Genomic DNA, 57,671 nt, shown 5'->3' on the forward strand with positions numbered 1-57,671 from the left:
GGCTCAAATTCTCGGCCAGCCCTTCGTTCAACGCCTGCGTCGTGACCTTGAACCCCCAGTTCCACACCTCGTTGCCGGTCTCGAAATACGCCTTGCCCTTGAGCGTGTCGCGGATCAACGTCGCCATGCGCCGGACGTAATCGTCGTCCGCATTCCAAGGCACCGTGAACCACGCATCGGCCCCGGCGGCGTTGGCGATCTCGATCTGGTCTTCCAGCGGCTGGTCACCGGTCCATGTCCCGGGCACCTGGAAATTGGGCAGCGCGCGGGTCGCCCATGTGATTGGTTCATTACTGTTGGCGTTCGACCAGTCGAGGAAACGGATGACGCCGTAGATCTTCATGTCGTCGACATAGCGCTGGTCGAGACGGCCGTTGGTGACGACCCCGGCCTCGCGACAATCGAGATTGCGGAAGGTGCCGTCACTCTGCGACAAGTCGAACCATATGCCGCCATGCTTGCCCGGCACGCCCTGCGGCACCCACACGACCGTGGCGGTGTGATCTCCATACGTCGTCTGCGACATGCCCCCGAGATAGGCCTTGCCCGCGCCTTCCCACGTGCAGGTGATCGTGGTGGACTGGCCGCTATAGACCGCGTTCGGGGCCGCCAGGAATATCCGACCGGCGCTATTGGGATTGCCGGCGCTGTTATAGCCGCCGACCACGTTCATCCATTCGCTGGATCGATAGGCGAGGTTCGCCCAGATGCGCTCGGTGCCGTAGTAGATTTGCGGCACGGCGCTAACGCCGATCTGAGAATTTGACGGGCTGGGCGTTGGCGTTGGCGTGGGCGTTGGCTGAGGTTCCGGCGTCTTGGACGAGCCTGCTGGGACGACCGAGACGTCGGCCGCGGAACCCGATCCCCCGCATGATGCCAGCATGAGGGCAGCAGAGATCGCGCCTACCCACTTCATTTGAAATGACTGACGGGCACATGTCTCCCGTCCCGATGACAAACCATCTTCGCTATTCATGTCGAACCCTCGCTGCGTCGAAGGGATTGATAAATAAGGATAGTGAAGATAGCGTTAGCGTCGATACGAAACCTGTCGGCATGCCGAAAGCAGCGGCATGGCACCGTCCTAGCGCTTGAGTGTTATTGCACCAGACCCGGCGCATTCTGCGCGGTAACGGAGTTAATTATGACCGATGAAGCCACGAACACGACCTCGAACGGCAAAACCGCGCTGGCGGATGCGTTTCGCGAACATTTCTCCGGCGATGCGCCGATCACGGAAAAGGCCAAGAGCTTTGCCAAGGCCCGTCCCTGGACCAGCGTCGCATTTCTCGGCGTCGCCGCGATCGCCGTGTTGAACACGCTGCGGGGCACACGCGACTGAGGATCGCACGTGGTACGCGCCGCCGACGAAAAGACCGGCGGCGCGTGCCCAAAAATCAAAATCAGTGCGGTGCCCCGATAACCGCCGAGGGTCTGAGGGGTGGCTATCGGGACGCAGTCAGCGTTGGCACCCGACAAACCGATACGCAAGCGCCACGGCATCCGGCCACCATTCGAACGCGACGATCCGATACCAACCGTCCGGCGGCCGGCACCCGATCCTGCGCATCGCTTGGCTGCGCTTTTTCGACGACTGCGTGGAACGAGAAAGCGGCATACCGGTTCGCTCGCTGAAACGTCTCTCCTGCGACGGTCACGTCCTAGAAACGCGTTTCAAAAAGAGACATCGGAACGGCACTGATATGATCCAGATTATCTCCTTATTCGTGTCGATCGCAATTCCCGTCGCGATATTCTACGTCATCGGCGAGATCCGGCGAGAAACGGCCCGGCTATCGCAACGTGCCCGGACATGGCCGCCACAGGCACTACGCAAAGAACGGGGCGAAGCGGTCGAAGCCGCTTCCACCCCATCGACCAGTCAAGGTTAGGCTGCGAGTGCCGCCGGCGGAGCCAGCGGGCATGCGGTCCACAGCACGCGATCCCGGCCTTCCATCTTCGCGCGATACAGCAAAGCGTCGGCGGCGTTGATCGCCTCTTCCGCCTTGCCGTCCTCAACCATCACCACGCCGGCCGACAGCGTGATAGGCTCCAGTGCCTCGCCACTATCACGAACCCGGAACACGCGGTTCTGCAGGCTGCGGTTCGATCGCTCGATGATGTCGGCGGCGGCGGCGAGCGGCACGCCCTCCATCACCACCACGAACTCCTCCCCGCCCCAGCGCGCGACGAGGTGCGGTTCGCAACTGCCGGCGATCGAATCCGCGACCGCCTTGATCACCCGGTCGCCGACCTGATGGCCGTGCCGGTCGTTGATAGTCTTGAAACGGTCGATGTCGCAGATCGCGATCGCGGTGCAGCCGCCGGGTTCAAGCGCATCGAGATGGAGTTGCAAGCCACGGCGGTTGGCAAGCCCGGTCAGTGCGTCGCGCGCGGCGTCGTTCTTGGCCGCCATGAGTTCCGAATTGAGCGAATCGATCTGTTCCATCGCCGCGTTCAGGCGCGCTTCGGTCTCGCCGGTGCGATCGATCATCGCGGCGATGGCGGCGGCCAGAGGCGGCTGATCCAGGTCCAGTTCGTCCAGATGCTGGCTTAGGTCGCGCCCGAACTGGCCAGTCGCGGTCATCGCGGCGCCGGTGAGTTCAGCCAGGTGACGCGTCTGATGACGGAGTTCCGCATGGCCCGCCGTTTCCTCGTCCTGCTCGCGCTGGTCGCCCCCGCCAAGCGCGCGATAAGCGCCGACGATATGATCGGCCTGGGCCTGGCTGACGGTGTCGCCGCCGATCAGGATGGCGTCGATCGCGCGCGCGGCCAGGCTCTGGCCGTCATTGGCGCGGATATAGGCCAGTTCGTAATTGACTGGCGTGGGCCGCAAGCCCTGTTCCGCCAGAAATCTCAGAATCGCGGACACGGCCTTTTCGTCTTCCACGAAGGCCGCATAATCCGTGACTTCCTGTCGCTTCCGTTTGAACACCGTCGCCCCGTCTGCATATCCGGCGATCAGACTAACCCGATAATCTTAACAAGGGGCATAACGATTGCCCCGACACCACGGTCCTTACACCACGGTCCTTGCCCCGGGCGCGGCCTTGGCGGATAGGCCGTGCAACTTGGGATGCTCCGAATGCCGAAACCGACACCTTCCATTTGCCTGGCGCTGGCACTCGCCGCCGCACTGCCGGCGAGCGCGCAACAAGCGCCCCCGCCTCCGGCACCCACCACGCGACCACAACCGTTCGCGACGATCGTGTTCGAACCCGCCGCGATGATGATCGCAGCGTGCGACGCGAATTCCGATGCGGTGGTGACGCGCGACGAACTGCACGCTTGCCTCAAGCGCAGCTTCGCCAGCGTGGCGCAGGGCAAGGCGGATATCGGCTATATCGACTATAGCGACTGGGCGAAGACCTGGCTGGGCGACGCCAATGTCGTGCCCAGCCCCTATTCGGTCGACACCGACGACGACAATCGCATCACGCTGGCGGAATTGCAGGCCGAGTTCGATCGCTTCTTCGACCGGTTCGATACCGACAAGAATGGATCGGTAACGCGCGCCGAATTGATCACGCTGCGCACCGCGCCCTCAATTCCCCCCGGCAAGAAGAAACGCTGATCCCCATGCCCCCCCGGTTCGACTTCACCATCCACGCGCGCGACGGCAAGGCGCGCATCGGCACGATCGCGATGCGGCGCGGCGAGATTCGCACGCCGGCCTTCATGCCGGTCGGCACCGCCGCCACCGTCAAGGCGATGAAGCCCGACGACGTGCGCGCGAGCGGCGCCGATATCATCCTCGGCAACACCTATCACCTGATGCTGCGCCCCACCGCCGAACGCGTCGCGCGACTGGGCGGCCTGCACACATTCATGGGCTGGGACCGGCCGATCCTGACCGACTCGGGCGGCTATCAGGTGATGAGCCTGTCGGACCTGACCAAGCGCGACGAGAATGGCGTGACGTTCAAGAGCCATCTCGACGGCACGCGCCACACGCTGTCGCCGGAACGATCGATCGAGATCCAGCGCCTGCTCGGCTCCGACATCGTCATGGCGTTCGACGAACTGGTGCCGACGACCTCGACGCGCGAGGTGCAGGCCGCCGCGATGGCGCGATCGATGCGCTGGGCCAAGCGCAGCCGCGATGCCTTTAATGGCGGCGGTGAGCATGCCGAGGGCGCGGCGATCTTCGGCATTCAGCAGGGCGCGCTCGACGAACGGCTGCGCGCGGAAAGCGCGGGCGAGCTGACCGCGATCGGGTTCGACGGATATGCCGTCGGCGGCCTCGCGGTCGGCGAGGGGCAGGAGGCGATGTTCGGCTGCCTCGATTTCGCGCCCGGCCAATTGCCCGAGGACAAGCCCCGCTATCTGATGGGCGTGGGCAAGCCGGACGATATCGTCGGCGCGGTGGAGCGCGGCATCGACATGTTCGATTGCGTGCTGCCCACCCGCTCCGGCCGCACCGGACAGGCGTTCACGCGGCGCGGGCCGATCAACATCCGCAACGCGAAATTCGCCGAGGATCAGGGGCCGCTCGATCCGACCTGCGCCTGCCCGGTGTGTAACGGCTGGACGCGCGCCTATCTCCACCATCTGGTGCGATCGGGCGAGATGCTGGGTGCGATGCTGATGACCGAGCATAATCTGTATTTCTATCAGGCGCTGATGGCCGATCTGCGCGGCGCGATCGCCAGCGGCACGTTGAGTATATTTGCCAATGAGTTCCGCGCGGAATATCGCGGGGCAAAGCAGAACGGAGAGTGAGCGTGTCCGACCCGAAAACCAGCGAAACCCCCAACGAGATCGTCGCGGCGGCCAGGCATCATCAGGCTGCCAAGGAGCGTGCCGGTGCGAAGGACGTGAAAAAGGACGGCAAGAACTGGCCGATCGGCGCGATCGGTCTGGGCGTGGGCATCGGATCGGCGGCGGTGGCCGCGGCGATGATCTTCGCCGGGCGGAACAAGAAGGACTGAACCCTCGGTTCGGCGGAGGGATGGGCTAAGGCTAGCCCCGCCCCCGTCATCCCGGACTTGATCCGGGATCCCGCTGCCTTGCCCCGCGCCCAGAAGAAGAAGCGGGATCCCGGATCAAGTCCGGGATGACGGGATTGGTTCAGGCGTTACAAGCACCCACCCCCGTTCGGGCTGAGCCTGTCGAAGCCCAAGCGCTGCCCCTGCTCTTCGACGGATGGGCACCAACCCCCGTCAGCAACACGTTAAGGCCTGTTCGGCTATGCGCGAAAGCGTGACGCTGAAACCCATCACGCTCTGGCTCCGGAAACACCTGCCCACCCGGCTGGGCGTGGCTGCGCTCGCCGCCTTGATCTGCGCGGGCATGTCGGCGCACGCCACCTTGCGCAGCATCGCCGCGCAGGACACGCCGGCAGCAGCGCAAGCGACCCACGCCAGCGGCTACGAAGCGGAGGATCATTTCCCCGGCGCTGCCGATCTCTACGCCGCCGACGAGACCGCCGCACCGGCGGCGGGCGCGACCGGCACCGCCAACCTGCCCGATGTGCCGATCCCCGCCACGGCCGCCGCGCTCGCGCCCGACAAGACCGTCACAGCCGCCCCGCCTTTCTCTACCCGCCTCGCCAGCGCGGTCGATCGCGGGCGGGCGCTCGAATGCCTGACCGCCGCAATCTATTACGAGGCGGCGAACGAACCCGATGACGGCCAGCGCGCGGTCGCGCAGGTGATCCTCAACCGCGTACGGCACCCGGCCTTTCCGGCGACGGTTTGCGGCGTGGTGTATCAGGGATCGGAGAAAACGAGCGGTTGCCAATTCTCCTTCGCCTGCGACGGCGCGATGGCACGCGCTCCAGCCAAGGCGTCTTGGAACCGCGCGATGCGGATCGCCGCGGCGGCGCTCTATGGCTCGGTGCTACCGTCGGTCGGCGAAGCGACGCATTATCACACCTATGCCGTGACCCCGGCGTGGAACCGCAGCCTGGTGATGACGGCGGCGATCGGCGCGCATTTCTTCCATCGCTGGCAGGGCTATTGGGGCACGCCGCAGGCGTTCAGACAGGTCTATCGTGGCGGCGAACCGGTGCCCGGGCCGCATCCCCGAGACCTGACGCCGGAGCAGATCGCCCCGGTGACGATGGCCTCTGTATCCGTGGCACCCGTGACGATCGCGGCCTTGCCCAAGTCGCCGCCGCCCTCGACGCCGACCACCGCACCGGCGGCGATCCAGCCGGCTTATGCGCAGAGCGGCACGCCGGTGGCGGGCTACACCAAGCCGGTCGCTGTGACGGCAGCGGTGGCGAAGTCCGGACGAACCGACGATTCGCAGATTCTCGACCGGTGGAAGGATTCGGGCAAACCGCTGCGGTGATCCGCGCGGCCATCACGCACCCGTCATCCCGGACTTGATCCGGGATCCCGCTGCTTTGCCCCGCACGAAGTAGAAGAAGCGGGATCCCCGCCTTCGCGGGGATGACGTTGGGGCTCTGTAGAGCGGCATCCCGCCTTGATATAGCCGGATGATTTTGGCTGGAGTTGCCCCACTCCCGTTCGTCCTGAACCTGTCGAAGGGTGTGTCCCAAGCGCAGCCCGGTATTCGGGGCACGTGCTTCGACAAGCTCAGCACGAACGGAAGAGTTTAGTGCTCTCGAATTTCGCTTCGAGGCCCGATCAATTCACCGCCAGCCGCCGCGCGAAATGCACCTCGACCGCACGTCGAACGCTCTCCGCGATGCGCTTCCGGCCGTCCGCCGAATCGATGAAAGCGGCATCGCTGGGATTGGAGATATAGCCGGTCTCGAACAGGATCGAGGGCATGTCCGGTGCCTTCAGCACGACCAAAGAGGCCATGCGGTGGAAGTTCGGCTTGAGCGGGATCAGCGGCTGCGCCTCGCGCCCGAGCAGGCGCGCGAAATTGGCCGAGGCGTTCATTGTCTCGCGCTGCGTCAGATCGATCAGGATCGAGGAGATGTCGGCCTGCGCTCCGCCCAGATCGAGGCCGGCGATGATGTCCGCCTTGTTCTCGCGCGCCGCCAGCTTGGCCGATTCCTTGTCCGATGCGACTTCCGACAGCGTGTAGACCGAAGCGCCACTGGCCAGCCCCGATCCGACGCTGTCGCAATGGATCGAGATGAACAGGCTGGCCTTCAGCCGCCGCGCGATGCCGTAGCGCTCCTGCAGCACCAGAAAACGATCGTCCTCGCGCGTCAGCGCGACGCGAACACGGCCCGATTTGAGCAATTCGTCGCGGATCGCGCGGGCGATACGCAGCGTCACGTCCTTCTCGCGCAAGCCATCCGCCTGCGAGATCGCGCCAGGGTCCATCCCGCCATGCCCGGCATCGATCACCACCAGCGGGCGGCTATCGTCGTCGCCATACACACGCGGCAGCGCCAGCGTCCGGATCGCCCGGGGCACCTTGCGCGACACTTCGTACGTGCGCGGCGGCGCCGCCCCGAGGGTGCTCAAATCGAGCGTCAGTTCCGGGCGCCTAGCGCTCGACATCCCGACCGAGGCGGGACGCGCGCCCAGCATATCGCGGGTAAGACGGTTCGGCTTCACCAGAACCAACGACGCGGCATCCGCCAGCCGCTGGTCGAACCGCACCACCACGCGCTCGCGCGTTACATCGACGCCGTCGATCATCGTCGCCAAAGCGGGGGTCCCGGCGAACCAGCAGGCCAATAAAGCGAGTATCAGCGACACCCGGATGTATTGCCGCGCGGGCACGGGCGCGGTCCAGTCAAAAACCATCGGCGGGGTCGTCCCGGTACGAGTTACGTCAACGCCCGCTGCCATGATCGGCCCGCGCGTCTCTCCTCCCGGTACGAGAACAAGGTTAACAGGCTGTTCTCATTTAATTGCCCGCCAATGGCCGGAAACGTGCCGGTTGCCGTCCGTATCCGGTAATGCTAGTCACGATATTGCACCGGAGAAGCGTGATCCACGCTTGCCGGTTCTCATGGCCGCACCGGAATGTCCGGTACGCGGCACATCCAGGTTGACGTTCGCATGATGCATTCCCCCTGCCCTCCGCTCCGCCCGGCTTTTGCCGGCGGGAGCGCGGACGCGGCAGGTGCCCAGGGCCAGATGCCGGGGCATGCCATGTGGGCAGAGGCAAATTCGTCCATCTCGAAACCTTCAGAAACCGGCACGCATCAGGGCGGCATACCGCCCCTGGCACCGCCGAATCACAATCGCGCGCGGCGGCCCTTGGGGTCCGGACCGCGCGCCCGGAGAATATTACATGACAATGCGTATGCTGATCGACGCGCGCCACCGGGAAGAGACCCGCGTGGCGGTCGTCAACGGAACCCGTATCGAGGAATTTGATTTCGAATCCTCTGAGCACAAGCAGCTCAAGGGCAATATCTATCTCGCCAAGGTCACCCGCGTGGAGCCATCGCTCCAGGCGGCGTTCGTCGATTACGGCGGCAATCGCCACGGCTTCCTCGCCTTCAGCGAAATCCACCCCGATTATTACCAGATCCCCAAGGAAGATCGCGACGCCCTGCTGCGCGAAGAGGCCGAGCATGCCGCCGAAGAGGCCGCATTGCGCGCCGAGCATGAGGACGACGAGGACGAGCTTCACGACGAAGAAGGTCATGCTGAAGACGATCACGGCGACGACGTGGACGAGGATTCGGTCGAGCGTTTCGAGGATGACGGCGGCGTAGAAGCCGAAGTCGCCGCGGAAGACGCCGGGCAGGAACGCCCGCGCCGCCGCAAGCGCAGCGCCGCCGATGCCGCGGTCGACGATTTACGCGAGCGTCGCAGCAATCTGCGCCATCGCTACAAGATTCAGGACGTGATCCGCCGCCGTCAGGTGCTGCTGGTCCAGGTCGTCAAGGAAGAGCGCGGCAACAAGGGCGCGGCGCTGACGACGTACCTGTCGCTGGCCGGCCGCTATTGCGTGCTGATGCCCAACACGTCGCATGGCGGCGGCATCAGCCGGAAGATTTCGAACGCGGGCGATCGCAAGCGCCTGAAGTCGATCATGTCGGACATGCAGCTGCCGCCGTCGATGGGTTGCATCGTGCGCACCGCCGGGCTGCAGCGCACGCGACAGGAGATCAAGCGCGACTTCGATTATCTCGCGCGCCTGTGGGACGGGATCCGCGAGACCACGCTCGCCTCCTCCGCGCCGGCTCTGGTGTATGGCGACAGCGATCTGCTGAAGCGTGCGATCCGCGATATCTACAACAAGGATATCGACGAGGTGATCGTCGAGGGCGAGGACGGATATCGTCAGGCCCGCGAATTCATGAAGCTGCTGATGCCGAGCCATGCGCGCAAGGTGAAGCATTATTCCGACGCCGTGCCGCTGTTCCAGCGCGCGCATGTCGAGGATCAGTTGGGCGCGATGTACCACCCCGTGGTGCAGCTCAAATCGGGCGGCTATCTGGTCATCAACCCGACCGAGGCTCTGGTATCGATCGACATCAACTCCGGCCGGTCGACGCGTGAACATTCGATCGAACAAACCGCCACCGCCACCAACCTAGAAGCGACGCAGGAAATCGCACGCCAGTTGCGCCTGCGCGACATGGCCGGTCTGGTCGTGATCGACTTCATCGACATGGATAACGGCTCGAACGTCCGCAAGGTCGAGAAGGCGATGAAGGAAGCGCTGAAGAACGATCGCGCCCGCATCCAGGTCGGTCGCATCTCGTCGTTCGGCCTGATGGAAATGAGCCGCCAGCGCCTGCGTACCGGTGTGCTCGAGGCATCGACCCGCGCCTGTCCGCATTGCGAAGGCACCGGCCTCGTCCGCACCGCCTCTTCCTCAGGTGTCAGCGCATTGCGCCTGATCGAGGAAGAAGCCGCGCAGGGCCGTGGCTCGATCCTGACGCTGCACGCTAGCGTCGAGGCGGCCTTCTACCTGCTCAACCGCAAGCGCGCCGATCTCGCCGAGATCGAGGATCGCTACGGCGTGACGATCGAAGTGACGCCGGACGGCGAGCAGGAAGGTGCGCGCATGTCGGTCGAAGTCGGCGGCCCGCCGCCGGCCCACGCCCCGCGCTTCGCCGCCCCGATCATCGAAGTCGAGGAGGATTTCCCCGAGGAGATCGAGGACGAGATCGAAGAGATCGAGGACGAGGAGGAAGAGGCCCCGCGTCAGGCACGCGAGCCACGCGAGCGCGGCGAACGCACCGAGCGTTCGGCCGACGATGAGGGCGGCCGCAAGCGTCGCCGCCGTCGCGGTCGTCGCGGTCGCAACCGGCCCGAGGGCGAGGAAAACCGCGCCGAGGGTTCCGAGGACGAAGGTGCTTCGTCCGAGGATAACGAGGTCGAGGGCGACGTCACGGCAGAAGCGCCCGCCGAGTTCGTCGGCGAGCAGCCGGTGGCGAGCGACGAGGAAAGCGAAAGCCGCCGTCGGCGTGGCCGTCGCGGTCGCCGTGGTGGTCGCCGCAACGAAGGCGAGCGTTCGAGCGAAGGTCAGTCCGAAAGCGAAACCGTGCGCCCGGCCGAGCCGCAGGACGACATCCTCGTCGCCGCCGAGCCTGCCGAAGCCGAGCCGGAAGCGGAAGCCCCCAAGAAGGGCCGCCGCCGTCCCCGCGCTCGCGATGCCGAGGCTGCTCCGGTAAAGGCTGCAAAGGCCAAGGCGCCGGCGGCCGAGGCCCCCGTCGCCGAGGCCCCAGTCGCCGAAGTCGAAGCGCCGACCAAGCCGAAGCGCAGCCGCCGCAAGGCCGCCACCGCCGCCGATACCGCGCCAGCGGAAGAGCCTGCGGTCGAAAGCCCGGCGATGATGGACGTGCCGGTCTCGGAAGAGCCAGCGCCCAAGCCGAAGCGCAAACCCCGAGCCAAGAAGGCGGATGCGGCGGCGGAAGCCGAAGCCCCCGCCATCGCACTCCCGGCCGACGGCCTGGATGGCGCGGCCCCGGTCGATGACGCCGCCGGCGGCCCAGTCGAGGGCAATTCCGGCGAACGCGAGATCGACGCCGACCCCGGCGAAGCCGGCAGCCCCCGCCGCGGCTGGTGGCAACGCACTTTCGGCGCGTGATCAATTGAGCGGTTAAAGAAAAGGCCCTCTCCCACACCGGGAGGGGGCCCTTTCTCATGCTGACGGACTTGGAGTTTGCGGCTGCTTTCGCCCGTCACCCGACATTAAGTCCACCGGTGGCAACATCGTAAGCGGACATTCCGCTTACGCCCAATTGCGGCCATTCAGCGTCTCTCGAAACTTGCCTTACAGTAGCCGTTCGTTCAGGCGTCCTTCCGGGCAGCGAAAGACATGGTCACGATGGTACGGCTTATTATTGCTGGTGCGCTGCTTGCTTCCTGCGCCGCCATGGCAGGCTGGAAAGCCAGAGATTTGCAAAACGCTCGATCTTGCGAGTATCTGGCTGGCAATATTCCGTCCTATGAAGGCTACATTAGCCGCCTGCCTGCGCTAAGCAGTGACATACCTCCGAGCGTAATCGCGGAAGTCTATAGATGCTGGGCTGCGAACCCGGGTAAAACCATGATGCGACAGCCAAGACTTGCGGACGCGCGTCAGCTTACCGCATCCACGTACCTGCTTGCGTTCGGCATCTGGGGAGTTTCGGATCGTTCTCTCTTATTTGAAGTCGATGCTTCCGGGCAGGTCCGACGTGCTTACAGCTATCCCTACTCGCTGTGACAGCGTGAGAGCTTCATTTCTGGTTTAGAGACGTTCGGGTGGCCACAGCAACCCGCTCCAGAAAGCGGACCTACCGCATCCACCACGATCAGACCTCAGCGTGCCGGTGACCATCCCGAAAGCGGACAGGCAGGAAACGCCCACTTGCGGACATGGCCGATCCTGTGGGACGCTCCCGTATGGGACTGATCCAGAAGCTGTTGCACCGGGCTTGGGAATGGAACAATCACCCTCGCGCCATGACGCCTCTCGCGCTTGTCGCCCTACTTCGCCGAATGCAAGCCGACAAAGCCACCCCCGGCGAATGGGATTATTTTCAGTCGCTTGCGCTTGCTGACCCGCGATTGGAGCCGATCCGGAAAATGGTTGCGCCGCTATACGGACCCGGCTTTGATCCGGCGGCAGATGCTGTTCTTGCCGAAGCGATTGTTCAGTCTGAACAGATCGTGAGGGCAGATGAGGGTCAGAAAGGTAACGGTAGCTAACCACCAAAATGCGACATTTAGCCAGATCGATCGCGATCGCAAAAGCGGACATTCCGCTTACGCCCACTAGCGGACGTTCGCATCAGCGCTCGATGGCGATCACTGCCGCGACATCCTCACCGTAGTGCCGCTGCTTCCATTCGCGCTGCTCTGCCCAGCCGGCTGCCATGACCTCGACGTCCGCCGACGCAACCGGACCCGGATTGCGAACGATAAGGGTAAACGGCGGCCGGACCGTCAGCATGTCGGGATGGTAGAAAACGGAGTCTTCGAAAGCGCCGAAGTTGGTGCCGTGCGCCGGCACGACGCCCAGAACGTCCCGAAGCGCGTTCCAGAAGTCCAGCCTCTTCGTCCAATTGGAGCCGTCGAGGTGGATCGTCTTCATTGCCGCAGGGTGCTGACCAGCTGGCTTTTAGTCAACGTCCGCCTTCCAACAACAGCCGTAACTCCTTGCAATGTTGGATCGTGGGCAAGACCTGTCACGGTTCTTTGACATCTTCCGATTCCCAAACTTCCACGCCCGCATGTCAACGCTGTCGCTGAAGTGTCGCGTGACGAACGCACCGGTGTCGCGTCGCGGTCGCGTTTCGGGTGCGTCGGGTTCGAAAAGCCCGCCAGCCCTTCAACATATTCAACATTCGCGGGCCATCCCCCTCATCCAACATTCACCCGCCTCCCGCCAAAACCGGCCCGCGATGCGATTGCCTCCGCCACGAAACTCCCCGATATGAGCAGCATGAAACGCGCAGGACATAAGAATTGGATCGCGGGTCTTGCGGCCTCCATCCTACTCTGGGCGCAGCCGGCGGTTGCGCAATCGATCTTGCGCGATGCCGAGACGGAGGCGATGTTCGCGAACATGTCGCGGCCGTTGATCGTCGCCGCCGGCCTGTCCCCGGCGAACGTCAAGGTCGTGCTGATCAACGACGATTCGATCAACGCCTTCGTCGCCGGCGGCCAAACGGTCTACGTCCATTCGGGCCTGATCCAGGCGGCGGACAATGCCAACGAAGTGCAGGGCGTGATCGCGCACGAACTCGGCCATATCGCCGACGGGCATGTCGTGTTGCAGGATAACGGCGCCCGGCCGGCGCTCGGCATCTCGATCCTCAGCATGGTCGTCGGGCTGGCCGCCGCGGTCGCTGGTGCGGGCGATGCCGGCATGGCGATCATGGGCATGGGCCAGGCAGCGGCGCAGGGCAAATTCCTCGCCTTCACCCGCGTGCAGGAATCGACCGCGGATGCGGCGGGAGCGAAATATCTCAACGCCTCGGGCGTCAGCGGGCGCGGCATGCTGTCCTTCTTCCGCAAGCTGCAGAACGAGGAATATGCCTATGGCCTGAAGAACATCGATCCCTTCGCACAGAGCCATCCGCTCAGCGGCCAGCGGATCGAGAACCTCAAGAACGATCTGATGAACGGCGCGTCGTGGAACGCGAAGCTCGATCCCGCGCTGGAGGAACGTTTCAAGCGCGTGAAGGCGAAGCTGCGCGGCTATGTCGCCGATCCGAAGATCACGCTCAACGTGTTCCCGGAGACCGACCAGAGCGTCTACGCGCATTACGCCCGCGCTTATGCGTTCCACAAATCGGGCTATCCCGAAAAGGCCGATGCCGAGGCGGCGGCGCTGATCAAAGCCGATCCGCACGATCCCTATTTCCTCGAAATCCAGGGCCAGATCCTGCTCGAGGCGGGCAAGCCGGCCGAGGCGCTGGTGCCGCTGCGCGAGGCGACGGCGCGGTCGAACAATGCGCCGCTGATCGCCACCACCTTTGGCCATGCGCTGATCGCGACCGACGACAAGAAGAACTACCCCGAGGCCATCACCATCCTGCGCCAGGCGGTGCAGCGCGACGATCAGAATCCGTTCGCCTGGTATCAGCTCGGCACGGTCTATGAGCGCACGGGCGACAATGCCCGTGCGATGCTGGCGACGGCCGAGCAGGCGAGCCAGAACGGCAATTCCCGCCTCGCCGCCTATACCGCGCGCGGCGCGCTGGCCGGCCTCACGCCCAACTCCTCGGACTGGATCCGCGCGCAGGACATCGCGATGACCGCGCAGAACGACCTGGACGACAACCCCAAGCAGAAACGCCGGTGATCGAACGCATGACGAAGAACCAGCTGGCACTGGCCGGCGTGACGGTGCTTGCGCTGCTGGTCGGCGCGGGCGGAATGTGGGTCGCGGAGCGCGCCGCGCCGGGCTCGCTGTCCGGCGCGGATCAGGCGCGCGTCGAGACCGTGGTGCGCGATTACGTGCTGGCCCACCCGGAGATCATTCCCGAGGCGATGGACCGGTTGAAACGGCGCGACGCGGCCAAGCTGATCGCGGCCAATCGCAAGGCGATCCTCGAGCCGTTCGGCGATGCCTGGGCCGGCAATCCCGACGGCGACGTCACTTTGGTCGAATATTTCGATTACAATTGCGGTTTCTGCCGGTCCAGCCTGCCGACGATCGCGGAACTGATCCGCCGCGATCCCAAGGTGCGCGTGGTGTTCCGCGAATTCCCGATCCTCAGCACGGAAAGCGGTGTCGCCGCGCGGCTGAGCCTCGCCGCTGCCGACCAGGGCAAGTTCAAGGCGTTCCACGACGCGCTTTACGCCGCCGGCCCGATAACCTCGATGACCCTTGAGTCCGCCGCCAAGACCGCAGGCGTGGATATGGCCAAGGCCGGCGCCATGGCGGCCCGTGCCGACGCCGAAATCGCCACCAACACCGCGATCGCACAACAGCTCGGCATGACGGGCACGCCGAGCTGGATCATCGGCGACAAGGTCGTCTCCGCCGCCTTGCCGCTGGAGGAACTGGAGAAAGCGGTACGCGAGGCGCGGGCCCGCAAATCCTGAAACTTTTCTCGCACCGCAGCTGGTGAAAGCGCACTTTTACCTGATCGACCGGCCCAGATAGAAAACCGCAGCCGGAGCATTCCTCCGGCTGCGGTTTTCGTTTGCCGCTACGCCAAGAGCGACCGCCGTGAACCGGCTGTTCGGCTGGCGTTCAGACCGAGAAGCGGACCGAAGGGCGACGACGTAGCGTTACGCCGACCAGACCGAAACCGAGGATCATCATCATCCATGTCGAGGGCTCGGGCACGGCCGAAACCGCGAAATTGGCGATATTCGCGATCTGCGCGGTCGTCAGTCCTTCGAGCCGCGGCGCGGCAAGCAGCGCCTGCCCAGTCGTCGTTGCGAGTGCGACGTCACTGTCGAGCGGCCCGTCCACATCCCGTGCGAGAAACGCATAATTGAGCAAGCTGATGCTTGCCCCGGCCGCAAGCGTGAAGGTGTAGCCGACATTGTAGCGATCGGGCGTGATGCTCTGCCTCGCCAAGCCGTTATTGCCGGCGACCAGCGCAATCACCGCATCGTCGATACAGGCACCCGCGCCATCATCTTCGCAGCTGACCATCAGACCGGCCGCATTGTAACTGATCAGTTCGTCGCCATCCGATCCCAGATTGCCGAAGAAGTTGACCGTCGTCGTGATCGCCGTCGACTGGGTGTTGGTGAAGGTGTCGAAGAAGCGATAGACGTTCCCGCTCAGCAACTCGACCTGACGATTGAGTGCCAACGTGCCGACGCCACTGTTGTAGAAGCCGAAATTGTCGAACGTATCGAAGCCGCCGTCCCTGACCGCGCCAAGCCACGCGCCGCTCGGCTGAACGGTGCCGCCGACGCCCTTATAGCTGGTGCCATAGCCGGTGCCATTGAAGATATCGGCACCGGCCTGGATCTGCTGGGCCTGCGCCGCAGCGGGAAAGACGATCGTGGCAAGTATGACGGCGAATTTGCGTGAGATGACCATGATGGAACTCCGGGAGAAGAAAGGATGACGAGCGACCGGGGCCGGGTGCCTGGCCCTGCCCCAGCTCATTATTTGCGGCGTGCGGTCAGCCACTGATCCGGGCCGAGCGGCCGGCCGACCAGCCGGATCTCGCCGATATGGCCGAAATAACCATCGACACGGCCACCGTTCCACCAGCTTGCGCCGATGATCCAGGGATTGTTGACGCTCTGCGAACGCATGCCGATCGCCCCGCTCGAAACGTTGCGCAGCACCGGGGCACCCTCGACATACAACGTCGTTTCTCTGGTCGCCGGATCGCAGACGATGGCGATATGATACCAAGTGTCGCGGATGATTTCGCCGGACCAGTTGGTCTGCGCATTCGTCGTGACGCTCGCCGGCACGACCTCCCACTGCACTTCGCGCAGGCTGGAAATCGCGAACAGAACCGACGAAGCTTCGCGATCGCCACCGGTAAAGCCGGAGATATTGCCGCGATTGCCGACACGCCCCAGGATGTTGCCCCAGCGATGCTTTTCCTGGACCCAATCCTTGTCGACCTTGATGAACGCCTCGATCGTGTAACCGTCCCAGAAGCTGCGGTTGTTGACCCCGGCACCGACATCGGTGGAGAAGCTGCTGTTCCGCACGGTGACCTTGTCGCTATTGAGAAAGCGGACGCTGCCCGTGGCCGATTGCAGGTAATGGCGATCGTCGGACCAGACGACGTCACCGACCTGCGCCGGCGCGACCAGGGGCACACGCCGCATCGGGAAGAGGCCGGTGGCATCGGGCAGGATGTCACCGACATTGACGATCTGACCATCCTTGCCGCCCACGGGGCGCCAATGCGCATAGGTGTCGGCCACCACAGGATAGTCGTTGGCATCGCGCGGCGGTGCCATGACCGGTACGGTCGGCTCGACATAGCCTTCGAGTAGCCTGGATGCGACGACCGGCAGGATCGGCGCTCCCGTAGTGGACAATGTCGGTTTCCATTTCAGGAAGCCGGCAAAACGCTTCTTGAAGTTGATCGGGATCGAGAAACGCTCGTTGCTCTCGGTCAGGATCGCGCGATCGAACTGGTTGAGCGTGGCCTTCGGCTTTTGCACCACCCATGGCGAGAAGGACAGCACGTCGATCTTGTTGGCCGAAAAATCCAGTTCATAAAGGCGCATCAGCGCGTTGCCGCCCTGATAGGCCATCTGGTAATCGACGACCATTTCCTCGACCTGGTTGCCGAAATCGTTGGTCTTGGAGAGCCATGACGCGCCGTGATGATGACCGTTGAGCGTCATGAAGATCTGGTCGTTGTCGCGGATCAGCCGCTCCCACAACATCTTGCCATATTCGGTTTCGAGCGGACTCAATCCATCCTTGTTGATGTTGAGCAGTTGATGGTTCGAGAGGATGACCGGCAGCGTCGGATTGCGGCGGATCACGCTGCGCGCCCAGGCAATGCCCGCATCGGAAATCCGCCATGAGAGCGACAGGACCATGAAGCTGATGCCGAACGCTTGGAAGACATGATATTCGTGGAAGCCGCTTGAATCGCGCTCGCGGAAAGTGGCCTGGGTGGCTGCGCGCGCCCTTGTAAACCATTGGAGATAGGGTTCGGACGCCAGCGCGCGCTGCGCATCGGTGCCCGACGACTGGCTGGCAGGATTGGCATAATCCAGATCGGTCAGCACGTCATGATTGCCGGCCAGGATCGAATAGGGAACCTTGGCGTTTTCGAGCAGCTTCATTGCCGCATCGGCTATCCGCCATTGATTCGGCCTGCCGACCTGGTCGACCACGTCGCCCAGATGGATAACGAACGGGATGTTGTAGGCGGCGGCATTGGCGGCAATCCATCTGGTCTGCGCCGAAAATGGTTCGCTGCCATATTTGGTCTGGAATTTCTGACCCTCGTCGGTGGTCGCGTAGCGCGAATAGAATTGCGTGTCGGGCAACACGGCGAGCGTGAAGCTGGTCGTTGCGTCGGGAACGGCGGTCGTGGCCAGCGGGACGAGAGTGTCTTCAGCGGTGGCGAGCGGGTTGGCGTCCGATGCGGAACTTCCGCTACACCCGGATAACATCGCCGCCCCGACCGGCAGGACGGAAAGACTGGCAGCGCTCAACAACAATTGACGACGGTCTGCGAGACGGCCCAAGCCGTCCCGGTCTTGATCAGATAACATGATGTGGGACTCCCCTGCACCGTTGAGGGAGATGGTGCTGGCGACTCCGTTAGCGTTGCGTAATGACTCCCAAACGGAGAAACTGTGTCATTTATGTAAAAAAAATTAACACTATTTATTATGGTGACGTTCACCGTTGCGGCAGTTTGCGCCGCACTATCGCTGCAGGGATGGCCAAGGGCGCGGAAACCCTAAACCTTTTCCCGTAGGGGGATATTATTTGATCACCGGCAGCACCACCTTCGATCCCGCGCACACCTTCTGCGTCGCTTTCACGAAATCCGTCGCCTTCGCGCGCGCGATGTTCGGCACGAAGGTTTGCGGGTTACGGTCGATCACCGGGAACCAGCTCGATTGCACCTGCACCATGATGCGGTGACCCTTCAGGAAGACGTGATCGTGATCGCGTAGCGGCACGTCCCACGCGGTCACCTTGCCCGGCACCAGCGGCTGCGGAACGGTATCGCTGGCGAGGAACTTGCCCCGCCGCACCTCCATCGCGATCGGCAATTGGTAACCGTTCAACTGCATCGGATAGGCCCCCAGCGGGGACTTGGCGTCGAACGGCGCGTAATCATCCGGCAGCACGTCGATCAGCTTGACGACGAAATCACTGTCCGTCCCGCTGGTCGAGGCCATCAGCTTCGCGACAATGTTGCCCGCGATCGTCAGATTCTCCTTCAACGGTGCGCTGACATAGCTCAGCACATCCGGCCGGTGATCGACGAAGCGCTGGTCCTCCGCCTCCCACCAGCGCCATTCGGGGCGCGGATACGTCACCGAGATCGGGCGCGGGCGGAACGGCACCGGATTGGCCGGATCTGAGACATAGTCGCGACAGGCCTCACCCACCGGCGCAGTGAACGACAGCGACCCGTCCGCCTGCAGATACAGATCGGTCGCCTTCGCCTCCTTTGGCGGCCACGCGGTGTAGCTCTTCCACAAATTCGATCCGGATTCGAACATCCGCGCGCGGAAATTCGGCCGCTCGCCCGTGCCGTGCAGCCAGTAGCGGAAGAATGGTGCCTGGATCGTATCGCGGAAATCCTGCCCGCTATTACCCCCCAAAGGCACGCGTCCGAGCATCGTCGTATCGCCCTGCCACCCGCCATGCGCCCATGGCCCGGCGACCATCAGGCTCAAATGATCGGGATCGTTCTCCTGCTGCTTGGAATAGATCTTCCACGATCCCAGCGGATCCTCCTGATCCCAGAATCCCGCGACGTTCAGCGTCGGCACGACCGTCTTGCCCAGAGCATCTGTCCAGCGCTGGTCGGTATAAAAGGCATCGTGATTGGGGTGATCGAGCAACGCCGTGAACATTGGCGACGCGCCCTTGAAGTGAACCTTGTCGATCGTTTCGACCGGCCCCTGTTTCAGGAACCACTCATAGGTATCGACCGTGTCGTAAGCGACGTCCTTGTTCTGCGTCTTGTCCGCCTGCAAACTGTAGAGCCAGTCGGTCGCATAGGACAGGCGCAGCGCGCCGTTGCGGTGCAGATCGTCATTCTGCCAATAATCGTTCCACGCCGCCTGCGGCGACACCGCCTTCAGCGCCGGATGCGGCTTGGCCAGCGCCACGGCGGCGGCAAAACCGGGATAGGATACGCCCCACATCCCGACCTTGCCGTTGTTGGGCTTAACGTTCTTCACCAGCCAGTCGACCGCATCATAGGCATCGGTCGCCTCGTCCACCGCCTTCACATCCTTCGGGTGGACGGCGGTCGAGAAGGTGAACACCCCATCCGACTTGAACCGCCCGCGCATCGACTGGAACACGAAGATATAGCCGTCATCGGCCAGCGTCTTCCAGCTCTTCGGCATCGCGGCAGGCGCGGTGGCCGGCACGCCATACGGCGTGCGTTGAAACAGGATCGGCAGCGGCCCCTTGGCACCCTGCGGGCGAAGGATGACGGTTTGCAACTTCGCCCCGTCGCGCATCGGCACCATCACCTCCTCGAAGGTAAAGGGGGATTGCGTCGCGGTGGTCGGCGGCGGGCCTTGGGGACGTACCTCCGACAGCGGCAACGCCAGCAGGACGAGCGCCGCCGCGCCAGCGAAAGTTGAGACCATCGAACTGCCCGGCCATGTCGATGCGGCAGCCGCGTTGCCGCGAATGTTGAATATGTTGAAGCGCTGGCGATGATTGTGCGAGCGGCGCGGATCGTGGGCGACGGCGGGGTGCGGACGGCTGGACATTACGACAAGGTGCCGATTTCGGGCCGTTTAGGACAGCCTGATTCTCGATGGAATCGCAATTTTCGGATATCGCGAACTCGACAACCCGCTTTCGCCACGTCCGCTAACGCCCAATAGCGGACCTCCCCGACGCGTGATACGTAAAGAAGATGAAGATCACTTGCACGGTCCCATTCCTCTGCTTGTGCCTGCTTGGCTGTGCTCAACAGTCTGTGCGAGAGTGGCGGTCTCGCGCGTCAGCGCAGTCCCCTTACAGCGCAACTCTTGTCGAGACTGACCACAATGAAGGTGAAAGCAACGAATTCAACGTTCGCGTGAACGCCGAGAGGGGGAGCGATGACGGTTGGTTTTTCATCACCAACCTCAGCACGGGGCTTGCGAGATCGGAGAGGCCTGACATGCGCTGGACATCTCCGACTGACTTACTCGTCACGGTGCATACCGCAGACCTCGAAGGACAAACGCGACGACGTTTTGCGGGCGGTGGAAGGCCACCTGGGTCGCTCACTGTACGGTTCGTAGCAGATCAGTCGCACCTGTAGCCAACGTCCGCTTTCCACCATTTGCGGACAATTTGACCTGCCTCACCGCCCATCGCATTCTAGGAGTATGCAGCAACCAGCTTTCGCAAAATCCTTATTCAGATGCGATGACGCGACATCGCTGAAGATAGACGGCGGGAACCGCTTCATACGAAAATTACCGGATGACCGACCCCTCGGCTATTTGCACAAATTTCATGCCCCGCTCGACAATTCGGGTTTAGGGCGAGTGCGAGAAGGCTTCGGACGTCCTCTGCCGATGCAATTCGAGGACTTTCTTCAGTGGTCAAACGGCGCCAGCCTCTTCGACAACCAGATTTACATATTCGGATTTGTCGAAGATTTTTCCCGGAGCTTGGAACCAGAGAAGCAGCAACCAATCTCGATCATTGATAAGAACCGCATCTTTTCTAGTTTGCATAGCGACTGCTGGCGCGACGGCTGGATGCTGATCGGCTCGGCTGTCGGCTGGAGCAGCAACTACGACTTAGAATTGCACGAAGACGGTGCTTGCGCTCTCGTCCTTGAGAATTCCGTTCGGGTAGTAGCATCGTTCGAGCAATGCATAACCCTCATCATCGACCGCATCTCCGGATGTTTTTCCTGCGATGGTATCCTCGATGGCAGTTACACGGAGGTTGAGGCTGCACTGGCGAGCCTCCTTCGTACACAATAGCGAATGTCCGCCGTCCAACAACATCGAACGCCACGCTGTCCTAAACGCCTCCAACCCGCTACGCTCGCCGCGGCTTTTTCACATCGCCGAATATCCCGGTCCCGCCCGTCACATTCGGCCGCGTACCGTGTGACCTTGTGTGAACTTCGCCGGTTCCGGTCGTCGCCCCGTCAAATCCGATGCTCGCCCTTCACCCAGCGCACGGTGCCCGACGACGCGCGCATCACCACGCTCTCCGTCGTCATCGTGCCGCCCTTGCGCTTCACGCCGGCGAGCAGCGAACCGTCGGTCACGCCGGTCGCGGCGAAGATGCAGTCGCCCTTGGCCAGTTCGGTCAAATCGTATTGCTTGTCGAGATCGGTCACGCCCCACTTTGCCGCGCGACCGCGCTCATCGTCGTTGCGGAACAGCAGGCGGCCCTTGAACTGCCCGCCGACGCAACGCAGTGCCGCCGCCGCCAGCACGCCCTCCGGCGCGCCGCCAGACCCCATATAGATGTCGATCGTCGTGTCCGGGTTGGTCGTCGCGATCACGCCGGCCACGTCGCCGTCGCCGATCAGCATGATGCCGACGCCCAGCGCGCGCAGTTCCGCGATCAGTTTCTCGTGGCGCGGGCGATCCAGCACGCAGGCGATGATCTCGCTCGGCTCCACGCCCTTCGCCGCCGCCACCGCGCGGACGTTCTCGGTCGGCGTCCGGTCGAGATCGATAATGCCTTCGGGATAGCCCGGGCCGACCGCGATCTTGTCCATATAGACGTCGGGCGCATTGAGCAGGCCGCCCTGCTCGGCGATCGCCAGCACCGCGAGGCTGTTCGGGCCGGCCGTGGCGCAGATCGTGGTGCCCTCCAGCGGATCGAGCGCGATATCGATCTTCGGGCCCTTGCCGATCGCGGAGCCGACCTTTTCGCCGATGAAGAGCATCGGCGCCTCGTCGCGCTCGCCCTCGCCGATCACCACGGTGCCGTCCATGTAGAGCGAATTGAGCGCCTCGCGCATCGCCTCGACCGCCGCGGCATCGGCTGCCTTCTCGTCGCCACGCCCGACCAGCTTCGATGCGGCGACCGCTGCCGCCTCGGTCACGCGGACCATTTCGAGGACGAGAACGCGATCGAGAACCTGGCTGGCGGCGGTGGTCATGGAAATCCCCTCTGGTTTGCCGAGCGGGTTAGGCGGCAAGTGTTGCGATGTCGAGACTCAGTGTTTGCGCAGTTGGTTGCGCTTCGGCGGTACGATCTCGAACAGTAAAGGCCATTCCTTGCCGGTGACGAACAGGCGGCGGTGCGCGGCATCCCAGGCGATGCCGTTGGCGACCTGGTTCTGGCCGTACACCCCGGCTTTGGCGTGCAGCGCGGAAAGGTCGATCCAGCCGACCACATGGCCGGTGCGCGGATCGATCCGCGCGATGCGATCGGTCAGCCAGACATTGGCGAGGATCTCGCCATCGACATATTCCAGCTCGTTGAGATTGAGGACCGGATGCCCATCCGCCGTCACCTTCAACCTCCGGCGCAGGCGGAAGGTGGCGGGATCGAGGAAGCGCAACACCGCCGTCCCGTCCGACATGATCAGCTGCGTTCCGTTCGAGGTCAGCGCCCAGCCTTCACCCGGATAGCGGAAGGTCGAGAGCTTGCGGAAACCGTTGCGCGACCAGCGGAACCCGATGCCGTCGCGCCAGGTGAGGCTGAGGATCTGGTCGCGCCAAGCGACGATGCCCTCACCGAAGAATGGCGGCGGCACGGTCACGTTCGCCACGACCTTGCCGCTGGCGAGATCGACCTTGCGGATGCCCGATCGCCCGACCTCGCCGGTGCTCTCGAACAGCGCGCCGTCGAGGTAGAACAGGCCCTCGGTATAGGTGCCGGGATCGTGCGGATGGGTCCGCACGACGGTCGCCGCCTCGGTCGGCACCTGCGCGGCGCAAACGCCGGGCGCGAGCAGCAGGAGCAGCCCCGGCAGGAGCGTCCGGATCAATCCCGCAGCAGTTCGTTGATGCTGGTCTTGCTGCGCGTCTGGGCGTCCACGCGCTTGACGATCACCGCGCAGTACAGGCTGGGTTTGCCGTCCCCGCCGCCCATGCTGCCGGGCACGACCACCGAATATGGCGGCACATGGCCGCGGAACACTTCGCCGGTTTCGCGATCGACGATTTTGGTGCTCGCGCCGAGATACACGCCCATCGACAGCACCGCGCCCTCGCCGACGCGCACGCCCTCCGCCACTTCGCTGCGCGCACCGATGAACGCGCCGTCGCCGATGATGACCGGATCGGCCTGAAGCGGCTCCAGCACGCCGCCGATCCCCGCCCCGCCGGAGATGTGCACGTTCGCGCCGATCTGCGCGCAGGAGCCGACCGTCGCCCAGGCATCGATCATCGAATTCTCGCCGACATAGCCGCCGATATTGACGAAGCTCGGCATCAGTACAGCACCCCTCGCGATATACGCGCCGCGCCGCACGATGCTTCCCGGAACGCTGCGGAAACCGGCCTCGCGGTAGCGGTTCTCGCCCCAGCCCTCGAACTTCGAGGGTACCTTGTCGAACCAGTTCGCGGCGCCGGGACCGGGAATGATCTCGTTATCGTTGAGGCGGAAGCTGAGCAGCACGGCTTTCTTCAGCCATTGATTGACCGTCCACCCACCCTGCCCGTCTGGCGCGGCGACACGCGCCTCGCCCGAATCGAGCAGCTCCAGCGCCGCATCGACCGCCGCGCGGACCGATCCGATCGTGTTGAAGCCGAGGTTCGCGCGGTCGTCCCATGCGGCGTCGATCGTCGTCTGCAATGCCTGGCTCAACTTTAGGCCTCCAATATCGCGTTCAGCCAGTGGCTGATGTCGTGCGTGATGAAATCGACGTGTTCGTGCGTCTCGTCCGGCGTCTGTTCCGAGCCGTTATCGACCCACAGGGTGGTCATGCCGATCGCCTTGGCCGGCTTCAGATTGCGCGCCATGTCCTCGGCGAACAGCGAGTGCTTCGGATCGAGATCGAAGGCCGCGCACAGGCCGGCATAGGCCGATGCCTGCGGCTTGGGGGCAAGGTCCATCGCGTGGATATCGTGGATCGCCTCGAAGCTTTCGCCGAGGCCGAGGCGACCGAGCACCTTGGTGGCGTAGGGCGTATCTGCGTTGGTGAAGACGATCTTGCGCCCCGGCAGCTTCGCAATCGCGGCGGCCAGCGGCGCGTTCTCCTCCAGCACGTCCATCTCGATATCGTGGACATAAGCGAGGAATTCGTGCGGCTCTACCTCATGGTCGGCCATCAGGCCCGCCAGCGTCGTGCCGTGGTGGTGGAAATAGCCCTTCTGGATGCGCCGTGCCTCATCCAGATCTACGCCCAGTCGTTCGGAGATATACGCGCCCATCTTGGCATCGATCTTGTCGAACAGCCGCGCGCTCGCCGGATAGAGCGTATTGTCCAGATCGAAGATCCAGTTGCGGATATGGGCGAGGCGCGGGTCCATCTGCGCGCGGCTTTACGGCGCGGGGGCGTAGCGGGCAAGGCGGGCTGTGATCGCCGCCGGAATAACTCCCCTACCTGGAAGGGAGGGGTTGGGGGTGGGTCGCTCTCGAAGAAGCGTAGCGCTCTCCCCATGCCGACCCACCCCCGGCCCCTCCCTTCCAGGGAGGGGAGAAGAAGGTCTACCGCTCGTACGCCTTGGGCAGTGCCCCTTCCTCCGGCCGCATATACCGGTTGCGCAGCAAATCCTGCCGCGTGGTCAGCGGCTGCTTCACGCCGTCGATATAGACCGTCATCGCCGCCGCATCGAGTTCCAGAGGGTCGTTGGACCAGATGACCACGTCGCCGCGCCGGCCGGGCCGCAAGGAGCCGATCTCGCCGCCCATGCCGATCGCGTCCGCCGTGACCGAGGTGATCGCGGCGAAGGCGGCATCCCAGGTGAGCCCGGTCGCGCCGGGCACCTTGGACAGCGCGACGAGGTTGCCGGCATATTGCTTCTCGAGCCGCGCCTGCCGCGCCTCGTTGTCGTTGATCATGCCGATGCCGACCACGACGCCCGCCGCCTTCATCCGGCCGACGTTCGATTGGGTCGAGGCAAGCTGTTCGAACGATGCGGGCAGGTCGATTAGCGCGCTGGCGATCACCGGAATGCGTGCCGCAGCGATCTGCGACGCCACGGTCCAGCCCTCCGCCGCGCCGACGAACACCAGCTTCAGCGCGGGAAAATCGCGCTTCAGATCGATCAGGGCGAGGATGTCCGACGCGCGCTCGACATGCACCAGCAACGGCATGCGCCCCGCCAAGACCGGCACCAGCGCCTCGGCATCGGCGCGGGTCAGCAATGCTTCCTTGCCGACATCGCTATAGCCGTTGGGATTACGCGAATAATCGCGCACCTGCGCCAGCGCGTTGCGGAACTGCGCGATCGCCGCCGGGCGGCTGCCGCCCGCCGCGCGTGCGCCGCTCTCGCCATATTCCATGAACTGGAACGCGCGCGGCTTCGTCACCGCATCCGCATCCGCGCCGAGATCGATCACCGCTCCCATGCCGGCGAAGATCGAACCGTTGTTGTCGGGCGCGACGATCGCGCGCGTAATGCCTTCCGCGCGATTGAGCGGGATCGAACTGGTCCTGGGGTTCACCGCCGACGCGATATCGATCGCGGCATGGAACGGGCTCTTGTCCGCGCCGGAGTCGTTGGTCTGTTCGACCCCGTCGACCTCGACGATGCCCATGCGGGTGAAGCCGGCGACGATGCCCGGCGTCACGAAACGCCCGCCGGCATCGACCGTTTCGGCATTGGCGGGCACCGTGACGCCCTTGCCCGCGGCGACGACCTTGCCGTCGCGGATCACGACGGTGCCGCCGTCGATCGGCGCGGAGCCGTCGCCGATCACGAGCTTGGCATTGACGATCGCAACCGATTGCGCGGCAACGGGAGTTGCGAAAAACGAGGCGGCGCTGAGCAGCAGGAGGCGCTTCACTTGGTGTCTCCCGCGCCGGGCTGGCCGAGTTCGAAATCGGATACCGGCCTCAGTTTCGGATTGTCGGCATCGTAGAGCATCGCCCCGTCGATCCAGACCTTTTCGGGGCGCGAATAGACGCTGAACGGATTGCCGTTCCACAACACGACATCGGCCATCTTGCCGGGCTTCAGGCTGCCGGTCTTGTCGGCGATGCCCAATGCCTTGGCCGGATTGATCGTCAGCCATTCCCACGCCGTCGCATCCGAAATCTGGATGCCCGCACGCCGCCCGGCAGCGAGCGCTTTGGCGACTTCCTGGTTCAGGCGCTGGATGCCGTTCTCGTCATCGCTATGGATCATCGCGCAGGCCCCGGCATTCTGCAGCAATGCGAGGTTCTCGCTGATCGCGTCGTAGCTTTCCATCTTGAAGCCCCACCAATCGGCCCACACTGCCGCGCAGGTGCCATTGGCCTTGAGCAGATCGCCGATCTTGTACGCCTCGACCGCGTGGTGGAACGCGCCGACATGATAGCCGAATTCCTTGGCCATATCGAGCACGATGGCCATTTCGTCGGCGCGGTAGCAATGGTTCTGGACGAGGATTTCGCCGGAAAGCACGCCGCGCAACGTGTCCATCCCGATGTCGCGGCCGGGCGCTTCGCCGCCGTCCTTCTCGAACTTATCCCATTTGCGCTTGTATTCGACCGCCTTGGCCCAGGTCTGGCGATTGACCGCCACGTTGCCCATCCGGGTCGAAGGTTCGCGGCCCTTGCCGCCATAGACGCGCTTGGGATTCTCGCCGCACGCCATCTTCAGGCCGTACGGCGCGCCGGGGAATTTCATGCCCTGTTCGGTGCGGGCATAGACGTTCTTGATCACGACCGATCGGCCGCCCATCAGGTTCGCGGAACCGGGCAGGATCTCCAGCGTGGTGACGCCGCCATTGACGAGCGCGCGGCTGAAGCCGGGGTCCTGCGGCCAGATGCTGTGTTCGGCCCAGACGTCGGGCGTGGTGGGGGACGTCGCCTCGTTGCCGTCCGAATTGGCCTGCACGCCGGGCGAGGGATAATCGCCGAGATGGCTGTGGATATCGATGATGCCAGGCGTCACCACCTTGCCGGTGCCGTCGATCACCTTCGCACCGGCGGGCGCGGTGAGGTTCTGCCCGACCGCGACGATCTTGCCATCGGCGAACAGCACCGATCCGCCGGTTATGCTGCCGCCCTCGCCATCGAACACCGTGACGTTGGTCAGCAGCGTCGGAACGCCGGGATAGGCCTTGTACGTCGAGGGGAACGGATCGTGCGCATATCCCTTGCCCATCCCGGGGCCGGGTTGTTTGCCCGAACTGGCGCTTTTGGGGCCTTCCGCCTTGCCGTCCGTCGCGCAGGCGGAGAGCAGAGACAAAGCCGCCGCAGCGCCCGCCATACGAAACGACCAGCCGCTCGCCCGAAACCCGATTGCCATGCTCACCCCTGTTGTTCTGTTTTTCGCGCCACTGCGTGTCGCATCCGGCCCGGGAGAAATCCGGCACTACCGCCAAGGTGTCAACGGCCTGCGAAAATAAGTTCGCAAATCCGGGCCCGATTGTTGCTGCCGGATGTTTGATCCATGTTGAAGGTGTTCTCCGATGTGTCATGTGCTTATCATCGAAGACGAGGCGTTGATCGCGCTCGATCTACAGGATGTCCTAATGGATGCCGGCGCGACCAGCTTCGACTTCGCCGAGACACAGGCGGATGCCATAATTGCCGCCCGATTGCGCCGCCCCGACGTGATCACCTCCGACGTGATGTTGCGCGAAGGCACCGGCCCTGATGCCGTCGCCGATATCTTCGACGAACTGGGCCCCTTGCCCGTGATCTTCATCACCGCAACGCCGGCGGCGTGCATCCCGTGTCCCCCAGCTTCGCCCATCCTGGCCAAGCCGGTGAGAAATTCCCTGCTGCGCGAGGCGTTTAAAGCAGTGGCACCGCATTGAGCCCGCGAAGGCTCAACGTCATCGCTGAGTAAGTTGGTTCGGCGCAGAGGCCAAATCAGCCTACTGATGCTCCGGCCCACGCGTTCGCCGCCGCCAACGCCTTGGGATCGTCGACATCAATCCAGTCGAGATCGCTGCAATCCACCGTCAGCGCCGCACCCCGTGCGATCAACGCGCGCACCGCTTCGGTGATCGAGGGCGCGTCCAGCCCCTCCAGCGCGGCGAAAAAGGCCGGCCCGACCGCGAACACCCCGGTGTCGTAGCAATCGTGCGGCGCCATCTCCTTGCCGATCGCGGTGATATATTCGCCGTCGGTCGCCACAAACGTAACGTCGAGCGGATCGACCCACGGATGCCCGAGCCGACGGTCGATGCCCAGCCGCAATCCCGCACCCGCGCCGGCCGCCGCCATCCGCGCATATAGCGCCGGTTCGACCAGATGATCGCACATCGCTAGCAACGTCTCCGCGCCGGCCAGGAGCGGCGCGGCGGCCAGCGCCGACACGCCGTTGGGTTGCCGCCAGTCGGCGGTGCGCGCGGTTTCGACCGAGACCGGCCAGTCGCGCGCGGCCAGATGCGCCTCGATCGCCTCGGCGCGGTATCCGGTGGTGACGATCACCCGCGTGATCCCGGCGCGCGCCAGCCGTTCGATCGCGTGATCGATCAGCGGCTTGCCCGCGACCTCGCACAACGGCTTCGACTCGGCGGCCTCGCGCAGGCGCGTTCCCGCCCCCGCCGCGAGCAGGACCGCCGTGTCGATCTTTGCCACGGTCAGGCGGCGGCGGCGATGAAGTCTTCGACCGCGATCTGCGCCAGATCGTCCGTCATCTGGATCGGAGGGTGCTTGCAGAAATAGGCGGATGCCGGATGCACCGGACCGGCGAGTCCACGATCGCTGGCGAGTTTCGCGCACCGGATCATGTCGATCGCGACGCCGGCCGAATTCGGGCTGTCCTCGACCGAGAGGCGCATTTCCAGGTTCATCGGCACGCCGCCGAACATGGTGCCTTCCATGCGCAGGAAGCAGACCTTGTTGTCGTTCTGCCAAGGCACGTAATCCGACGGGCCGATATGCACGTTGTCGTCGGTCAGGCGCTCGGCCGCGACCGACTGCACCGCTTCGGTCTTGGAGATCTTCTTCGATTCCAGGCGGCGGTGGTTAGACATGTTCAGGAAGTCGGTATTGCCACCAGTGTTGAGCTGGTACGTCCGCTCCAGCTTCACGCCACGCTTGGCGAACAGGTCGGTCAGCACGCGATGGACGATCGTCGCGCCGAGTTGCGCCTTGATGTCATCACCCACGATCGGCACGCCGGCATCGGTGAACTTCTTGGCCCAAACCTCATCGCTGGCGATGAACACGGGGATGTTGTTGACGAAGGCGACGCCGGCCTCGATCGCGCATTCGGCGTAGAATTCGGTCGCCTTCTGGCTGCCGACCGGCAGGTAGTTCATCAGTACATGCGCGCCACTGTCGCGCAACGCCTTGACGACCTCGTCCTTGCTCGGCTGCGCGGCATCGGAGACGATGAACGTGCGGTCGTCCTTGTAATCGGCCATATGCTCGGCGACGCCGTCCAGCACGTTGCCCATCGCGACCGTCACGCCGCTCGTCGGCACGTCGGCGCAGAACACTGCGGTGCAGTTCGGCTTGGCGAAGATCGCCTCGGCCACGTCCACGCCCACCTTGCGCGCATCCACGTCCCATGCCGCGACGACCTTGATGTCGCTCGGCTTGTAGCCGCCCAGGTCCCAATGCATCAGGCCGACATGGTCGTTCTGGCCCTTATGGTAATAAGCCAGGCCCTGGATGAGCGAGCTGGCGCAATTGCCGATGCCGATCACCGCGACGTTGATGGTGTTCATGGTTGGAGGGGCCCTTCGATTCTCAAATGATGTGGTGTGAAATGGCGCGCGTTGCGCCCGAAACGGTCATGTATTTACGGATGTCGCGCCGCCCGGATGCAACAGGGCGGCTTCCACGCGCCGATGCCAGACAAGGGTGGCAATGATCAAGAGGGTCAGCGGCACGATCTCGAACCACCAGAACAGGCGCGGATTGCCCGCCATGCACGCGATGAAGATCGCCAATACGCGCATATTGGCGCTTTCCAGCGCCATCACCTTCATCGGGGCGACCGCGCGGGCCGCATATTCGCGCCCGAAACGCTGCGGATCGCGACTGTCCCGCAGCGCGCGATCGAACGGATCCGCGGCACGGTCCACCCCGCGCGAGATATCGTCGTAGAGCTTTTCGAGCAGTCCGCCGGTGCGCGCCGGCGGGGTCGTACCCCAATCGCCCTTGGCCCGGCGGTGGAAGCGCGCGCGCTCGCCCTCGAACAGGCTGGCCTGGCCGATATGCGCGGCACCCGCCGTCACCGCGAGCACCCAGCCTTCGAGCGTGCCGATCGATGTGGCGATGACGACGTAGATCAGGATGAAGACGCCGTGATCGACGATGCCGTCGAGCAATCGTCCGAACGCGGATGCGGTGCGCGTGGCGCGCGCGACCATGCCGTCCAGCCCGTCGGCGATCAGCCAGCCGATCGACAGCAACAGGCCGATCGCGACGGCGAAGGGATTGGTCCAATGCGCATAAGCGAACGCCGCGCCGATACCCAATAACAGGCCCGCGCATGAAACCGCATTGGCCGAAATTCCGGCCTTGAGCGCCAGCGGCAACAACAAACGCGAGCAGGGGTGAATCAGCCAGAGATTGGTTGGATCTTCTATCCGCCTGTCTCGGGAGCCATCGGGCGGAGCAAGTTTCATCAGGCGTTCATAATGCCGTCACGAATGCGTCGATGCAAGGTAAGATGCGATGAGCCGCAGTCGGCATCCATCGCCGATGGCGCTAAACCGAGGGCGGCGGCACCGGGGATGGAGCGCCGCCGCCTTCGTTCACAGGCTACGCCCGATCAATTCCTTCATGATTTCGTTGGTTCCGCCGAAAATGCGCGTCACGCGCGCCGCACGCCACGCGCGGGCAATCGGATATTCGTTCATATAGCCTGCGCCGCCATGGAGTTGCAGGCACTTGTCCATGATTTCCCACTGCAGATCGGTGTGCCACAATTTGGCGGCAGCGCCCTCCTCGTTGGTCAGTTCGCCCTTCAGATGGCGGGTGATCGCCCAATCGAGATGCGCCCAGCCGACCTGCAGCTTGGACTTGATGTCGGCGAGCACGAAGCGCGTGTTCTGGAAGTCGAATACCATGCCCGCGAACGCCTTGCGCGTCTTGGTGAATTCGACCGTCTCGTCGAACGCCTTCTGGCTCGACGCCATCACCGACACCGCGATCGACAGCCGCTCCTGCGGCAACTGGCTCATCAGGTAGATGAACCCCTTGCCCTCCTCGCCCAGGCAATTGGTGATCGGCACGCGCACGTCCTCGAAGAACAGTTCCGACGTGTCGGCGGCGTCCTGACCGATCTTGTCGAGCTTGCGGCCCTTCTTGAAGCCATCCCGATCGCTCTCGACCAGAATGATCGACATGCCCTTCCAGGCCGGCACGGCGGTCGGGTCGGTCTTGGCGACGACCAGCGTCAGATCGGTATTCTGGCCGTTGGTGATGTAGGTCTTGCTGCCATTGATGACGTAATGGTTGCCGTCCTTCTTCGCGGTCGTGCGGATCGCCTGAAGGTCGCTGCCGGTGCCCGGCTCGGTCATCGCGATGGCGGTGATGACCTCGCCCGAGACCATCTTGGGCAGCCATTCGGCCTTCTGCTCCTCGGAGCCGTAATGCTCGATATAGCCGGAAACGATGTCGGATTGCAGCGAAAAGCCGGCCGGCACGCCGTTGTACGACATCTCTTCGTCGACGATCGCATTATACCCGAAATCGAGGCCCAGCCCGCCATATGCCTCCGGCACGGTCGGGCAGAGCATCCCGATCTCGCCGGCCTTGCGCCAGAAATCCTTGGGGACGAGGCGGTTCTCTTCCCATGTGTTGACGTGCGGGACGCCTTCTTTCTGCAAGAAGGACCGGACCGTCTGGCGAAACGCCTCGTGATCCTCGGTATAAGCGAAGCGTCCGGGCACGGTGTCGAGCGACGACATGAATAAGTCCTCTCTTGCAACTGATTTTGGTTGGTTTGCTTCGACTTTACGCGAACGTCAAGCCACCATCAGCGCAATCAATCTGGCCGTCATATGATTTTGTCGCTCGACCGCGCTCGACACCGCCGGTGAGCGGGGTATGCTTTGGCCAAAGAGAAGGAGAGCGCATGAAACTGGCCAGCCTCAAGAGCGGGCGCGACGGCAAACTCGTCGTCGTCTCGGACGATCTCGCCTGGTACGCCGATGCCGGACATATCGCGCCGACCCTTCAGGCGGCGCTCGACGATTGGGATCGGCTGCTGCCCGACCTGATCGTGCTGGCGACCGACGTGCGCAACAGCGCGATCCCGCTGGAACGCTTCCACGAACACGACGCCGCCGCCCCCCTGCCCCGCGCCTATCAATGGGCCGACGGCTCCGCCTATGTGAACCATGTCGCGCTCGTGCGTCAGGCGCGTGCGGCGGAGATGCCCGAGACGTTCTGGCACGATCCGCTGATGTATCAGGGCGGCAGCGACGGGTTCCTCGGGCCGCGCGATCCGATCCCGCTCGCCGACGAAAGCTGGGGCTGCGACCTCGAGGCCGAAGTGGTGGTCGTCACCGGCGACGTGCCGCTCGGCGCGACTCGCGAACAGGCGCTGGAGGCGGTGCGGTTGGTCGGCCTGACCAACGACGTGTCGCTGCGCAACCTTATCCCCGGTGAACTCGCCAAGGGCTTCGGCTTCTTCCAGTCCAAGCCGGCCAGCGCCTTTTCACCCGTCTTCGTAACGCCCGATGCGCTGGGTGACTGGTGGCAGGATGGGAAGCTGCACCGCAAGCTGATGGTCGATCTCAACGGCCAGGCCTTCGGCCGCGCCGAGGCGGGCGAGGACATGACGTTCGATTTCGGCACGCTGATCGCGCACGCCGCGAAGACGCGAAAGCTGGGCGCGGGGACGATCGTCGGATCGGGCACGGTCTCGAATCGCGGTGCAGATGGCGGGCCGGGCAAATCCATTGCCGAGGGCGGCGTGGGCTATTCGTGCCTGGCGGAAGTGCGCACGGTGGAAACGATCACCGGTGGCAAGGCGGTAACGCCGTTCCTGAAGGCCGGCGATACGATCCGCATCTGGGCGGAGGACGACAAGCACCACCCGATCTTCGGCACGATCGAGCAAGTAGTGACAGTCAATGACCGTCATTTTTGAAAAACAAGCCCGGCAGGTTCGAATAAGTATATTACGGCATGTAAAAAGACGTGATTACGCAGTTATTTGCACCATCATCAGTGTAATATATTCCTACCACCTTCGAACTTAACTTGGCCGTCATTACCATAGACCAAAATCTATTTTTATCATCTTTTGATGCACTGGCCGACATGACGATGTTGCCTGCGTTACAAGCGGATCCTGCATAATACACCATCAGCGAATCATTTATTTAATTTTGCAAACGCCAGCCCGTCGGCACCGCTTCTATATTAATAGAAGTTTGAGCTTGGGCCTCTACAGCAATCGTCGTCATACTCAGAGTATAAAATACAACTCCCAACACTTTTTTAATTGCTGACATAACCATCATCTCCAAAAAACCCGGGGATGAATGATGGGATCTTAGGCGTCAACATAATCTATAGCGAACGGAACTCAGCGCCCCAGCGCGACCTGCCCGGCATAATCGACCATTTGGAGCAGCGCTCGCGGTGCCTTGATCAGCCCGCGCACGCCAAGCGCGGCCACCGCATAAACGGCGTATCCAGCCAGAAACGGCACCATGACGACCGCCGAGATCGGCAGCACGATCAGCCCGGTCACACGCTGGGCCGTGGTGGAAACGGGGGCTTTGGCGGCAGTGATCGGAGCCATATACATCGGTTGCGTCCTTTGCTGACGCGGCCATGATGCGACCGATTGGTTAACGAAACGTGCAGATCCGCACATCCGATTTTCCGCCCCGCCGAAAAGCCCCCCTCGCCATCGCCGTTGAAATTTTATAACAAGGCTCGAAACACCGAGTCCGTGCGTTTCAACGCGATCAAGGATTCGGGACAAAATTGGAGACACCATGGCAAGCGACGATCGCCGCGCCAATCTGCAGCCGCTATCGCTCTACGTGCCCGAACCCAAGTTCCGGCCCGGCGATGCGGTTGACTTCACCTCGGTTCGCCTGCCCCCGGCCGGCGAGACGCGCCGTCCCGACACCGCCGACAAGGCCGAGACGTTCATCGATCTTGCCTACGAACTTGTCCGCGTTCTGGACGACGATCACCAAGCCGTCGGCCCGTGGAACCCGCGCCTGTCGCCCGATACGATGCGCGCCATGTTGCGCAGCATGGCGCTGGTCCGGGCGTTCGACGAACGCATGTTCCGCGCGCAGCGCCAGGGCAAGACCAGCTTCTACATGAAGTGCACCGGCGAAGAGGCGGTCGCGGTGTCGGCCGCCTATGCGCTGGATTACGAGGACATGTGCTTCCCGTCCTATCGCCAGCAGGGCCTGCTGATCGCGCGCGGCTGGTCGATGGTCGACATGATGAACCAGATCTATTCGAATACGAAGGATCGCCTGCAGGGCAAGCAGCTGCCGATCATGTATTCGGTGCGCGAGGCGGGGTTCTTCTCGATCTCGGGCAACCTCGCGACGCAATATCCGCAAGCGGTCGGCTGGGCGATGGCCAGCGCCGCTAAGGGCGACACGCGCATCGCCGCGACGTGGTGCGGCGAAGGCTCCACGGCGGAGGGCGATTTTCACTCCGCCTGCACCTTCGCCAGCGTGTACCGCGCGCCGGTGATCTTCAATGTCGTCAACAACCAATGGGCGATCTCGTCCTTCTCCGGGTTCGCCGGTGCGGAATCGACCACTTTCGCGGCGCGTGCGGTCGGCTATGGCATTGCCGGACTGCGTGTGGACGGCAACGATGCGCTCGCCGTCTATGCCGCCACCGCCTGGGCCGCCGAACGCGCGCGGACCAATCAGGGGCCGACGCTGATCGAGCATTTCACCTATCGTGCCGAGGGGCATTCCACCTCTGACGATCCCGGCCAGTACCGATCGGAGGGCGAACCGAATGCGTGGCCACTCGGTGATCCGATCCGGCGGCTGAAAGATCATCTGATCGCGATCGGCGAATGGGACGAGGAACGCCATGCCGCGCAGGACAAGGACCTCGCCGAAGAGGTGAAGCGCGCGCAAAAGGAGGCCGAGAAGAACGGCATCCTCGGCCACGGCCTGCACCAGCCGCTCGACACATTGTTCGAAGGTGTGTTCGAAGAACTGCCCTGGCATCTGAAGGAACAACAGGCGCAGATGCTGGCGGAAGAGACGGCGTCGGGCCGTCCGTGGGCGCGCAAGGCATGAGCGTCCTCGATCCTATCGTCACCCCGGCCCCCTTCCTCACCCCAGCGAAGGCTGGGGTATCCCCGTTGCAGAGCGCGCCCGTGCGCCACGAGACCCCAGCCTTCGCTGGGGTGACGGAGTTTGTGTTGTGAGCGATGTGATTCAAACCGACCTCGCGCCGGGGGATGACCCCAACACCGCCGCCGATGGCGAAACCACCCGCATGAACATGATCCAGGCGATCAATTCCGCCATGGACATCATGATGGCGCGCGATCCCGACGTGATCGTGATGGGCGAGGATGTCGGCTATTTCGGCGGCGTGTTCCGCGCCACCGCCGGGCTGCAAGCGAAATACGGCAAGCAGCGCGTGTTCGATACGCCGATCACCGAATGCGGCATCATCGGCGTCGCGGTCGGCATGGGGGCTTACGGCCTGCGCCCGGTGCCGGAAATCCAGTTCGCCGATTACATCTATCCCGCGCTCGACCAGCTCGTGTCGGAAGCGGCGCGGCTGCGCTATCGCTCGGCCGGCGAGTTCATCGCGCCGATGACGGTGCGGTCGCCGTTCGGCGGCGGCATCTTCGGCGGGCAGACGCACAGCCAGTCGCCGGAGGGCATCTTCACCCATGTGTCGGGCGTGAAGACGGTGATCCCCTCCACGCCATACGACGCCAAGGGCCTGCTGATCGCGGCGATCGAGGATAACGATCCGACGATCTTCTTCGAACCCAAGCGCATCTATAACGGCCCGTTCGACGGCTATTGGGACAAGCCGGCGCAGAACTGGTCGAAACATCCGGCGGGCGAAGTGCCGACCGGCTATTACAAGATCGAACTTGGCAAGGCGAAGGTGGTGCGCACGGGCGAGGCGCTGACCGTGCTGGCATACGGTACGATGGTGCATGTGGCGCAGGCGGTGATCGCCGATGCCGGGATCGACGCCGAGATCATCGACCTGCGCACGCTCGTGCCGCTCGATATCGAGACGATCGAGGCATCGGTGAAGAAGACCGGGCGCTGCATGATCGTGCACGAAGCGACGCGCACCTCGGGCTTCGGCGCGGAGCTGTCGGCGATCGTGCAGGAACGCTGCTTCTATCATCTGGAGGCACCGATCGAGCGTGTCACCGGCTTCGACACGCCGTACCCGCACAGCCTGGAATGGGCATATTTCCCCGGCCCCGTCCGCATCGGCGAGGCCCTGAAAAAAGTGATGAAGGACTAATCCAATGGCCCGCTTTACGTTCAAGCTGCCGGACATCGGCGAAGGCATTTCCGAAGCCGAGATCGTCGCGTGGCACGTGGCGGTCGGCGACCGGATCGAGGAAGACCAGCAGATCGCCGACATGATGACCGACAAGGCCACGGTCGAGATGGAATCGCCTGTCTCGGGGATCGTGATCGAACTGGCCGGCGAGGTCGGCGACCAGGTGTCGATCGGCGCGGCGTTGGTGGTGATCGAGACGGAAGGCGATGTGTCAGCCGAAGAAGCGCCCGCGCTCGGGCCGGTGACGACCGAGGTGAGGGCGGTGCCTGCAAGCGGCGCGCAGGAAGAGGTGGCGGACCAATACGAGGCGGAGAATCCGGGGTTGGACATCGTTCCCCCGTCCCCCGTTCGTGCTGAGCCTGTCAAAGCACCTGCCCCAAGCGTAGCGCCCGAAACACATCCTTCGACAAGCTCAGGACGAACGGAAGAGGGGGCATCCTCTAAATCCCACGCCCTCGCCTCCCCCGCCGTGCGCGCACGCGCGGCGGACCTCGGGATTGATCTGGCGCAGGTAAAAACTGAAACCGATCGCGTCCGCCATGCCGATCTCGACGCCTATCTCCGCTACGGTAGCGGCCAGGGCTATCAGCGCCCGCATGCCAGCAACGCGCGTGCCGACGTGCCGATCAAGGTCATCGGCATGCGCCGTCGCATCGCCGAGAACATGGCCGCATCGAAGCGCGCGATCCCGCATTTCACCTATGTCGAGGAAATCGACGTCACCGCGCTGGAGGATATGCGTGCGGACCTGAACGCCAATCGCGGCGGACGGCCGAAATTGACGATGTTGCCGCTGATGATCGTAGCGATCTGCAAGGCGATCCCGGATTTTCCAATGATCAACGCACGTTACGACGACGAAGCTGGCGTCGTAACCCGTTTTGGCGCAGTGCATCTCGGCATGGCGACGCAGACCGATGCCGGGCTGATGGTGCCAGTGATCCGCGACGCGCAGGATCGCAACGTATGGCAGCTCGCCACCGAGATCGGCCGCTTGGCCGAGGCGGCGCGTACCGGCAAGGCGACCTCGGCCGAACTGAGCGGTTCGACGCTGACGATCACCTCGCTCGGGCCGCTCGGCGGAATCGCGACGACGCCGGTGATCAACCGGCCGGAAGTGGCGATCATCGGCCCGAACAAGATCGTCGAACGGCCGGTGTTCCGGGGCGACGACATCGTGCGGGCGAAGCTGATGAACCTGTCGATCAGCTGCGATCACCGTGTGGTCGATGGCTGGGATGCGGCGAGCTACGTTCAGGCGTTGAGGAAGTATCTGGAAACGCCGGTTCTTTTGTTCGCGGACTGAAGCGGGGCTATTCCCGGTACAGCATCGCCACGTCGCACCGCTCATAGCGCGCACCGAAATCGCGCATGATCCCGGTGTCGTGGACGAAGCCCCGCTTTTCATAAAGATGGATCGCCGGCGCGCAGGCCGAATTGGTGAGCAGGTAGAGCCGGTCGATCTCCATCGCCTTCGCCCGGCGCAGCATCGCGGTGAGCAGGAATTCGCCGACCTTGCGCCCGCGTGCCGATTCCAGCACGCCCATCTTGGTCAGTTCGAACTGGCCCTCGCCGGTCTTCTGCAATGCGCAGGTGCCGACGATGCCGAGATCGCGGGTCTCCGCGAACAGGATCACCCCGCCGGGATCGACGATCCTGGCACGCGGATTATCCAGCACGTCGCGATCGGTCCGTTCGAGGCGGAACATCGCCGCGATCCATTGTGCGTTGATGTCGTGGAAATCCTGCGCCAGCTCGTCGGAGAATTCCCGGATAGTGAGGCCGCTCGCCGGCCCGTCCAGAGCACGCTTTTCCAGCGGCGTCAGCGCCAGCGCGTTTTCGAGTGCCGCGACTTGGTCTAGCAGCGGCCCATCCATCCCGTCGCACATCTCGCTCACCGCCGCCTCAACCTTGGCCCACACGTCATGCTTGGATCGCGCCATCGCCGCCTTGCCCGCGTCCGTCAGCGACAGTGTCTTGTGGCGCTGGTCGCGATGCGCGCGATTGGTCTCGATCAGGCCCAGTTCGATCAGGCGCGGCAGGCTGCGCGTCACCGCTGGCTGGCTGACGCCCAGCACATCGACCATCTCACCGACCGTCATCGGACCGCGCCGGTCGAGGGCTGCAAGCAAGGGATATTGGCCCGGCTGGATCGGCAGCCCGGCGCGCTCGGCGATGCGCGCGACATCGGATTGCATGCGTTCGGCCAGCCGCTTGAGGCGACTGCCGAGGAAGAGAAAGCCAAGTTCCTTGACGATATCGTTCTGCATGTATGCAGGGTTATATATCTAGTTATCTGGAGTCAATCGAGCACGATGCGGTGTCACATCGATCGTCACGATGAGGCCCCAGCCCTTCCCGGAAAACGCATGAAGACGTCAGCTGGCTTGGCCGGTCAAGCCGCTTGCCCCACTCTGTTCAACCGATCCTCGATCAATTCCAGCGGAAGTGCGAGGTGCGCGCCGATCAGGCCATCGCCAATCTTGTCCATCAGCGCGATCGAGGCGTCGAGCATCACCTTGACCTGTTCGTATTTGTCCATGTCGCTCGTGCGGCGGATCGACATTTCGCTGATCAGGCGCTGCAATACCATTGCGGGCGAGGCCGGCTTGCTCAGTACCGGAATGTCGCGATCGTCGAGCAGCATCTCGTCCGGCAATTGGTTGCCGGTAAACATCACGAACGGCGTGTTGGCGTCGAACAGATAGCGGGCGACCGGCGTGACGTCGCGATCGATCAACTGCCCGTCGAGTACCGCGCCATCGACCACCGTGTCGATCAACGTCTCCATCGCCTCGGCGACCGAACCGAACGGGCCGATGACCGTACCGTTCAAGCTTTCGATGTGATGGGCAAGGTCCATGCCGGTCATCGGCTCGTCCTCGACGATCAGAATGCGCATTCGACTAAGCATCGTGCGTCCCCACAACCCAGGTGTTCGACCGCCGCGCAAAAATCAACGCGCAGCGCCTACGAGAACGCAATCGCCATCCGAAAGATGAAGAACAACTGTAATAAAAGCAAGTACGCCGCATTTCATGAACGGCGGAGGATTTTACGTGTCCTTCATCGCCTCGATCAGTTTCTTGACATCCTGACTGCGGCCGCGCGGCAGGATCAGCAAATCGTTGCCGCTCGCCACGACGATCAGATCCTCTACGCCGACCATCGCGATGCGCACGCCGTCGCTGCGGACGAGGCAATTGACCGTATCGATCGCGATCACGTCACCGCGATGCGCGTTGCCATTGTCGTCGCGCGCGCTGATCGCGTGGAGCGCATCCCAGCTGCCGAGATCGCTCCAGCCCATGCTAACCGGCACCACTGCGACCTGGCTCGCCTTTTCCATCACGGCATAATCGATCGAGTCCGAAGGCGAACTGGCGAAGGCCTCGGCGTCGGGGAAGACCCGCCGCCCCTCGTGTCGCGCCTTGGCCATCGCCGCCTCGCATGCCGTCAGCATTTCAGGCCCATGCAGCGCGAGCGCACCGAGATAGGCATCGGCGCGGAACAGGAAGATACCGCCGTTCCAGGCATGATCGCCGCCCGCGACCATCGCCTCGGCCTTGTCGCGCGGCGGCTTCTCGACGAAGCGCACTACGCGGTTGACGCCGGGCGCGATCTCTTCGCCGACCTGAATATAGCCATAGCCGGTCTCCGGCGCGTCCGGCGCGATGCCGAACGTCACCAGCCAGCCGTCCTCGACCATCGGCATCGCGGCGTGAATCGCGGCATGGAATGCGGGAACGTCATCGATCACGTGATCGGACGGCATCACCAGCAACACGTCCGGACCGCCGCCGGCGGCAATCGCGGCCAGCGCGATCGCCGGCGCGGTGTTGCGACCGGCCGGCTCCAGAATCACCGCCTGCGCCCCCGCCTCGATCGCGCCGAGCTGTTCGTCGATCATATCGGCATGGCGCGCATTGGCGACGACGATCGGTGCAGCGAACCGCTCGCCGGTCGCACGCGTCGCCGTCAGTTGCAACATCGTCTCCTCGGCCGTCAGCGCCAGCATCTGCTTGGGCCGTTCGGGCCGCGACATCGGCCATAACCGCGTGCCCGATCCACCCGATAGAATGACGGGAACGATCGGTCGGGAAAGCGGCATAGAGAATCCTCCTGTTGGCCCGTCTGTAGGCGACGATGCCCGATTGCGGAACTGCTCTCGATCAAGAACGATCCGGGCTGTTCAAGGTTTGCCCCTCTTCAAGGTTTGCCCCTCTTCAAGGTTTGTTTGTCAATTTCTGCGACAGCGACTTCCACATGTCGGAAAAATTTACAGCACGCGGGCGAAGAGCGAGACGAACATGATCAGGCTGTTCAAGCATTATGTGCCCCACGCCGTGCTATTGCTCGGGCTGTTCGACATCGTCCTGCTGATCGCAGCGGCGGAATTCGGCTGGGTCTATCGCGCCGATCAGATCGGCATGAAGGTCGAGCCGATCCATACCCGCATCCCGCAATTGCTGAGTTTCGCCGCGAGCCTGGAAGTGGCGATGGTCGCGGTCGGCGTTTACGGTGCCAATTCGCTGCAGTCGTTGCGCCATGCCGCCGCGCGCATTCTGGTCGCCGTGTCGCTGGGCGTGATCCTGCTCAGCGTGATCTATTTCGTGATGCCGGGCATGACCTTCTGGCGCTCGAATCTGCTCTACTCGATGCCCGTCGCGGTGATCCTGCTGTTCGCGCTGCGCGTCCTGCTCGGCAAGATGATCGGCGGGCAGGCGTTCAAGCGCCGCGTCGTCGTGCTGGGGGCCGGTGCACGCGCCGCGCGACTGAAGGCGTTGGGGCAGACGCCCGGCGCGGGCTTCGTCGTCGTCGGATACGTCTCGATGAGCGAACCGCAACGCGTGATCCCGGAAGCGATCGCGCGCGATGCGATCTACAATCTGGCCGACCATGTCGTTCTGCTCAACGCCTCGGAAGTGGTGCTCGCGCTGGAGGAACGCCGCAACGCGCTGCCGCTGAAGGATCTGCTGCGGATCAAGACGACCGGCGTGCACGTCAACGAAATCTCGACCTTCCTGGAACGCGAAACGGGCCGCGTCGATCTGCAGAGCGTCAATCCCAGCTGGCTGATCTTTTCGGACGGTTTTTCATCGGGGCGGATGCTGTCGAGCATCTTCAAGCGATTGTTCGATATCGGTGCCAGTGCATTGCTGCTGACGCTGATGGCACCGGTGATCATCCTCACCGCGATCGCGATCAAACTGGAAAGCAAGGGCCCGGCCTTTTATCGCCAACGCCGCGTCGGGCTGTACGGCGTGGGTTTCGACTGCATCAAATTGCGGTCGATGCGCCAGGATGCCGAAGTCGCCGGCAAGGCGGTATGGGCGGAGAAGGACGATCCGCGCATCACCCGCATCGGCCGTTTCATCCGCAAATGCCGGATCGACGAACTGCCTCAGACGTGGAGCGTGCTGAAAGGCGAGATGAGCTTCGTCGGCCCGCGCCCCGAACGCCCGCAATTCGTCGACGATCTCGAACAACAGCTGAATTACTATGCCGAGCGCCACATGGTGAAGCCGGGCATCACCGGCTGGGCGCAGATCAACTATCCCTACGGCGCGTCGATCGAAGATAGCCGGCAGAAGCTCGAATACGATCTGTATTACGCGAAGAACTATTCGCCGTTCCTCGACCTGCTGATCCTGTTGCAGACGATCCGGGTGGTGCTGTGGCCCGAGGGCGCACGCTGACCCTATGACGCTGACCGTCATCCTGTGGGGCCATGCGCTCGCGGCCTTGCTGTTCTGCATGATCGCATTGTCGCAATTGCGCGACGCGACAACCGCCTTGCCGCGCCTGACCTTCGTCGTCGCGCTGATCGCCACCGCACTCTGGGCGCTGGCGGTTGCGGGAATCGACGCGCGCGACGTTACCGCGAGAGTCGCGGAATCGCTGCGCAACCTCGCCTGGCTCGGCTTCATGTTCGCGCTGGTGCGGCGCGATCAGGCCGCGCCGCACCAGCGCGCCATCGCGTTCGTCTATGGTGCCGTCGTGCTGATCGTTCTCGCCGGCATCGCCATCGTCGTCATCGCGGCGATCGATCCGGCGACCACGCCGCACCTCGACAGTCCGCGCGTGCTGCTGCGCATGATGGTCGCGGTGAGCGCGCTGGTGCTGGTCCACCATTTGTATTCGGCGGTCGCGCCCCGCGCGCGGGGCGGCATCCGCTTGGTCGTCATCGCCCTCGCCGCGATGTGGGGCATGGATTTCGTGCTCTACGGCATCCGTTACGCCACCAACGGATATGCAGCGGAGCTGATCGCGGTGCGCGGCGTGGCGATGGCCTTGCTCGCGCCGCTGTTCGCCATCGCCGTGTTGCGCAATGGCGACTGGACGCTGCGCCTGTCGCGCTCGGTCGCGTGGCAATCGCTCAGCCTGGCCGGCGTCGTACTGTATCTGCTGATGATGGTGCTGGCGACCAGCGCGATCGCCGGGATCGGTGGCGAGAACGCCCGCATGGCGCAGACCGCCTTCGTGTTCGGATCGACCGCCGCCACGCTGACGCTCGTATCCTCGCCCTGGCTGAAGGCGTGGACCAAGGTCAAGCTGGCCAAGCATCTGTTTCGCCACCGCTATGACTACCGCGCGGAGTGGATCCGCTTCACCGATACGCTAGGCAAGCCCGAAGGCACGGTGGCGCTCGACACGCGCGTGGTGAAGGCGGTGGCCGACCTGACCGATTCCCCGGCCGGATTGCTGCTCGTGCCCGACGGCGCGGCATTGGGCATCGGCGCGGGCTGGAACTGGAACCAGGATGCCCTGCCCGCGACGGCCGGAGAGGAAGCGCTCGCCCGGCATCTCGCGGTCGGCGGGCGCATCATCGAACTCGATTCCGTGCGCGCCACCAGCACCGCGACGGCCGACGCCGCGAGCGTGCCGCAATGGATGCTCGACCTGCCGGAAGCCTGGGCCCTGGTGCCATTGGTGCATCTCGATCGGTTGCAGGGCGCGATCCTGCTCGCCCGTCCGCCGGTGGACCGTGCGCTCGACTGGGAGGATTTCGACCTGTTGCGCATCGCCGGACGACAGGTGGCGAGCTATCTCGCCGAGGCACGCGCGCAGGAGGCGCTGGCGGAGGGCGAACGGTTCGACGAATTCAACCGCCGCTTCGCCTTCATCCTGCATGACATCAAGAACCTCGTCAGCCAGTTGACGCTGACCGCTCGCAATGCCGAGCGCCACGCGGACAATCCCGAATTCCGCGCCGACATGATCGCCACGTTGCAGGATTCGGCCGGGCGGATGAACGATCTGCTCGCGCGCCTGTCGCAGCATCACAACGCGCGCGGCGAGGAATTGCGCAGCGTCGAGATCCTGCCGCTGGTCGAGCGCGTCGCGGCGCGGCGGCGGGCGCAGCATCCCGTCGTGACGAAGGGCAAGGCCGCACTGGCCCATGCCGATCCGATCCGGCTGGAACAATTGCTCGGCCATTTGTTGCAGAACGCGATCGAGGCCAGCGCACCGAACGATCCGGTGACGATCGCAGTCGGCAGCGACGGCGATGCGGTGACGATCGACGTGATCGACAGCGGCTGCGGCATGTCCCCCGCGTTCCTGCGCGACAAATTGTTCAAGCCGTTCGTGTCGTCCAAGCCCGGCGGTTTCGGCATCGGCGCGTTCGAGGCGCGGCAATTGGCGCAGGGCATGGGCGGCACCGTTTCCGTCACCAGCCGCGAGGGCGCGGGCACGCACTTCCGCGTGTCGCTCGCCGCCACCGCACCGCATCTTCTGGAACAGGCCGCATGACGTCCAAGCCCAAACTCCTCATCGTCGAGGACGATCTCGGCCTGCAGCGCCAGTTGCGCTGGGCCTATGAGGATTACGACGTCGTCGTCGCCAGCGACCGCGCCTCCGCGCTCGACGCCGTGCGGGCGGAGGAACCGGATGTCGTCACGCTCGATCTCGGCCTGCCACCAGACCCTGACGGCACGACCGAGGGCTTCGCCACGCTCGCCGAAATCCTGCGCCTGAAACCCGACACCAAAGTGATCGTGGCCTCCGGCCACGGCGCGCGGGACAGCGCGCTGAAGGCGATCGCCGACGGCGCCTGGGATTTCTATGCCAAGCCGATCGATATCGACCAGCTCGGCATGATCGTCGCGCGCGCATTCCACGTCCATGCGCTGGAGGCGGAGAATCGCCGCCTTGCCGCGCAGACCGGCGGCACCGCGCTCGGCGGGATGATCACCGCCGCGCCGGAAATGCTCAAGGTGACGCGTACGATCGAACGCGTCGCACATGCCGACGTGTCGGTGATGCTGCTCGGCGCGAGCGGCACGGGCAAGGAATTGCTCGCGCGCGGCGTGCACGATTCCAGCCCCCGCGCGAAGGGCGCGTTCGTCGCGATCAACTGCGCGGCGATCCCCGAGACGTTGCTGGAAAGCGAATTGTTCGGCCATGAAAAGGGCGCGTTCACCGGCGCGGTGAAGACCACCGAAGGCAAGATCGAACAGGCCGCCGGCGGCACGTTGTTCCTCGACGAAGTGGGCGACATTCCACTGCCGTTGCAGGTCAAATTGCTGCGCTTCCTGCAGGAGCGTACGATCGAGCGGATCGGCGGGCGCAAGGCGATCGCGGTCGACACGCGGATCGTGTGTGCAACGCATCAGGATGTCGATGCGATGGTCGCGTCCGGCGCGTTTCGCGAGGATCTCTATTACCGTCTCGCCGAGATCGTCGTGCGTATCCCGTCGCTCGCCGAACGCTCCGGCGATGCCGGGCTGCTCGCGCAGCATTTCCTCAAGAAATACGCCAAGACCATGCATTCGGCCGTTACCGGCTTGTCGCCCGATGCGCGCACCGCGATCGACGCATGGGGTTGGCCCGGCAACGTGCGCGAACTGGAAAATCGCATGAAGCGCGCGGTGATCATGGCCGAGGGCAAACTCGTCACCGCCGCCGATCTCGACCTGTCGGAGGATGCCGAAGCCGAACCGCTCAACCTGCGCACGATCCGCGAGACTGCGGACCGCAAGGCGATCCACAACGCGCTGGCCCGCGCCGACGGCAACATCTCCAATACCGCCAAGCTGTTGGGGGTAAGCCGACCCACTTTGTACGATCTTTTGAAGAGCTATGATCTCCATGCTTAAGACCGCTCCCAAATCCACCGCGTTCCCCCGCGAAAGCCGGGTTCCAGAGTCTCAAACGCTGCGTTCGCGGCTCATGGGCCCCCGCTTTCGCGGGGGAACGCTGATAGGGGCTAGCGCAGCGATCATCGCCGCCACCCTCCTCGCCTTCGCCACCACCGCCCCGGCCCAGGCCGACGCCACCAGCGCGCGCACCTCGGTCGCGCGCAGCCTCACCGCGTTCGGCATCGGCAACATCAGCGCCGCGCGCAACCACGCGATGGCTGCGGTGAAGACCGATCCGAGCTGGGGCCTCGCCCATGCCGTGCTCGCCCGCGCCTATCTCGCGCTCGGCGACGGGCTGGCGGCGCAGGCCGAACTGGATCGCGCCAAGGCGACCGGCTTCGACGTCAGCCGTGCGCACCAACTCTATGCCCATGCCTATCTGTTGCAGGGCGATGCCGATCGCGCGTTGGACGAGGCCGCCAAGGCACAGCCCAAATATGCCGGCTACGCCCTGCGCGTCGGCGCGCGCGCACTGGCCGCGCAGAGCGATTTCCCCGGCGCGCAGCAATTGCTCGCCACCCTGCTCGCCGCCGCGCCGAACGACAGCGCCGGCTGGTCCGATCTCGGCCGCATCCGCTTCAATGGCGGGGACGTCGTCGGCGCGATCGACGCCGCGACCCGCGCGACCAAACTCGATCCAGCCAACATGGAGGCGCTGACCTTGCGCGCCGAACTGGTGCGGTCGCAATACGGTCTGACCGCGGCGTTGCCGTGGTTCGAGGCGACGCTGAAGCGCGATTATTATTATCACCCCGCACTGATCGAATATGCCTCCACGCTCGGCGATGCCGGGCGATACGGCGATATGCTGGACGCCACGCGCCGCGCGCTCGCCACAAGGCCGGACAGCGCACAGGCATTCTACCTCCAGGCAGTGCTCGCGGCCCGCGCGGGCAATTACGATCTCGCGCGCGGTCTGATGCAGCGCACCGGCGATACGTTGGACGGCCTGCCCGGTGCACTGCTGCTCGGCGGCACGCTCGACTACCAATCGGGCGCGTACGAACTGGCGATCAGCAAGTGGCGCCAGTTGGTTGGGCAACAGCCGATGAATATCACCGCGCGCCGCCTGCTCGGCGCGGCACTGTTGCGCTCGGGCGATGCGCAGGGCGCGCTCGATGTGCTGCGCCCGGTCGCGCTGCGCGGCGATGCGGATTCCTACACGCTGACGCTCGTTGCCCGTGCGTTCGAACGTACCGGCCAGCGCGATTGGGCCGCAAAGTTCCTCGATCGCGCCGCCTATCCGGGCGGCGTCACCTCCACGACGTTCGGCGCGGATGACAATGTCGGGGTGCTGGGCGACCTGACGAAGGACGATCCCGCCGATCCGAGCCTGCGCGTCGGCTATCTGCGCGGGCTGGTCGATGCCGGGCAGACCGCACAGGCGCTGACCCAGGCGCAGGCGCTGGTCCGCATGGCCCCCGGTGCGCCCGCCGCGCAACTGGCGCTCGGCGATACGTTCGCCGCATTGGGCCGCTATGCCGACGCCGCCGGCGCTTATGGCCGCGCCGCCGACAGCCGCTTCGACGAACCGACGATGCTGCGCGCGGTGGATGCGCTGGATCGCGCGGGACAGCGCCCGCAGGCCGCGAACGTGCTGGCATTGTTCATGTCGCAGAACCCGCAGAACGTCGCCGCGCAACGCCTTGCCGCGCATTGGCAGATCGCCGGCGGCGAATATGCTGCGGCGATCGAGACGCTGGAGGGCCTGCGCGAACGCGTCGGCAACCGCGACGCGGCTTTGCTGACCGAACTCGCTTATGCCTATATCGGCGACGACGATGCCGAGACGGGCCAGGCCTATGCCAAGGCGGCCTATGCGCTCGCCCCGCTCAACCCGGCAGCGGCGGATGCCTACGGCTGGGCGCTGTACCAGATGGGCAAAAATGCGCAGGCGGTGCAATTGCTGGAAAAGGCCGTGGCGATCGCGCCGGAACACGCCGCGCTGCGCTGGCATCTGGGGCAGGTCTATGCCGATGTCGGTCGCGGCGCCGATGCGAAGGCGCAGATCGTGGCAGCGATGCGCGATCCTGGGTTCACGGATCGCGATGCGGCGACGGCAGTGTTCAGGACTCTCTAGCGATCCGTTCGCCTGAGCTTGTCGAAGGGCCGTTCTTCCTTCTACCGTCGCACGGAAGTGTAGGGCTTCGACAGGCTCAGCCCGAACGGATATTTATGACCGAAGATCATGCCGACCCCCTCGATCGCATCGCCGCCGCACTCGAACGCATTGCGCCGCCACTGCCCGCCCCGGCCGATCCGCTCGCGCATCCCGCTTATGTCTGGCGCGGCGACACCCTGATCGCCGCCCGCGCCTTCACCGCATTGCCGCTGGCGCAATTGCGCGGGGTGGACGCGCAGAAGACCGCGATCGTCGCCAATTTCGATCGGCTTGCCAAAGGCAACGCCGCGCACGACGTGCTGTTGTGGGGAGCACGCGGCACTGGCAAGTCGGCCCTGGTCAAAAGCGCCGTCGCACAGCTCCAGTCCGCAGGCGGTGACATCGCACTGGTCGAAGTCGCCACGGCCAGCCTCGACAGCCTGCCGGCCCTGTTCGCGCTGATCGCGGACGTGCCCCGCGCCTTCGTACTGTTCATCGACGATCTCGGCTTCGATGCCGCCGGCGACGCCCGCGCGCTGCGATCGATGCTGGAAGGCGGGGCGGAGGCGCGGCCGGCCAATGCGCGGTTGCTCGTCACGTCCAACCGCCGCCACCTGATCCCGCGCGACATCGCCGAACAGGAAAGCGCGATCAACGTGCGCGACGTGGTGGACGATCAACTCGCGCTGTCCGACCGATTCGGCCTCAGCCTCGGCTTCCACGTAATGGATCAGGACCTCTACCTCGCGGTGGTCGAAGGCTATGCCGCCGCCCACGATCTGCCCTTCGATCCGGCCGAGGCGGTCAACTGGGCCACGCGGCGCGGCAGCCGATCGGGCCGGGTCGCCTGGCATTACATCGTCGATCTCGCGGGACGGCACGGCAAGGCGCTCGGTTGATCCGAGGTCTTTATTTTGATGTACATCAGATTCATTTCGATCCCGGCTTGACTTGACCGCCGCGTCACCGCCCATTCCCTTTATGGCCCATCTCGGCGAAATCGATCTGTGCGACCGTCTTGCCCCGAACATTCCGGTGTGGGTGACGCAGGTCGGCGTCGGCGTGTGCACCGCCGGGGGATCGGGCATCGTGCGGCTGTTCTTCGATCTCGTCGCACCCGGTGCCGCGCCGTTCGCTTTGGTCTATCCGGCCCTGATCGTCGCCACCTTGTTCGCGCGCTGGGGTGCCGGCCTGGTGAGCGCGACGCTCTCGATCCTGTACGCCTGGTATTATCTCTACCCGATCCAGAATTCGTTCCGCTTCGTCGACGGAGCCGGCGCACTGGCGGTCGGCGTGATCGTGGTGACCGCGATCATCACCATCACCATCGCCGAATTGTTCCGCCGATCGGCCCGTATGGCGACGCAGGAGCGCGACCGCGAGATCGCCGATCGCGATCTGTTCCTCAGCGAATTCGATCATCGCATGAAGAACAATTTCACGATCGTCGCCAGCCTGCTCGACATGCAGAAGCGTCGCGCGACCGATGCAGCGACGGTCGAGGCGCTGGCCACCGCGCAGGCCCGCGTCGACAGCATCGCACGCGCCCACCGCCACCTCTATCGCGGCAGCGGCCAGCCCGGACTAGTCGAGATGAAGGACTATCTCGGCGATTTGTGCGCGGCTCTGTCCGAAGCCTTGTTCCTGCGCGGCGGCATCGCTTTGTCCTGCGATACGGACGAAGCGGCCGTGCCGCGCGACCGCGCGGTCTCGATCGGGCTGATCATCAACGAACTTGTCACCAACGCCGCCAAGCACGCCTTTGTAGGTCGCGACATCGGCGGCATCGCGGTGACGTTCCGCACGCACCAGAACGGCTGGACCGTGGTGGTGGCGGACGACGGTGTCGGCCTGCCGGAAATCCCGTCAAAGCCCGGCCCGCACAACGGCCTTGGCTCTCGCCTGATCGAGGCCTTCGCCCGCCAGGCCGGCGGCACGCTGACCACCGACAGCGACCGCACCGGCACGCGCGTTACGCTGGAACTGGCGGGTTAGTCAGGTACGGAAGATCGCCTCGGCGTCGCGTGCACTGTGCAGGACGCGAATGATCCGGACGCAATCGGCATCGGCCCGGAAATATACGACATAACTGGAAATCGGGATGCTTCGGATTCCACGACCTAATGTTTCTCGCAGCGGACTACTTTCCGGGTAATCGCGCAGACGTAACACGGACGATCTGATGCGGTCGATCAGGCGATCTGCGGCGCGGGGATTATGGTCGGCGATGGTGCTGTGGATGGCCAGCAAGTCGGCCTCCGCGTTTCGCAGATACCGGATGCGCATCAAGTCGCCCGGCGCATGCTCGCAACCTGCTCGTGCCCGCGTCGCTTGATATCCTCGAACCACTCCTCAGTGACTTCGCCGCCTTCGCCGCTCGCCAACCCCTCTTCGATCAACACGCGCAAACGAGCGATTTCCGCAGGACTATCCTGCTGTCCGTCCCACCGCGACAGCAGATCCCCGATCAACGCCCCGACATCGCGATATCCACCGCTCACGGCCGCATCTTCCAGCCGGGACGCGAGATCTTCGCTCAACTCGATATTCAGCTTGCGCGCAGCGCCCATAATGATGCTCCGGAGATTTGGCGAAGACTATCACCCCGCCCCCGCCATCGCAATCAACCCTCGACCATCTCCGCCAGCTCGAGCCAGCGCAATTCCGCCGCTTCCTTCTCGCCCCGCGCCGTGTCGACTGCCTTGGTCAGCGCCTCGAATTTCGCGAAATCCTTCGAATACAGGGCTGGATCGCCCAGCGCCTTCTCGTCGCGCACGATCGCCGCTTCCAGTTCCTCGATCCGCTTGGGCAGTATCTCGAAATCGCGCTGGTCCTTGAAGGTCAGCTTCACCTTGGGGGCCGGTGGCGGCGGAGGCGGGGCAGTGGCCTGCACCTTGCGCGATCCGCCACCGCGCTTGGGGGCGGCGGCCTTGCGCTTGCGTTCCCAATCCTCGTACCCGCCGGCCACGACATCCACCGTGCCCGAACCGTCCAGCCCCAGCGTGATCGTCACCGTCCGGTCGAGAAAATCGCGGTCGTGGCTGACGATCAACACCGTCCCGTCATAATCGCCGATCACGTCCTGCAACAGGTCGAGCGTCTCCAGATCGAGATCGTTGGTCGGCTCGTCCAGCACCAGCAGGTTGCTCGGCTTGGCGAATTCGCGCGCCAGCAACAGGCGCGAGCGTTCGCCGCCCGACAGCGTGCCGATCTTGGCATCCAGCACGTTCGGGTCGAACAGGAACTCCTTCAGATAGCCGACGACATGCTTGCGGTTGCCCTGCACTTCGATCCAGTCGCCACCGTCCGCCAGCACGTCGCGCACGGTCTTTTCCGGGGCCATCTTGCTGCGTTGCTGGTCGATGACGATCCGCTCCATCGTCTTGGCGAAACGAATATTGCCCGAATCCGGCTCCAGTTCGCCGGTCAGTAGTTTGAGCAAGGTCGATTTGCCCGCGCCGTTCTGCCCGACGATGCCGATCCGGTCCTTGCGGGTCACGCGCAGCGACAGATCGGTGATGATCGGCCGCTCGCCGAAGCTCTTGAAGATATGCTTGGCGTCGATCACCACCTTGGTCTTCGCGTCGTCGGTGCCGATCGTCAGATTGGCCGAACCCTGCGGCCCGATCATCGACGCGCGTTCGGCGCGCATCTCGATCAGCTTGGTCAACCGCCCCTGGTTGCGCTTGCGCCGCCCCGTAACGCCACGCAGCAGCCAATGCTCTTCCAGCTTCAGCCGGGCATCCAGCTTCTCGGCATTGCGCGCCTCGTCGGCATAAACCTGCTCGGTCCACGCATCGAACCCGCCGAAACCGATCTCCGCGCGCCGCACGGTGCCGCGATCGAGCCACAAAGTCTGTTTGGTCAGCCGCGTCAGGAAGGTGCGATCATGGCTGATCACGACGAACGCGCCGTTGAACCGGCTGAGCCATTGCTCGATCCATTCGATCGCCGCGATGTCGAGATGGTTGGTCGGCTCGTCGAGCAGCAGCACGTCCGGCTCCAGCGCGAGTGCCCGGACGATCGCTGCGCGCCGCCGTTCGCCGCCGCTGGCCGAAGCCGCCTCGCGCGACAGATCGATGCCGAGCTGGTCGGCGATCGCATCCGCCTCATATTCCATCGGCGCATCGTCGCCCGCCAGAACGTAATCCATCAGCGTCTTGTATGCGCGCAGGTCCGGTTCCTGTTCCAGCAGGATCACGCGCGTGCCCGGCTGGATCGTGCGGCGACCTTCGTCTGCCTCGATCGTTCCGGCGATCAGTTTCAGCAACGTCGTCTTGCCCGCGCCGTTGCGCCCGATCAGCGCGAGCCGGTCGCGCGGGCCGACATGGATATCGAGGCCGCGAAACAGCCACCCCGATCCTTGAACGATGCCGAGATTTTCGAATGCGAGAATTGGTGCGGGGGCTGCCATGGCGGTTCCGTTAGGGGTGTTGCTGCGGCGCGGCAAGTTGTCGCCACGCTGACGGGTGCATTCACAGGCTGTTCAAGCCCGCGCCCCTATGCAACATCCCATGAAGATGCCCGTCACCCTCGCTTTGTGCCTGCTTGCCGCCGCACCCGCTGTCGGGGAACCCGCGCCGCCGCCGCAACGGCGTGGCGATCAGGTCGAGGCGTTCGAGGCGCGGCGCCAGGGCAAGATTCTCCCCTTGCGCGAAATCGAACGGCGCATCGTGCCGCAAATGCCCGGCAGCCAGTATCTCGGCGTCGAACTCGATTCGTACAGCGGCATTTACACGCTGAAATTCCTGCGCAATGGCACGGTGATCTGGGTCGAGGTCGATGGCGCATCGGGCCGGATCGTCGGCCGCACCGGCAATTGAAGCAGGCTCCAGAGCAAATTTCCAGGGGAAGAACATGCGCGTCCTGATCGTCGAAGACGAACCCAATCTCGGCCAGCAACTGAAGACCACGCTGGAAGGCGCGGGCTATGCGATCGATCTCGCCACGGATGGCGAGGAAGGCCATTTCATGGGCTCGACCGAGAATTACGATGCGATCGTGCTCGATCTCGGCCTGCCCGAGATCGACGGGCTGACCGTGCTCGATCGCTGGCGCAAGGAAGGCCGCACCGCGCCGGTGCTGGTGCTCACGGCGCGCGATAGCTGGTCGGACAAGGTCGCCGGTCTGGATGCGGGCGCGGACGATTATGTCGCCAAGCCGTTCCAGTCCGAGGAACTGATCGCCCGCCTGCGCGCGCTGATCCGTCGCGCCTCGGGCAACGCCTCGTCGGAGCTGACCGCCGGCGACGTGCGGCTGGATACGCGATCGGGCAAGGTGACGAAGGCCGGCGAGCCGGTGAAACTGACCGCGCAGGAATATAAATTGCTCAGCTACCTGCTGCACCACAAGGGCAAGGTGGTAAGCCGCACCGAGTTGATCGAACATATCTACGATCAGGATTTCGATCGCGATTCGAACACGATCGAGGTGTTCGTCACGCGCATCCGCAAGAAGCTGGGGCAGGACGTGATCACCACGATCCGGGGCCTTGGCTATTCGCTCGAAGATCCCGATGCCTAATCCCTTCGTCATCCCCGCGAAAGCGGGGATCCCGCTCCTTCTCCACGCTCGACAGGAAGCGGGATCCCCGCCTTCGCGGGGATGACGGAAGAGGTAACAATCGCTCAAGCCGACAGCGTAACAATCGCTCAAGCCGACAGCGAGGTCCTGCCCTCGCGCGGCTATGTCCGCACCACCGGCTCGCTGTCGCGCCGCATGATCCTGATCGCGGCAGCGTGGATCCTGCTACTTCTGTCAGGCGGCGGCTTCGCGCTCGATCGCGTATTGTCCTCCGCGATCACGCGCAATTTCGACGATCAGCTCGAATACGTCCTGACCGCGCTGATCGTCTCGGCCGAGATCGGCCCGGACGGCGAAGTGGTGTTCAACCGCGAACCCGCCGACCAAAGGTTCCTCGAACCTTATTCCGGCCTTTACTGGCAGGTCGCCGCCAAGGGCCGCGAAGCCTTCCCGTCGCGTTCCCTATGGGACCGCCGGCTCGCTTACGGTTCCACGCACACCGACCGCGACGTGCACGTCTATGACAGCATGCAATTCCCGACCGAGAAATTGCGCATGCTCGAACGCGACGTGAAGCTGCCCGGATCGCCGATCCGCTGGCGTTTCCAGGTCGCGCAGAGCCGCGAGGGGCTGGATGCTCAGATCAGTGCCCTGCGCAAGACGCTAGTGCGCAGCTTCGCACTACTCGGTCTCGGCCTGCTCGTGATGGCCGGACTCCAGACCTTTTACGGCCTGTGGCCGCTCAGGAAGGTGCGCGAGGAGATCGCGCGGATGCGCAGCGGCCAGTCGCGCCAGATCGAGCGCCCGATGCCGATCGAGGTCGCGCCGATGGTCGAGGAACTGAACGGCCTGATCGCGCACAACGAGCGTCAGGCGGAGGAAGCGCGCCGCCACGCCGGCAACCTGGCCCATGCGTTGAAAACGCCACTGACGGTGATCATGAACGCCGCCACCGCCGACGCCGAAGATCTCGGCGAAACGGTGGTGCGCGAGGCGCGGACGATGCGGCGTCAGGTCGATCATCACCTTGCCCGTGCCCGTGCGGTCGGACGGCGCGGATCGGCGCACAGCCGCGCGGATGTGTGGCCGAGCCTCGAATCGGTGGAACGCGCGGTCGGCGTGCTCTATCGCCACGTCCGCATCGACACCGACGGGCCGAAGGATCTGCAGGTCCATGTCGAGCGGCAGGATCTGGACGAGATGCTCGGCAATCTGATCGAGAATGCCGCGAAATATGGCGGCGGCAGCGTGTTCGTGACGGTCGGCCAGCATTCAGGATTCGTCGAATTCCTGATCGAGGACGACGGCATGGGCATCCCCGAGGAACAACGCATCCGCATCTTCGATCGCGGCGTGCGGCTGGATTCGGGCAAGCCAGGCACCGGCCTGGGCATGGCGATCGTCCGCGACGTGGCGGAAATCTACGAGGGCACGGTGTCGCTGGAGGAGAGCGAGGATCTGGGCGGTTTGTTAGTACGGCTGAGGCTGCCGGCGGCGAATTGATCCTCCCCGGCACGGGGAGGTGGCAGCCGAAGGCTGACGGAGGGGGTGGGCCGGCAGCGGTAGCGCTTGTGGAGAGCCCCCTCCACCATTCGCGTGAAGAACGCGAACGGTCCCCCTCGCCGTTCCGGGGAGGATCAAGCCGCCACCTTCAACTCCGCCATCGCGTTCGCCGTAATCGTCAGGCTGCGCTTGCGCGCTTCGTGGTCGTAGATTGAACTCGCCACCATCACTTCGTCCACGCCCGTCCGCGCGACGAAATCGGCGATGCCACGCGCCACCTTGGCGGGGCCGCCGACCGCCGAGCATTGCAGGACGTGATCGAGGATCGCCTGCCCCTGCGCACCCAAAGTATCACGATACCCGGCCAGCGGCGGCTTCAGCTTGCCCGGATTGCCGGTGCGCAAGGCGACGAACGCCTGTTGTTGCGAACTTGCGAGCAGTTCGGCCTCCGCGTCGGTATCGGCAGCGAAGACGTTGAAGCCGGCCATCAGATATGGCCGGTCCAGCACCGCCGACGGCTTGAAATCACGGCGATAGATCGCGATCGCCGCCGCCAGCGCGTCGGGCGCGAAGTGTGAAGCGAAAGCATAGGGCAGTCCCAAAGCCGCCGCCAGTTGCGCGCCGAACGTGCTCGATCCCAAAATCCACAGATCCACGTTGGCACCCGCGCCGGGCGTTGCGGTAATGCCGGTCTGGCCGTCGTCGGCGAACAGGCTTTGCAATTCCAGCACGTCCTGCGGGAAGGCGTTAGCGTCGCTATTCAGATTGCGGCGCATGGCGTGCGCGACGCGCTGGTCGGATCCCGGCGCACGGCCCAGCCCGAGATCGATCCGCCCCGGAAACAGCGCATCCAAAGTGCCGAACTGTTCGGCGATCGCCAAAGGCGCATGGTTGGGCAGCATGATGCCGCCCGCGCCGATCCTGATCGTGGACGTTGCAGCCGCGACATGCCCCAGCACCACGGAGGTCGCCGCGCTGGCGATGCCTGCCATGCCGTGATGCTCCGCCGTCCAATAACGACGGAAGCCCACGCTCTCGGCATGACGCGCCAGATCGGCGGCGTTGGCCAGCGCTTGGGACACGGAACCGCCTTCGATGACGGGGACGAGATCGAGCAGGGAATAGTCTGTCATGACAAATCATGTGGGGAGGCATGAAGCGTTCGCCAACGGCCATTCTATACCGGTCGAAACAAAAGTTGACATTTTGCACCGCAGCATTCATATGGCGCTTATCGAGGCGTCATGCAGCGTGATTGGACTTGCAAAGTCCGGCTCCGCCTCGGTCGTTACCAAACGGACTTCCCATTTCACGCGGGGTGTCATTCTCCCCCGCCATTCGTGCGTCCGCTCATGCGGCGTGCGCCGATGGCCATTAGGCTATTACATATTATGAATTTCGCACAACTCGGCCTCGCCGATCCCCTCGTCCGCGCGCTCGAAGCCAAGGGCTATACCACCCCCACCCCGATCCAGGCGCAGTCGATCCCGACGCTGCTTCAGGGCCGCGACCTGCTCGGCATCGCGCAGACCGGCACCGGCAAGACCGCGGCCTTCGTGCTGCCGTCGATCCAGCGCATGGTCGAGGCCCCCAAGCAGATCCACCCGACGCATTGCCGCATGCTCGTGCTCGCCCCGACGCGCGAACTGGCCAGCCAGATCGCAGACAGCGCGCGCGACTATGGCAAGTTCAGCAAGATGAGCGTCGCCACCGTGTTCGGCGGCACCAGCATCAACAAGAACCGTCAGGACATGAGCCGTGGCGTCGACATCCTCGTCGCCACGCCGGGCCGTCTGCTCGACCTGATCGAGCAGCGTTTCGTCAGCCTCGCGATGCTGGAAATCCTCGTCCTCGATGAGGCCGACCAGATGCTCGACCTGGGCTTCATCCATGCGCTGCGCAAGATCGTCCGCATGCTGCCCAAGCAGCGCCAGACTTTGTTCTTCTCGGCCACCATGCCGAATGCGATCCGCGAACTGGCCGACCAGTTCCTGAAGGATCCGGTCACCGTCAAGGTCGCACCGGTTTCGACCACGGCAGAGCGCGTCGAACAGTTCGCCACGCACGTCAATCAGGGCGAGAAGCAGGCGCTGCTGACGATCCATCTGCGCAACCCGGAGATCGAGCGCTGCCTGGTCTTCACCCGCACCAAGCACGGCGCCGACCGCGTCGTGAAGCTGCTCGGCCATGCCGGCATCCCCGCCAACGCGATCCACGGCAACAAGAGCCAGCCACAGCGCGAACGCGCGCTCGGCGAGTTCAAGCAGGGCAAGGTGAAGGTGCTGATCGCCACCGACATCGCCGCGCGCGGCATCGACGTGTCGGGCGTGAGCCACGTGTTCAACTTCGAACTGCCTAACGTGCCCGAGCAGTACGTCCACCGCATCGGCCGCACCGCGCGTGCGGGGGCCAGCGGCGTGGCGATCAGCTTCGT

At 64.2% G+C, this 57,671-nt stretch carries 50 protein-coding genes and 3 pseudogenes (1 of these 53 running past the window's edge); 26 read left to right on the plus strand and 27 right to left on the minus strand.

Annotated features, from left to right (window positions below):
- Positions 1-739, minus strand: a pseudogene (locus U1738_RS08280) (hypothetical protein); the annotation flags it as partial.
- 405 nt (positions 740-1,144) lie between these two features.
- Between U1738_RS08280 and U1738_RS08285 the strand changes: the two are divergent.
- Positions 1,145-1,342 carry a hypothetical protein gene (locus U1738_RS08285; protein WP_332788580.1) on the plus strand — a complete coding sequence of 66 codons (198 nt, stop codon included), beginning with the start codon at positions 1,145-1,147 and terminating at the stop codon, positions 1,340-1,342.
- Between the two features lie 546 nt (positions 1,343-1,888).
- Here the strand turns inward: U1738_RS08285 and U1738_RS08290 are convergent.
- On the minus strand, positions 1,889-2,935 hold the full coding sequence (locus tag U1738_RS08290) for a GGDEF domain-containing protein (RefSeq protein WP_332788581.1): 1,047 nt from the start codon (positions 2,933-2,935) through the stop codon (positions 1,889-1,891).
- A gap of 150 nt (positions 2,936-3,085) precedes the next feature.
- Here U1738_RS08290 and U1738_RS08295 point away from each other — a divergent pair, with 150 nt between their 5' ends.
- From U1738_RS08295 to U1738_RS08310, 4 genes are all read left to right on the plus strand, one after another.
- A complete protein-coding gene (locus U1738_RS08295) occupies positions 3,086-3,574 on the plus strand; it encodes an EF-hand domain-containing protein (protein ID WP_332788582.1) in 489 nt (162 codons plus the stop codon).
- Positions 3,575-3,579: 5 nt separating this feature from the next.
- Positions 3,580-4,722: a tRNA guanosine(34) transglycosylase Tgt gene (gene tgt, locus U1738_RS08300; RefSeq protein ID WP_332788583.1), complete on the plus strand. Its 1,143-nt coding sequence runs from the start codon at positions 3,580-3,582 to the stop codon at positions 4,720-4,722.
- A gap of 2 nt (positions 4,723-4,724) precedes the next feature.
- Positions 4,725-4,931 (plus strand): hypothetical protein, encoded by a 207-nt coding sequence (locus tag U1738_RS08305; RefSeq protein WP_332788584.1) that lies wholly within the window; start codon positions 4,725-4,727, stop codon positions 4,929-4,931.
- A gap of 271 nt (positions 4,932-5,202) precedes the next feature.
- Positions 5,203-6,297, plus strand: a complete 1,095-nt coding sequence (locus U1738_RS08310) for a cell wall hydrolase (protein WP_332788585.1) — start codon at positions 5,203-5,205, stop codon at positions 6,295-6,297.
- Between the two features lie 299 nt (positions 6,298-6,596).
- On the opposite strand, the gene U1738_RS08315 is transcribed toward U1738_RS08310, so the two are convergent.
- Positions 6,597-7,679, minus strand: coding sequence for an N-acetylmuramoyl-L-alanine amidase family protein (locus tag U1738_RS08315; protein ID WP_332788898.1), 1,083 nt, complete (start codon positions 7,677-7,679; stop codon positions 6,597-6,599).
- 493 nt (positions 7,680-8,172) lie between these two features.
- Here U1738_RS08315 and U1738_RS08320 point away from each other — a divergent pair, with 493 nt between their 5' ends.
- From U1738_RS08320 to U1738_RS08330, 3 genes are all read left to right on the plus strand, one after another.
- Entirely contained in the window at positions 8,173-10,929 is a 2,757-nt protein-coding gene (locus U1738_RS08320) for an Rne/Rng family ribonuclease (RefSeq protein ID WP_332788586.1), read from the plus strand.
- 231 nt (positions 10,930-11,160) lie between these two features.
- Positions 11,161-11,550 carry a hypothetical protein gene (locus U1738_RS08325; protein WP_332788587.1) on the plus strand — a complete coding sequence of 130 codons (390 nt, stop codon included), beginning with the start codon at positions 11,161-11,163 and terminating at the stop codon, positions 11,548-11,550.
- A gap of 179 nt (positions 11,551-11,729) precedes the next feature.
- Positions 11,730-12,035 carry a hypothetical protein gene (locus U1738_RS08330; protein WP_332788588.1) on the plus strand — a complete coding sequence of 102 codons (306 nt, stop codon included), beginning with the start codon at positions 11,730-11,732 and terminating at the stop codon, positions 12,033-12,035.
- Between the two features lie 82 nt (positions 12,036-12,117).
- Here the strand turns inward: U1738_RS08330 and U1738_RS08335 are convergent, their stop codons facing one another.
- A complete protein-coding gene (locus tag U1738_RS08335; protein WP_332788589.1) occupies positions 12,118-12,420 on the minus strand; it encodes a hypothetical protein in 303 nt (100 codons plus the stop codon).
- A 351-nt stretch (positions 12,421-12,771) separates the two neighbouring features.
- Between U1738_RS08335 and U1738_RS08340 the strand changes: the two genes are divergently transcribed.
- Positions 12,772-14,136, plus strand: coding sequence for a M48 family metalloprotease (locus tag U1738_RS08340; RefSeq protein WP_332788590.1), 1,365 nt, complete (start codon positions 12,772-12,774; stop codon positions 14,134-14,136).
- A gap of 8 nt (positions 14,137-14,144) precedes the next feature.
- Entirely contained in the window at positions 14,145-14,882 is a 738-nt protein-coding gene (locus U1738_RS08345; protein WP_332788591.1) for a DsbA family protein, read from the plus strand.
- A gap of 151 nt (positions 14,883-15,033) precedes the next feature.
- On the opposite strand, the gene U1738_RS08350 is transcribed toward U1738_RS08345, so the two are convergent.
- From U1738_RS08350 to U1738_RS08360, 3 genes are all read right to left on the minus strand, one after another.
- Complete coding sequence (locus tag U1738_RS08350; protein ID WP_332788592.1) at positions 15,034-15,840, minus strand: PEPxxWA-CTERM sorting domain-containing protein; 807 nt, start codon at positions 15,838-15,840, stop codon at positions 15,034-15,036.
- Positions 15,841-15,908: 68 nt separating this feature from the next.
- Positions 15,909-18,005 carry a LamG-like jellyroll fold domain-containing protein gene (locus tag U1738_RS08355; protein ID WP_332788593.1) on the minus strand — a complete coding sequence of 699 codons (2,097 nt, stop codon included), beginning with the start codon at positions 18,003-18,005 and terminating at the stop codon, positions 15,909-15,911.
- 216 nt (positions 18,006-18,221) lie between these two features.
- The gene (locus U1738_RS08360; RefSeq protein ID WP_332788594.1) at positions 18,222-20,204 is read right to left on the minus strand and encodes a CocE/NonD family hydrolase; all 1,983 of its coding nucleotides are present in this window, start codon (positions 20,202-20,204) and stop codon (positions 18,222-18,224) included.
- A gap of 609 nt (positions 20,205-20,813) precedes the next feature.
- Between U1738_RS08360 and U1738_RS08365 the strand changes: the two genes are divergently transcribed.
- Positions 20,814-21,422: an SMI1/KNR4 family protein gene (locus U1738_RS08365; protein ID WP_332788595.1), complete on the plus strand. Its 609-nt coding sequence runs from the start codon at positions 20,814-20,816 to the stop codon at positions 21,420-21,422.
- A 170-nt stretch (positions 21,423-21,592) separates the two neighbouring features.
- Here the strand turns inward: U1738_RS08365 and glpX are convergent, their stop codons facing one another.
- The 6 genes from glpX to U1738_RS08395 all read right to left on the minus strand — a co-directional run bounded on the left by glpX (position 21,593) and on the right by U1738_RS08395 (position 27,770).
- On the minus strand, positions 21,593-22,561 hold the full coding sequence (gene glpX, locus U1738_RS08370; RefSeq protein ID WP_332788596.1) for a class II fructose-bisphosphatase: 969 nt from the start codon (positions 22,559-22,561) through the stop codon (positions 21,593-21,595).
- 57 nt (positions 22,562-22,618) lie between these two features.
- A complete protein-coding gene (locus U1738_RS08375; protein ID WP_332788597.1) occupies positions 22,619-23,395 on the minus strand; it encodes a glutaminyl-peptide cyclotransferase in 777 nt (258 codons plus the stop codon).
- Entirely contained in the window at positions 23,392-24,216 is an 825-nt protein-coding gene (gene dapD / locus U1738_RS08380; protein WP_332788598.1) for a 2,3,4,5-tetrahydropyridine-2,6-dicarboxylate N-succinyltransferase, read from the minus strand. The genes U1738_RS08375 and dapD overlap by 4 nt, the downstream gene beginning before the upstream one ends.
- A 2-nt stretch (positions 24,217-24,218) precedes the next feature.
- Complete coding sequence (locus U1738_RS08385) at positions 24,219-24,881, minus strand: pyrimidine 5'-nucleotidase (RefSeq protein ID WP_332788599.1); 663 nt, start codon at positions 24,879-24,881, stop codon at positions 24,219-24,221.
- Between the two features lie 178 nt (positions 24,882-25,059).
- Positions 25,060-26,361: an amidohydrolase family protein gene (locus tag U1738_RS08390; RefSeq protein WP_332788600.1), complete on the minus strand. Its 1,302-nt coding sequence runs from the start codon at positions 26,359-26,361 to the stop codon at positions 25,060-25,062.
- The gene (locus tag U1738_RS08395) at positions 26,358-27,770 is read right to left on the minus strand and encodes an amidohydrolase (RefSeq protein ID WP_332788899.1); all 1,413 of its coding nucleotides are present in this window, start codon (positions 27,768-27,770) and stop codon (positions 26,358-26,360) included. The genes U1738_RS08390 and U1738_RS08395 overlap by 4 nt, the downstream gene beginning before the upstream one ends.
- A gap of 202 nt (positions 27,771-27,972) precedes the next feature.
- Between U1738_RS08395 and U1738_RS08400 the strand changes: the two genes are divergently transcribed.
- Positions 27,973-28,323 (plus strand): response regulator, encoded by a 351-nt coding sequence (locus tag U1738_RS08400; protein ID WP_332788601.1) that lies wholly within the window; start codon positions 27,973-27,975, stop codon positions 28,321-28,323.
- A gap of 55 nt (positions 28,324-28,378) precedes the next feature.
- On the opposite strand, the gene U1738_RS08405 is transcribed toward U1738_RS08400, so the two are convergent.
- From U1738_RS08405 to U1738_RS08420, 4 genes are all read right to left on the minus strand, one after another.
- Positions 28,379-29,092, minus strand: a complete 714-nt coding sequence (locus U1738_RS08405; RefSeq protein WP_332788602.1) for a phosphocholine cytidylyltransferase family protein — start codon at positions 29,090-29,092, stop codon at positions 28,379-28,381.
- Positions 29,093-29,094: 2 nt separating this feature from the next.
- Entirely contained in the window at positions 29,095-30,189 is a 1,095-nt protein-coding gene (locus tag U1738_RS08410) for an inositol-3-phosphate synthase (protein WP_332788603.1), read from the minus strand.
- A 66-nt stretch (positions 30,190-30,255) separates the two neighbouring features.
- Positions 30,256-31,011 (minus strand): CDP-alcohol phosphatidyltransferase family protein, encoded by a 756-nt coding sequence (locus U1738_RS08415; RefSeq protein WP_332788604.1) that lies wholly within the window; start codon positions 31,009-31,011, stop codon positions 30,256-30,258.
- Positions 31,012-31,224: 213 nt separating this feature from the next.
- Positions 31,225-32,382, minus strand: coding sequence for an acyl-CoA dehydrogenase family protein (locus U1738_RS08420; protein ID WP_332788605.1), 1,158 nt, complete (start codon positions 32,380-32,382; stop codon positions 31,225-31,227).
- A gap of 167 nt (positions 32,383-32,549) precedes the next feature.
- On the opposite strand from U1738_RS08420, the gene U1738_RS08425 reads away from it, so the two are divergent.
- A complete protein-coding gene (locus U1738_RS08425) occupies positions 32,550-33,569 on the plus strand; it encodes a fumarylacetoacetate hydrolase family protein (RefSeq protein WP_332788606.1) in 1,020 nt (339 codons plus the stop codon).
- A gap of 441 nt (positions 33,570-34,010) precedes the next feature.
- On the opposite strand, the gene U1738_RS08430 is transcribed toward U1738_RS08425, so the two are convergent.
- The gene (locus tag U1738_RS08430) at positions 34,011-34,235 is read right to left on the minus strand and encodes a hypothetical protein (protein WP_332788607.1); all 225 of its coding nucleotides are present in this window, start codon (positions 34,233-34,235) and stop codon (positions 34,011-34,013) included.
- Positions 34,236-34,428: 193 nt separating this feature from the next.
- On the opposite strand from U1738_RS08430, the gene U1738_RS08435 reads away from it, so the two are divergent.
- From U1738_RS08435 to U1738_RS08445, 3 genes are all read left to right on the plus strand, one after another.
- Positions 34,429-35,718 carry a thiamine pyrophosphate-dependent enzyme gene (locus U1738_RS08435; RefSeq protein ID WP_332788608.1) on the plus strand — a complete coding sequence of 430 codons (1,290 nt, stop codon included), beginning with the start codon at positions 34,429-34,431 and terminating at the stop codon, positions 35,716-35,718.
- Positions 35,719-35,920: 202 nt separating this feature from the next.
- Complete coding sequence (locus U1738_RS08440; RefSeq protein ID WP_332788900.1) at positions 35,921-36,925, plus strand: alpha-ketoacid dehydrogenase subunit beta; 1,005 nt, start codon at positions 35,921-35,923, stop codon at positions 36,923-36,925.
- 4 nt (positions 36,926-36,929) lie between these two features.
- The gene (locus tag U1738_RS08445; protein ID WP_332788609.1) at positions 36,930-38,273 is read left to right on the plus strand and encodes a dihydrolipoamide acetyltransferase family protein; all 1,344 of its coding nucleotides are present in this window, start codon (positions 36,930-36,932) and stop codon (positions 38,271-38,273) included.
- Positions 38,274-38,280: 7 nt separating this feature from the next.
- On the opposite strand, the gene U1738_RS08450 is transcribed toward U1738_RS08445, so the two are convergent.
- The 3 genes from U1738_RS08450 to U1738_RS08460 form a co-directional block, all read right to left on the minus strand.
- A complete protein-coding gene (locus U1738_RS08450; RefSeq protein WP_332788610.1) occupies positions 38,281-39,237 on the minus strand; it encodes a bifunctional helix-turn-helix transcriptional regulator/GNAT family N-acetyltransferase in 957 nt (318 codons plus the stop codon).
- A 125-nt stretch (positions 39,238-39,362) separates the two neighbouring features.
- Positions 39,363-39,869, minus strand: a complete 507-nt coding sequence (locus tag U1738_RS08455) for a response regulator (RefSeq protein WP_332788611.1) — start codon at positions 39,867-39,869, stop codon at positions 39,363-39,365.
- A gap of 153 nt (positions 39,870-40,022) precedes the next feature.
- Positions 40,023-41,078: a mannose-1-phosphate guanylyltransferase/mannose-6-phosphate isomerase gene (locus U1738_RS08460; protein WP_332788612.1), complete on the minus strand. Its 1,056-nt coding sequence runs from the start codon at positions 41,076-41,078 to the stop codon at positions 40,023-40,025.
- A gap of 199 nt (positions 41,079-41,277) precedes the next feature.
- On the opposite strand from U1738_RS08460, the gene U1738_RS08465 reads away from it, so the two are divergent.
- The 6 genes from U1738_RS08465 to U1738_RS08490 all read left to right on the plus strand — a co-directional run bounded on the left by U1738_RS08465 (position 41,278) and on the right by U1738_RS08490 (position 50,206).
- Complete coding sequence (locus tag U1738_RS08465; RefSeq protein ID WP_332788613.1) at positions 41,278-42,666, plus strand: TIGR03013 family XrtA/PEP-CTERM system glycosyltransferase; 1,389 nt, start codon at positions 41,278-41,280, stop codon at positions 42,664-42,666.
- Between the two features lie 4 nt (positions 42,667-42,670).
- Positions 42,671-44,722: an XrtA/PEP-CTERM system histidine kinase PrsK gene (gene prsK / locus U1738_RS08470; protein WP_332788614.1), complete on the plus strand. Its 2,052-nt coding sequence runs from the start codon at positions 42,671-42,673 to the stop codon at positions 44,720-44,722.
- Positions 44,719-46,068, plus strand: a complete 1,350-nt coding sequence (prsR, locus tag U1738_RS08475) for a PEP-CTERM-box response regulator transcription factor (RefSeq protein ID WP_332788615.1) — start codon at positions 44,719-44,721, stop codon at positions 46,066-46,068. Before prsK ends, prsR begins: the two co-directional genes overlap by 4 nt.
- Before the next feature lie 73 nt (positions 46,069-46,141).
- Positions 46,142-48,190 (plus strand): tetratricopeptide repeat protein, encoded by a 2,049-nt coding sequence (locus U1738_RS08480; protein WP_332788616.1) that lies wholly within the window; start codon positions 46,142-46,144, stop codon positions 48,188-48,190.
- Positions 48,191-48,285: 95 nt separating this feature from the next.
- The gene (locus U1738_RS08485; protein WP_332788617.1) at positions 48,286-49,110 is read left to right on the plus strand and encodes an ATP-binding protein; all 825 of its coding nucleotides are present in this window, start codon (positions 48,286-48,288) and stop codon (positions 49,108-49,110) included.
- An 82-nt stretch (positions 49,111-49,192) separates the two neighbouring features.
- A complete protein-coding gene (locus U1738_RS08490; protein WP_332788618.1) occupies positions 49,193-50,206 on the plus strand; it encodes a sensor histidine kinase in 1,014 nt (337 codons plus the stop codon).
- Here the strand turns inward: U1738_RS08490 and U1738_RS08495 are convergent, their stop codons facing one another.
- The 5 genes and pseudogenes from U1738_RS08495 to U1738_RS20290 all read right to left on the minus strand — a co-directional run.
- On the minus strand, positions 50,207-50,497 hold the full coding sequence (locus tag U1738_RS08495; protein ID WP_332788619.1) for a type II toxin-antitoxin system RelE/ParE family toxin: 291 nt from the start codon (positions 50,495-50,497) through the stop codon (positions 50,207-50,209).
- On the minus strand, positions 50,497-50,781 hold the full coding sequence (locus U1738_RS08500; protein WP_332788620.1) for a ribbon-helix-helix domain-containing protein: 285 nt from the start codon (positions 50,779-50,781) through the stop codon (positions 50,497-50,499). Before U1738_RS08500 ends, U1738_RS08495 begins: the two co-directional genes overlap by 1 nt.
- A gap of 53 nt (positions 50,782-50,834) precedes the next feature.
- Positions 50,835-51,347, minus strand: coding sequence for an ATP-binding cassette domain-containing protein (locus tag U1738_RS20280; RefSeq protein WP_443027000.1), 513 nt, complete (start codon positions 51,345-51,347; stop codon positions 50,835-50,837).
- 39 nt (positions 51,348-51,386) lie between these two features.
- Positions 51,387-51,722 (minus strand): annotated as a pseudogene (locus tag U1738_RS20285) (ATP-binding cassette domain-containing protein); the annotation flags it as partial.
- Positions 51,723-52,238: 516 nt separating this feature from the next.
- Positions 52,239-52,625, minus strand: a pseudogene (locus tag U1738_RS20290) (ATP-binding cassette domain-containing protein); the annotation flags it as partial.
- Between the two features lie 100 nt (positions 52,626-52,725).
- On the opposite strand from U1738_RS20290, the gene U1738_RS08510 reads away from it, so the two are divergent.
- From U1738_RS08510 to U1738_RS08520, 3 genes are all read left to right on the plus strand, one after another.
- Positions 52,726-53,034 carry a PepSY domain-containing protein gene (locus tag U1738_RS08510; RefSeq protein WP_332788622.1) on the plus strand — a complete coding sequence of 103 codons (309 nt, stop codon included), beginning with the start codon at positions 52,726-52,728 and terminating at the stop codon, positions 53,032-53,034.
- Between the two features lie 34 nt (positions 53,035-53,068).
- Positions 53,069-53,734 (plus strand): response regulator transcription factor, encoded by a 666-nt coding sequence (locus U1738_RS08515; protein ID WP_055776818.1) that lies wholly within the window; start codon positions 53,069-53,071, stop codon positions 53,732-53,734.
- 195 nt (positions 53,735-53,929) lie between these two features.
- Positions 53,930-55,237, plus strand: coding sequence for a sensor histidine kinase (locus U1738_RS08520; RefSeq protein WP_332788901.1), 1,308 nt, complete (start codon positions 53,930-53,932; stop codon positions 55,235-55,237).
- 134 nt (positions 55,238-55,371) lie between these two features.
- On the opposite strand, the gene U1738_RS08525 is transcribed toward U1738_RS08520, so the two are convergent.
- On the minus strand, positions 55,372-56,370 hold the full coding sequence (locus U1738_RS08525; RefSeq protein ID WP_332788623.1) for an LLM class flavin-dependent oxidoreductase: 999 nt from the start codon (positions 56,368-56,370) through the stop codon (positions 55,372-55,374).
- A 258-nt stretch (positions 56,371-56,628) separates the two neighbouring features.
- Between U1738_RS08525 and U1738_RS08530 the strand changes: the two genes are divergently transcribed.
- On the plus strand, positions 56,629-57,671 hold the 5' portion of the coding sequence (locus U1738_RS08530) for a DEAD/DEAH box helicase (protein WP_332788624.1). Its footprint extends 373 nt past the window's final position; 1,043 of the gene's 1,416 nt are visible here — the first part of the coding sequence; the start codon lies at positions 56,629-56,631; its stop codon lies off the right edge, out of view.

Source organism: Parasphingomonas caseinilytica (assembly GCF_036663755.1).
GTDB lineage: Bacteria > Pseudomonadota > Alphaproteobacteria > Sphingomonadales > Sphingomonadaceae > Sphingomonas.

Coding starts and splice junctions, on each gene's coding strand:
- U1738_RS08285 (WP_332788580.1), top strand. CDS start 1,145: ATGACCGATGAAGCCACGAACACGACCTCGAACGGCAAAACCGCGCTG.
- U1738_RS08295 (WP_332788582.1), top strand. CDS start 3,086: ATGCCGAAACCGACACCTTCCATTTGCCTGGCGCTGGCACTCGCCGCC.
- tgt (WP_332788583.1), top strand. CDS start 3,580: ATGCCCCCCCGGTTCGACTTCACCATCCACGCGCGCGACGGCAAGGCG.
- U1738_RS08315 (WP_332788898.1), bottom strand. CDS start 7,679: ATGGTTTTTGACTGGACCGCGCCCGTGCCCGCGCGGCAATACATCCGG.
- U1738_RS08320 (WP_332788586.1), top strand. CDS start 8,173: ATGACAATGCGTATGCTGATCGACGCGCGCCACCGGGAAGAGACCCGC.
- U1738_RS08325 (WP_332788587.1), top strand. CDS start 11,161: ATGGTCACGATGGTACGGCTTATTATTGCTGGTGCGCTGCTTGCTTCC.
- U1738_RS08330 (WP_332788588.1), top strand. CDS start 11,730: ATGGGACTGATCCAGAAGCTGTTGCACCGGGCTTGGGAATGGAACAAT.
- U1738_RS08335 (WP_332788589.1), bottom strand. CDS start 12,420: ATGAAGACGATCCACCTCGACGGCTCCAATTGGACGAAGAGGCTGGAC.
- U1738_RS08340 (WP_332788590.1), top strand. CDS start 12,772: ATGAAACGCGCAGGACATAAGAATTGGATCGCGGGTCTTGCGGCCTCC.
- U1738_RS08345 (WP_332788591.1), top strand. CDS start 14,145: ATGACGAAGAACCAGCTGGCACTGGCCGGCGTGACGGTGCTTGCGCTG.
- U1738_RS08350 (WP_332788592.1), bottom strand. CDS start 15,840: ATGGTCATCTCACGCAAATTCGCCGTCATACTTGCCACGATCGTCTTT.
- U1738_RS08355 (WP_332788593.1), bottom strand. CDS start 18,005: ATGTTATCTGATCAAGACCGGGACGGCTTGGGCCGTCTCGCAGACCGT.
- U1738_RS08360 (WP_332788594.1), bottom strand. CDS start 20,204: ATGTCCAGCCGTCCGCACCCCGCCGTCGCCCACGATCCGCGCCGCTCG.
- U1738_RS08365 (WP_332788595.1), top strand. CDS start 20,814: ATGCAGCAACCAGCTTTCGCAAAATCCTTATTCAGATGCGATGACGCG.
- glpX (WP_332788596.1), bottom strand. CDS start 22,561: ATGACCACCGCCGCCAGCCAGGTTCTCGATCGCGTTCTCGTCCTCGAA.
- U1738_RS08385 (WP_332788599.1), bottom strand. CDS start 24,881: ATGGACCCGCGCCTCGCCCATATCCGCAACTGGATCTTCGATCTGGAC.
- U1738_RS08395 (WP_332788899.1), bottom strand. CDS start 27,770: ATGGCGGGCGCTGCGGCGGCTTTGTCTCTGCTCTCCGCCTGCGCGACG.
- U1738_RS08400 (WP_332788601.1), top strand. CDS start 27,973: ATGTGTCATGTGCTTATCATCGAAGACGAGGCGTTGATCGCGCTCGAT.
- U1738_RS08410 (WP_332788603.1), bottom strand. CDS start 30,189: ATGAACACCATCAACGTCGCGGTGATCGGCATCGGCAATTGCGCCAGC.
- U1738_RS08420 (WP_332788605.1), bottom strand. CDS start 32,382: ATGTCGTCGCTCGACACCGTGCCCGGACGCTTCGCTTATACCGAGGAT.
- U1738_RS08425 (WP_332788606.1), top strand. CDS start 32,550: ATGAAACTGGCCAGCCTCAAGAGCGGGCGCGACGGCAAACTCGTCGTC.
- U1738_RS08430 (WP_332788607.1), bottom strand. CDS start 34,235: ATGTATATGGCTCCGATCACTGCCGCCAAAGCCCCCGTTTCCACCACG.
- U1738_RS08435 (WP_332788608.1), top strand. CDS start 34,429: ATGGCAAGCGACGATCGCCGCGCCAATCTGCAGCCGCTATCGCTCTAC.
- U1738_RS08440 (WP_332788900.1), top strand. CDS start 35,921: ATGAACATGATCCAGGCGATCAATTCCGCCATGGACATCATGATGGCG.
- U1738_RS08445 (WP_332788609.1), top strand. CDS start 36,930: ATGGCCCGCTTTACGTTCAAGCTGCCGGACATCGGCGAAGGCATTTCC.
- U1738_RS08450 (WP_332788610.1), bottom strand. CDS start 39,237: ATGCAGAACGATATCGTCAAGGAACTTGGCTTTCTCTTCCTCGGCAGT.
- U1738_RS08455 (WP_332788611.1), bottom strand. CDS start 39,869: ATGCGCATTCTGATCGTCGAGGACGAGCCGATGACCGGCATGGACCTT.
- U1738_RS08460 (WP_332788612.1), bottom strand. CDS start 41,078: ATGCCGCTTTCCCGACCGATCGTTCCCGTCATTCTATCGGGTGGATCG.
- U1738_RS08465 (WP_332788613.1), top strand. CDS start 41,278: ATGATCAGGCTGTTCAAGCATTATGTGCCCCACGCCGTGCTATTGCTC.
- prsK (WP_332788614.1), top strand. CDS start 42,671: ATGACGCTGACCGTCATCCTGTGGGGCCATGCGCTCGCGGCCTTGCTG.
- prsR (WP_332788615.1), top strand. CDS start 44,719: ATGACGTCCAAGCCCAAACTCCTCATCGTCGAGGACGATCTCGGCCTG.
- U1738_RS08480 (WP_332788616.1), top strand. CDS start 46,142: ATGGGCCCCCGCTTTCGCGGGGGAACGCTGATAGGGGCTAGCGCAGCG.
- U1738_RS08485 (WP_332788617.1), top strand. CDS start 48,286: ATGACCGAAGATCATGCCGACCCCCTCGATCGCATCGCCGCCGCACTC.
- U1738_RS08490 (WP_332788618.1), top strand. CDS start 49,193: ATGGCCCATCTCGGCGAAATCGATCTGTGCGACCGTCTTGCCCCGAAC.
- U1738_RS08495 (WP_332788619.1), bottom strand. CDS start 50,497: ATGCGCATCCGGTATCTGCGAAACGCGGAGGCCGACTTGCTGGCCATC.
- U1738_RS08500 (WP_332788620.1), bottom strand. CDS start 50,781: ATGGGCGCTGCGCGCAAGCTGAATATCGAGTTGAGCGAAGATCTCGCG.
- U1738_RS08510 (WP_332788622.1), top strand. CDS start 52,726: ATGAAGATGCCCGTCACCCTCGCTTTGTGCCTGCTTGCCGCCGCACCC.
- U1738_RS08515 (WP_055776818.1), top strand. CDS start 53,069: ATGCGCGTCCTGATCGTCGAAGACGAACCCAATCTCGGCCAGCAACTG.
- U1738_RS08520 (WP_332788901.1), top strand. CDS start 53,930: ATGATCCTGATCGCGGCAGCGTGGATCCTGCTACTTCTGTCAGGCGGC.
- U1738_RS08525 (WP_332788623.1), bottom strand. CDS start 56,370: ATGACAGACTATTCCCTGCTCGATCTCGTCCCCGTCATCGAAGGCGGT.